The 57,671-nt window shown below is 70.0% G+C and carries 54 protein-coding genes (2 of these 54 cut by a window edge); 48 read left to right on the top strand and 6 right to left on the bottom strand.

Annotated features, from left to right (window positions below; translation table 11 throughout):
* From pgsA to ACZ7L5_RS23145, 4 genes are all read left to right on the top strand, one after another.
* Positions 1-518, top strand: partial view of a phosphatidylinositol phosphate synthase gene (gene pgsA, locus ACZ7L5_RS23160; RefSeq protein WP_363041135.1) — the 3' portion only. The gene continues 229 nt to the left of window position 1, outside the view; only the last 518 of its 747 coding nucleotides appear in the window; its start codon lies beyond the left edge, outside the window; its stop codon occupies positions 516-518.
* The gene (locus tag ACZ7L5_RS23155; protein WP_471518567.1) at positions 515-1,441 is read left to right on the top strand and encodes a phosphatidylinositol mannoside acyltransferase; all 927 of its coding nucleotides are present in this window, start codon (positions 515-517) and stop codon (positions 1,439-1,441) included. The genes pgsA and ACZ7L5_RS23155 overlap by 4 nt, the downstream gene beginning before the upstream one ends.
* The gene (locus tag ACZ7L5_RS23150; protein ID WP_471518566.1) at positions 1,438-2,616 is read left to right on the top strand and encodes a glycosyltransferase family 4 protein; all 1,179 of its coding nucleotides are present in this window, start codon (positions 1,438-1,440) and stop codon (positions 2,614-2,616) included. Before ACZ7L5_RS23155 ends, ACZ7L5_RS23150 begins: the two co-directional genes overlap by 4 nt.
* A gap of 198 nt (positions 2,617-2,814) precedes the next feature.
* Positions 2,815-3,357, top strand: a complete 543-nt coding sequence (locus ACZ7L5_RS23145) for a LemA family protein (protein WP_328882870.1) — start codon at positions 2,815-2,817, stop codon at positions 3,355-3,357.
* 209 nt (positions 3,358-3,566) lie between these two features.
* Here ACZ7L5_RS23145 and ACZ7L5_RS23140 read toward each other — a convergent pair whose 3' ends face one another.
* Positions 3,567-4,010, bottom strand: coding sequence for a VOC family protein (locus ACZ7L5_RS23140; RefSeq protein WP_471518565.1), 444 nt, complete (start codon positions 4,008-4,010; stop codon positions 3,567-3,569).
* Positions 4,011-4,157: 147 nt separating this feature from the next.
* On the opposite strand from ACZ7L5_RS23140, the gene pdxS reads away from it, so the two are divergent.
* The 11 genes from pdxS to relA all read left to right on the top strand — a co-directional run bounded on the left by pdxS (position 4,158) and on the right by relA (position 15,975).
* Positions 4,158-5,063, top strand: coding sequence for a pyridoxal 5'-phosphate synthase lyase subunit PdxS (pdxS, locus tag ACZ7L5_RS23135; protein ID WP_471518564.1), 906 nt, complete (start codon positions 4,158-4,160; stop codon positions 5,061-5,063).
* A 13-nt stretch (positions 5,064-5,076) separates the two neighbouring features.
* Entirely contained in the window at positions 5,077-5,685 is a 609-nt protein-coding gene (gene pdxT, locus ACZ7L5_RS23130) for a pyridoxal 5'-phosphate synthase glutaminase subunit PdxT (RefSeq protein ID WP_471518563.1), read from the top strand.
* 48 nt (positions 5,686-5,733) lie between these two features.
* Entirely contained in the window at positions 5,734-6,486 is a 753-nt protein-coding gene (locus ACZ7L5_RS23125; RefSeq protein WP_328882874.1) for a YebC/PmpR family DNA-binding transcriptional regulator, read from the top strand.
* 139 nt (positions 6,487-6,625) lie between these two features.
* Positions 6,626-7,165 (top strand): crossover junction endodeoxyribonuclease RuvC, encoded by a 540-nt coding sequence (gene ruvC, locus ACZ7L5_RS23120; RefSeq protein WP_093908929.1) that lies wholly within the window; start codon positions 6,626-6,628, stop codon positions 7,163-7,165.
* Positions 7,162-7,767, top strand: coding sequence for a Holliday junction branch migration protein RuvA (ruvA, locus tag ACZ7L5_RS23115; protein ID WP_471518562.1), 606 nt, complete (start codon positions 7,162-7,164; stop codon positions 7,765-7,767). Before ruvC ends, ruvA begins: the two co-directional genes overlap by 4 nt.
* 93 nt (positions 7,768-7,860) lie before the next feature.
* Positions 7,861-8,931, top strand: a complete 1,071-nt coding sequence (gene ruvB / locus ACZ7L5_RS23110) for a Holliday junction branch migration DNA helicase RuvB (RefSeq protein ID WP_328882877.1) — start codon at positions 7,861-7,863, stop codon at positions 8,929-8,931.
* 175 nt (positions 8,932-9,106) lie between these two features.
* Positions 9,107-9,595, top strand: a complete 489-nt coding sequence (gene yajC, locus ACZ7L5_RS23105; RefSeq protein WP_328882878.1) for a preprotein translocase subunit YajC — start codon at positions 9,107-9,109, stop codon at positions 9,593-9,595.
* 132 nt (positions 9,596-9,727) lie between these two features.
* The gene (gene secD, locus ACZ7L5_RS23100) at positions 9,728-11,485 is read left to right on the top strand and encodes a protein translocase subunit SecD (RefSeq protein ID WP_471518561.1); all 1,758 of its coding nucleotides are present in this window, start codon (positions 9,728-9,730) and stop codon (positions 11,483-11,485) included.
* 2 nt (positions 11,486-11,487) lie between these two features.
* The gene (gene secF, locus ACZ7L5_RS23095; protein ID WP_471518839.1) at positions 11,488-12,609 is read left to right on the top strand and encodes a protein translocase subunit SecF; all 1,122 of its coding nucleotides are present in this window, start codon (positions 11,488-11,490) and stop codon (positions 12,607-12,609) included.
* Entirely contained in the window at positions 12,606-13,145 is a 540-nt protein-coding gene (locus ACZ7L5_RS23090) for an adenine phosphoribosyltransferase (RefSeq protein ID WP_365068242.1), read from the top strand. Before secF ends, ACZ7L5_RS23090 begins: the two co-directional genes overlap by 4 nt.
* Before the next feature lie 295 nt (positions 13,146-13,440).
* The gene (gene relA / locus ACZ7L5_RS23085) at positions 13,441-15,975 is read left to right on the top strand and encodes a GTP pyrophosphokinase (protein ID WP_471518560.1); all 2,535 of its coding nucleotides are present in this window, start codon (positions 13,441-13,443) and stop codon (positions 15,973-15,975) included.
* Positions 15,976-16,047: 72 nt separating this feature from the next.
* Here relA and ACZ7L5_RS23080 read toward each other — a convergent pair whose 3' ends face one another.
* Together ACZ7L5_RS23080 and ACZ7L5_RS23075 are read right to left on the bottom strand one after the other, a co-directional pair.
* The gene (locus ACZ7L5_RS23080) at positions 16,048-17,277 is read right to left on the bottom strand and encodes a DUF349 domain-containing protein (protein ID WP_328882883.1); all 1,230 of its coding nucleotides are present in this window, start codon (positions 17,275-17,277) and stop codon (positions 16,048-16,050) included.
* A gap of 134 nt (positions 17,278-17,411) precedes the next feature.
* Positions 17,412-18,257 carry a peptidylprolyl isomerase gene (locus tag ACZ7L5_RS23075; RefSeq protein ID WP_365067113.1) on the bottom strand — a complete coding sequence of 282 codons (846 nt, stop codon included), beginning with the start codon at positions 18,255-18,257 and terminating at the stop codon, positions 17,412-17,414.
* Positions 18,258-18,437: 180 nt separating this feature from the next.
* Between ACZ7L5_RS23075 and ACZ7L5_RS23070 the strand changes: the two genes are divergently transcribed.
* The 5 genes from ACZ7L5_RS23070 to rpsD all read left to right on the top strand — a co-directional run bounded on the left by ACZ7L5_RS23070 (position 18,438) and on the right by rpsD (position 23,638).
* Positions 18,438-19,145, top strand: a complete 708-nt coding sequence (locus ACZ7L5_RS23070) for an MBL fold metallo-hydrolase (RefSeq protein WP_328428983.1) — start codon at positions 18,438-18,440, stop codon at positions 19,143-19,145.
* Between the two features lie 12 nt (positions 19,146-19,157).
* A complete protein-coding gene (gene hisS, locus ACZ7L5_RS23065; protein WP_328882885.1) occupies positions 19,158-20,420 on the top strand; it encodes a histidine--tRNA ligase in 1,263 nt (420 codons plus the stop codon).
* A gap of 238 nt (positions 20,421-20,658) precedes the next feature.
* Positions 20,659-21,318 (top strand): vitamin K epoxide reductase family protein, encoded by a 660-nt coding sequence (locus ACZ7L5_RS23060; RefSeq protein WP_471518559.1) that lies wholly within the window; start codon positions 20,659-20,661, stop codon positions 21,316-21,318.
* A gap of 45 nt (positions 21,319-21,363) precedes the next feature.
* The gene (locus tag ACZ7L5_RS23055) at positions 21,364-22,719 is read left to right on the top strand and encodes a replication-associated recombination protein A (RefSeq protein WP_471518558.1); all 1,356 of its coding nucleotides are present in this window, start codon (positions 21,364-21,366) and stop codon (positions 22,717-22,719) included.
* Positions 22,720-23,023: 304 nt separating this feature from the next.
* The gene (gene rpsD / locus ACZ7L5_RS23050) at positions 23,024-23,638 is read left to right on the top strand and encodes a 30S ribosomal protein S4 (protein ID WP_147997166.1); all 615 of its coding nucleotides are present in this window, start codon (positions 23,024-23,026) and stop codon (positions 23,636-23,638) included.
* 28 nt (positions 23,639-23,666) lie between these two features.
* Here the strand turns inward: rpsD and ACZ7L5_RS23045 are convergent, their stop codons facing one another.
* Entirely contained in the window at positions 23,667-25,823 is a 2,157-nt protein-coding gene (locus ACZ7L5_RS23045; protein ID WP_471518557.1) for an ATP-binding protein, read from the bottom strand.
* Positions 25,824-25,996: 173 nt separating this feature from the next.
* Here ACZ7L5_RS23045 and ACZ7L5_RS23040 point away from each other — a divergent pair, with 173 nt between their 5' ends.
* The 14 genes from ACZ7L5_RS23040 (at position 25,997) to nusB (ending at position 39,716) form a co-directional block, all read left to right on the top strand.
* The gene (locus tag ACZ7L5_RS23040) at positions 25,997-26,443 is read left to right on the top strand and encodes a DUF948 domain-containing protein (RefSeq protein ID WP_363041106.1); all 447 of its coding nucleotides are present in this window, start codon (positions 25,997-25,999) and stop codon (positions 26,441-26,443) included.
* A gap of 8 nt (positions 26,444-26,451) precedes the next feature.
* A complete protein-coding gene (locus ACZ7L5_RS23035; protein ID WP_471518556.1) occupies positions 26,452-26,802 on the top strand; it encodes a hypothetical protein in 351 nt (116 codons plus the stop codon).
* Positions 26,802-29,474, top strand: coding sequence for an alanine--tRNA ligase (gene alaS, locus ACZ7L5_RS23030; RefSeq protein WP_471518555.1), 2,673 nt, complete (start codon positions 26,802-26,804; stop codon positions 29,472-29,474). Before ACZ7L5_RS23035 ends, alaS begins: the two co-directional genes overlap by 1 nt.
* Before the next feature lie 35 nt (positions 29,475-29,509).
* On the top strand, positions 29,510-29,974 hold the full coding sequence (ruvX, locus tag ACZ7L5_RS23025; RefSeq protein WP_471518837.1) for a Holliday junction resolvase RuvX: 465 nt from the start codon (positions 29,510-29,512) through the stop codon (positions 29,972-29,974).
* Between the two features lie 124 nt (positions 29,975-30,098).
* A complete protein-coding gene (gene mltG / locus ACZ7L5_RS23020) occupies positions 30,099-31,820 on the top strand; it encodes an endolytic transglycosylase MltG (protein ID WP_471518554.1) in 1,722 nt (573 codons plus the stop codon).
* Positions 31,801-32,640, top strand: coding sequence for a shikimate dehydrogenase (locus ACZ7L5_RS23015; protein WP_471518553.1), 840 nt, complete (start codon positions 31,801-31,803; stop codon positions 32,638-32,640). Before mltG ends, ACZ7L5_RS23015 begins: the two co-directional genes overlap by 20 nt.
* A gap of 51 nt (positions 32,641-32,691) precedes the next feature.
* Positions 32,692-33,042, top strand: a complete 351-nt coding sequence (locus ACZ7L5_RS23010) for a hypothetical protein (RefSeq protein WP_471518552.1) — start codon at positions 32,692-32,694, stop codon at positions 33,040-33,042.
* Between the two features lie 185 nt (positions 33,043-33,227).
* The gene (gene aroC, locus ACZ7L5_RS23005; RefSeq protein ID WP_362381212.1) at positions 33,228-34,412 is read left to right on the top strand and encodes a chorismate synthase; all 1,185 of its coding nucleotides are present in this window, start codon (positions 33,228-33,230) and stop codon (positions 34,410-34,412) included.
* Between the two features lie 32 nt (positions 34,413-34,444).
* Positions 34,445-34,927, top strand: a complete 483-nt coding sequence (locus ACZ7L5_RS23000; RefSeq protein WP_471518835.1) for a shikimate kinase — start codon at positions 34,445-34,447, stop codon at positions 34,925-34,927.
* Complete coding sequence (aroB, locus tag ACZ7L5_RS22995; RefSeq protein WP_363041116.1) at positions 34,924-36,015, top strand: 3-dehydroquinate synthase; 1,092 nt, start codon at positions 34,924-34,926, stop codon at positions 36,013-36,015. Before ACZ7L5_RS23000 ends, aroB begins: the two co-directional genes overlap by 4 nt.
* 167 nt (positions 36,016-36,182) lie before the next feature.
* Positions 36,183-37,145 (top strand): AAA family ATPase, encoded by a 963-nt coding sequence (locus ACZ7L5_RS22990; protein WP_471518833.1) that lies wholly within the window; start codon positions 36,183-36,185, stop codon positions 37,143-37,145.
* 410 nt (positions 37,146-37,555) lie between these two features.
* Positions 37,556-38,662, top strand: coding sequence for an aminopeptidase P family protein (locus tag ACZ7L5_RS22985; RefSeq protein ID WP_328882896.1), 1,107 nt, complete (start codon positions 37,556-37,558; stop codon positions 38,660-38,662).
* A gap of 51 nt (positions 38,663-38,713) precedes the next feature.
* Positions 38,714-39,280, top strand: coding sequence for an elongation factor P (gene efp / locus ACZ7L5_RS22980; protein WP_030607045.1), 567 nt, complete (start codon positions 38,714-38,716; stop codon positions 39,278-39,280).
* 1 nt (position 39,281) lies between these two features.
* Positions 39,282-39,716 carry a transcription antitermination factor NusB gene (gene nusB, locus ACZ7L5_RS22975; protein ID WP_328882897.1) on the top strand — a complete coding sequence of 145 codons (435 nt, stop codon included), beginning with the start codon at positions 39,282-39,284 and terminating at the stop codon, positions 39,714-39,716.
* Between the two features lie 176 nt (positions 39,717-39,892).
* Here the strand turns inward: nusB and bldD are convergent, their stop codons facing one another.
* Positions 39,893-40,396, bottom strand: coding sequence for a transcriptional regulator BldD (gene bldD, locus ACZ7L5_RS22970; protein ID WP_004002691.1), 504 nt, complete (start codon positions 40,394-40,396; stop codon positions 39,893-39,895).
* A gap of 254 nt (positions 40,397-40,650) precedes the next feature.
* Here bldD and pyrR point away from each other — a divergent pair, with 254 nt between their 5' ends.
* The 14 genes from pyrR (at position 40,651) to ACZ7L5_RS22900 (ending at position 57,312) form a co-directional block, all read left to right on the top strand.
* Complete coding sequence (gene pyrR / locus ACZ7L5_RS22965) at positions 40,651-41,223, top strand: bifunctional pyr operon transcriptional regulator/uracil phosphoribosyltransferase PyrR (protein WP_328882898.1); 573 nt, start codon at positions 40,651-40,653, stop codon at positions 41,221-41,223.
* A 135-nt stretch (positions 41,224-41,358) separates the two neighbouring features.
* Positions 41,359-42,336, top strand: a complete 978-nt coding sequence (locus tag ACZ7L5_RS22960) for an aspartate carbamoyltransferase catalytic subunit (RefSeq protein ID WP_328882899.1) — start codon at positions 41,359-41,361, stop codon at positions 42,334-42,336.
* 5 nt (positions 42,337-42,341) lie between these two features.
* Positions 42,342-43,628: a dihydroorotase gene (locus tag ACZ7L5_RS22955; RefSeq protein ID WP_471518551.1), complete on the top strand. Its 1,287-nt coding sequence runs from the start codon at positions 42,342-42,344 to the stop codon at positions 43,626-43,628.
* Complete coding sequence (locus ACZ7L5_RS22950) at positions 43,625-44,212, top strand: PH-like domain-containing protein (protein ID WP_471518550.1); 588 nt, start codon at positions 43,625-43,627, stop codon at positions 44,210-44,212. The genes ACZ7L5_RS22955 and ACZ7L5_RS22950 overlap by 4 nt, the downstream gene beginning before the upstream one ends.
* Entirely contained in the window at positions 44,209-45,366 is a 1,158-nt protein-coding gene (gene carA, locus ACZ7L5_RS22945) for a glutamine-hydrolyzing carbamoyl-phosphate synthase small subunit (RefSeq protein ID WP_471518549.1), read from the top strand. The genes ACZ7L5_RS22950 and carA overlap by 4 nt, the downstream gene beginning before the upstream one ends.
* Positions 45,359-48,667 carry a carbamoyl-phosphate synthase large subunit gene (carB, locus tag ACZ7L5_RS22940; RefSeq protein WP_471518548.1) on the top strand — a complete coding sequence of 1,103 codons (3,309 nt, stop codon included), beginning with the start codon at positions 45,359-45,361 and terminating at the stop codon, positions 48,665-48,667. The genes carA and carB overlap by 8 nt, the downstream gene beginning before the upstream one ends.
* Positions 48,668-48,719: 52 nt before the next feature.
* Positions 48,720-49,835: a quinone-dependent dihydroorotate dehydrogenase gene (locus ACZ7L5_RS22935; RefSeq protein WP_471518547.1), complete on the top strand. Its 1,116-nt coding sequence runs from the start codon at positions 48,720-48,722 to the stop codon at positions 49,833-49,835.
* Positions 49,832-50,677: an orotidine-5'-phosphate decarboxylase gene (gene pyrF, locus ACZ7L5_RS22930; protein WP_383247261.1), complete on the top strand. Its 846-nt coding sequence runs from the start codon at positions 49,832-49,834 to the stop codon at positions 50,675-50,677. Before ACZ7L5_RS22935 ends, pyrF begins: the two co-directional genes overlap by 4 nt.
* 320 nt (positions 50,678-50,997) lie before the next feature.
* Complete coding sequence (locus tag ACZ7L5_RS22925; RefSeq protein ID WP_003977346.1) at positions 50,998-51,321, top strand: integration host factor; 324 nt, start codon at positions 50,998-51,000, stop codon at positions 51,319-51,321.
* A 58-nt stretch (positions 51,322-51,379) separates the two neighbouring features.
* The gene (gene gmk / locus ACZ7L5_RS22920) at positions 51,380-51,937 is read left to right on the top strand and encodes a guanylate kinase (protein WP_467483761.1); all 558 of its coding nucleotides are present in this window, start codon (positions 51,380-51,382) and stop codon (positions 51,935-51,937) included.
* Positions 51,938-52,001: 64 nt separating this feature from the next.
* The gene (gene rpoZ, locus ACZ7L5_RS22915; protein ID WP_003988945.1) at positions 52,002-52,274 is read left to right on the top strand and encodes a DNA-directed RNA polymerase subunit omega; all 273 of its coding nucleotides are present in this window, start codon (positions 52,002-52,004) and stop codon (positions 52,272-52,274) included.
* Positions 52,275-52,381: 107 nt separating this feature from the next.
* Positions 52,382-53,593 carry a bifunctional phosphopantothenoylcysteine decarboxylase/phosphopantothenate--cysteine ligase CoaBC gene (gene coaBC, locus ACZ7L5_RS22910; RefSeq protein WP_471518831.1) on the top strand — a complete coding sequence of 404 codons (1,212 nt, stop codon included), beginning with the start codon at positions 52,382-52,384 and terminating at the stop codon, positions 53,591-53,593.
* 231 nt (positions 53,594-53,824) lie between these two features.
* Complete coding sequence (metK, locus tag ACZ7L5_RS22905) at positions 53,825-55,033, top strand: methionine adenosyltransferase (protein WP_471518546.1); 1,209 nt, start codon at positions 53,825-53,827, stop codon at positions 55,031-55,033.
* A gap of 125 nt (positions 55,034-55,158) precedes the next feature.
* Complete coding sequence (locus ACZ7L5_RS22900; RefSeq protein ID WP_471518545.1) at positions 55,159-57,312, top strand: primosomal protein N'; 2,154 nt, start codon at positions 55,159-55,161, stop codon at positions 57,310-57,312.
* A gap of 120 nt (positions 57,313-57,432) precedes the next feature.
* On the opposite strand, the gene ACZ7L5_RS22895 is transcribed toward ACZ7L5_RS22900, so the two are convergent.
* A protein-coding gene (locus tag ACZ7L5_RS22895; protein WP_363041129.1) for a hypothetical protein crosses the window boundary here: on the bottom strand, positions 57,433-57,671 show its 3' portion. The gene runs 304 nt beyond the window's last position; only the last 239 of its 543 coding nucleotides appear in the window; its start codon lies off the right edge, out of view; its stop codon occupies positions 57,433-57,435.

Here is a 57,671-nt window from a genome sequence, read left to right as displayed (position 1 = left end):
TGATCACGCTGTTCGTGTTCTCCGACCTCGTCGACGGCAACATGGCCCGCCAGCTCGGCCGCTCCAGCCGCTGGGGTGCCTTCCTGGACTCCACGCTCGACCGGGTCGCCGACGGCGCGATCTTCGGCGGCTTCATCCTCTGGTACGCCGGTGGGGGCGACGACCTCGTCCTGTGCGCCGTCTCGATCTTCTGCCTGGCCAGCGGCCAGGTGGTGTCGTACACCAAGGCGCGCGGCGAGTCGATCGGCCTGCCGGTGGCGGTCAACGGTCTCGTCGAGCGCGCCGAGCGACTGGTGATCTCGCTGGTCGCGGCCGGTTTCGCCGGCCTGCACAAGTTCGGGGTGCCGGGCATCCAGTACCTGCTGCCCGTCGCCCTGTGGATCGTCGCCGTCGGCAGCCTCGTCACGCTGATCCAGCGGGTCGTCACGGTCCGTCGCGAGTCCGCCGAGGCGGAGGCCGCCGAGGACGCGCAGGACAAGCCGCGAGGGGCCGCCCAAGGGAGCGAGGCCGCCAAGTGAGCGCTCAGGACCGCCTCACGGACGCGCTGTACGGACTCGGTTGGGGCACCGTCAAGAAGCTCCCCGAGCCGGTGGCGGTACGGCTCGGCCGCACCATCGCCGACCTCGCCTGGAAGCAGCGGGGCAAGGGCGTCCAGCGGCTGGAGAGCAACTACGCGCGTGTGGTGCCCGACGCGACCCCGGAGCGCCTGGCCGAGCTCTCGCGCGCGGGCATGCGGTCGTACCTGCGCTACTGGATGGAGTCCTTCCGGCTGCCCGCCTGGAGCGCCGAGCGCGTCAAGAGCGGCTTCGACGTCAAGGACGTCCACCACCTGACCGACGGCCTTGCCGCCGGAAAGGGCGTGGTCCTCGCCCTGCCGCACCTGGCCAACTGGGACCTCGCGGGCGCCTGGGTCACCACCGAGCTGGAGACGCCGTTCACCACGGTCGCCGAACGCCTCAAGCCCGAAACCCTCTACGACCGCTTCGTCGCCTACCGCGAGGGCCTCGGCATGGAGGTCCTGCCGCACAGCGGTGGCACCGCCTTCGGCACGCTGGCCCGCAGGCTGCGCGACGGCGGCCTGGTCTGCCTGGTCTCCGACCGTGACCTGTCCGCGTCCGGCGTCGAGGTCGACTTCTTCGGCGACACGGCCCGGATGCCGGCCGGACCGGCGCTGCTGGCCCAGCAGACCGGGGCGCTCCTGCTTCCCGTCACGCTCTGGTACGACGACTCGCCCGTCATGCAGGGGCGGGTCCATCCCCCGATCGAGGTACCCGAGACAGGTACCCGGACCGAGAAGACGTCTGTCATGACACAGGCGCTGGCCGACGCCTTCGCCACGGGGATCGCCGAACATCCGGAGGACTGGCACATGCTCCAGCGCTTGTGGGTCGCCGACCTGGAACCACGACCGGCCGACGGCCCGGCAGGAGAGCGTCCGTGAGGATCGGCATCGTCTGTCCGTACTCCTGGGACGTGCCGGGTGGCGTCCAGTTCCACATCCGCGACCTCGCCGAGTACTTCATCCGGCTGGGCCACGAGGTGTCCGTCCTGGCGCCGGCCGACGACGACACCCCGCTCCCGCCGTACGTCGTCTCGGCGGGCCGCGCGGTGCCGGTCCCGTACAACGGCTCGGTCGCCCGCCTGAACTTCGGCTTCCTCTCGGCCGCCAGGGTCCGCCGCTGGCTGCACGACGGCCGGTTCGACGTCATCCACATCCACGAGCCGACGTCGCCGTCCCTCGGCCTGCTGGCCTGCTGGGCCGCGCAGGGACCCATCGTGGCCACCTTCCACACCTCCAACCCGCGCTCGCGGGCGATGATCGCCGCGTACTCGATCCTCCAGGCGGCCCTGGAGAAGATCAGCGCCCGGATCGCGGTGAGCGAGTACGCCCGCCGCACGCTGGTGGAACACCTCGGCGGCGACGCGGTCACCATCCCCAACGGCGTCGACGTCGACTTCTTCGCCAAGGCCGAGCCCAACCCCGACTGGCAGGGCGACACGATCGGCTTCATGGGCCGCATCGACGAGCCCCGCAAGGGCCTGCCGGTCCTGATGAGAGCCCTGCCCAAGATCCTCGCCGCCCGACCGCAGACCAGGCTTCTGGTGGCGGGCCGCGGCGACGAGGAGGAGGCGGTGGAGTCCCTGCCCGCCGAGCTCCGTTCCCGCGTCGAGTTCCTCGGCATGGTCAGCGACGAGGACAAGGCCCGCTTCCTGCGCAGCGTCGACCTGTACGTGGCCCCCAACACCGGCGGCGAGAGCTTCGGGATCATCCTGGTCGAGGCGCTGTCGGCCGGCGCTCCCGTCCTGGCCTCGGACCTGGATGCCTTCACCCAGGTCCTCGACCAGGGCGCGGCGGGCGAACTCTTCGCCAACGAGGACGCGGACGACCTGGCCGAGGCGGCGGTACGCCTCCTGGAGGACCCGGTCCGCCGGGCCGAGCTGCGCAAGCGGGGGAGCGCGCACGTACGCCGCTTCGACTGGTCGACCGTCGGGGCGGACATCCTGTCGGTGTACGAGACGGTGACGGCGGGCTCGACAGCGGTGGCCGCGGACGAGCGGACCGGGAGCGGTGTGGCCGGCGGGTTGCGGGCCCGGCTGGGGCTGGCGCGGGACTGAGGGCGAGCGCCGTTGTCTCAGGCGGCGGGCCCGCATTTCAGCCCGTCCGGCGTTTGAGGACGGGGCCTCTCAGGGCCGAAGCGGGGGCCCGGGGGCCCCGGGGGCGGCAGCCCCCGGCGCCGGTCACGCCGACACCCCGCACGAACACCGACGCCCCGCACGACACCCTGCCCACCCGGCGTCGCTAGTGTGCCGCCCGTGACCGCAACTCTGATCTGGATCCTCGTTGTCCTCGTGGCGATCGGCCTCTACCTGAGCTGGACGGCAGGCCGCCTGGACCGGCTGCACGCCAGGATCGACGCGGCGCGTGCCGCGCTCGACGCGCAGCTGCTGCGCCGCGCCTCGGTGGCCCAGGAACTGGCCACCTCCGGTGTGCTGGATCCGGCCGCGTCGATCGTCCTGTACGAGGCCGCCCACGCCGCCCGGCAGGCCGAGGAGGAGCAGCGGGAGGTCGCCGAGAGCGAGCTGAGCCAGGCGCTGCGGGCCGTGTTCGCCGAGCCCCAGCAGGTGGAAGCCGTCCGGGAGGCGCCCGGGGGCGAGGAAGCGGCCCGTGAGCTGACGGAGGCGGTCCGCCGGGTACCGATGGCCCGCCGCTTCCACAACGACGCCGTACGGGCGGCCAGGGCGCTGCGGCGCCACCGCAAGGTCCGTCTGTTCCGCCTGGCGGGCCATGCCCCGTTCCCGCTGGCCTTCGAGATGGACGACGAGCCGCCGACGGCCCTGGCGGACCGGCCCGCCTAGGTCGTGTCCGCAAGGTCCCGTCGTTCGCCCGGAGGGCGGGCCCCGCGGCGTCTGGATGTGCTCTCGGCGTGCGGGGCGGAGGCCCTCGTACTGGACGTACTTGGGCCTTCGCCGGGTGCGACGGTGAGGGACCCTCCCGCTCGGGCGAAGCCGTGAGGTGGGGGAGCGTGCCAGGCGTCGCGGGGCAGGCGGGACTTCGCGGACACGACCTAGGACGTGCCGAAGTCGGGGATCGTGAGGGAACCGTCGGCGGCGAGCTGGAACCCGGGGTTGTGCGCAACCTCCCAGGCGTGGCCGTCGGGGTCGACGAAGACGCCGGAGTAGAAGCCGACGGCGTTCGTGACCGCGGGCTTGGTGACGTTTGCCCCGGCCCGTTCCGCGGCCGCGAGCAGTTCGTCGACCTCGGCGTCGGATCGCACGTTGTGGGCCAGGGCGATCCCGCCGAAGCCGGCCGGCGCGTCCGCCGTGCCGTCGGTCAGCCCGCAGTCCTGCGCCAGTTTGTCGCGGCCCCACAGCACCAGGGCCAGTCCGCCCGCCTGGAAGAAGACGGTCTCCTCGACCTCCTGACCCCGCCAGCCCAGGGCCTCGTAGAAGGCCCGGGAGCGCGCCACGTCGAGGACTCCCAGCGTGACCAGGCTGATGCGCTGTTCCATGGCAAGGACACTAACGCGGCACCGTCCGGGTGGCGCCCCGGCAGGCAAAACGATCCACCGCCTCACCATTGGCCCTTGAAGTGGCCCGTACACCTCACGTTTCCTCGATGCTTGCAGTAACCCTCTTTCACACAGCGAGGTCAACCCGTGTCCATCTCCGAAAACCAGGCCCCCGAGACCGGCACCGCACGCGTGAAGCGCGGCATGGCCGAGCAGCTCAAGGGCGGCGTGATCATGGACGTCGTCACGCCGGAGCAGGCGAAGATCGCCGAGGACGCGGGCGCCGTCGCCGTCATGGCCCTCGAGCGGGTCCCCGCCGACATCCGCAAGGACGGCGGCGTGGCCCGGATGTCCGACCCGGACATGATCGAGGGCATCATCGATGCCGTCTCCATCCCGGTCATGGCCAAGTCCCGCATCGGCCACTTCGTCGAGGCCCAGGTCCTGCAGTCCCTCGGCGTCGACTACATCGACGAGTCCGAGGTCCTCACCCCGGCCGACGAGGTCAACCACTCCGACAAGTTCGCCTTCACCACCCCCTTCGTCTGTGGTGCCACCAACCTGGGCGAGGCCCTGCGCCGCATCGCCGAGGGCGCGGCCATGATCCGCTCCAAGGGCGAGGCCGGCACCGGCAACGTCGTCGAGGCCGTCCGTCACCTGCGCCAGATCAAGAACGAGATCGCCAGGCTGCGCGGCTTCGACAACAACGAGCTGTACGCCGCCGCCAAGGACCTGCGCGCCCCGTACGAGCTGGTCAAGGAAGTCTCCGAGCTCGGCAAGCTCCCGGTGGTGCTGTTCTCCGCCGGCGGTGTCGCCACCCCGGCCGACGCCGCGCTGATGCGCCAGCTCGGCGCCGAGGGCGTCTTCGTCGGCTCCGGCATCTTCAAGTCCGGCGACCCGGCCAAGCGCGCCGCCGCCATCGTCAAGGCGACCACCTTCTTCGACGACCCGAAGATCATCGCGGACGCGTCCCGCAACCTCGGCGAGGCCATGGTGGGCATCAACTGCGACACCCTGCCCGAGACCGAGCGCTACGCCAACCGCGGCTGGTAAGGCACCACATCCCATGAGCAACACCCCCGTCATAGGCGTCCTGGCCCTGCAGGGCGACGTACGGGAGCACCTCATCGCCCTGGCCGCGGCAGACGCCGTGGCCAGGCCGGTGCGGCGCCCCGAAGAGCTCGCCGAGGTGGACGGCCTCGTCATCCCCGGCGGCGAGTCCACGACCATCTCCAAGCTGGCCGTCCTCTTCGACGTGATGGAGCCCCTACGCGCGTGCGTGCGGGACGGCATGCCCGTCTACGGCACCTGCGCCGGCATGATCATGCTCGCCGACAAGATCCTCGACCCGCGCTCGGGCCAGGAGACGATCGGCGGCATCGACATGATCGTGCGCCGCAACGCCTTCGGACGTCAGAACGAGTCCTTCGAAGCGGCGGTCGACGTGCAGGGCATCCCGGGCGATCCTGTGGAGGGCGTCTTCATCCGCGCCCCCTGGGTCGAGTCCGTCGGCGCCGAGGCCGAGGTCCTCGCCGAGCACGACGGCCACATCGTCGCGGTCCGCCAGGGCAACACGCTCGCCACGTCGTTCCACCCGGAACTGACCGGCGACCACCGCGTGCACGGCCTGTTCGTCGACATGGTGCGCGCGAACCGGACAGCCGAGTCCTTGTAGGATCTCTGGCGTTCGTTCATAGATGGGTTACGCGAAGGAGACAGGCAGATGTCCGGCCACTCTAAATGGGCTACGACGAAGCACAAGAAGGCCGTGATCGACGCCAAGCGCGGCAAGCTCTTCGCGAAGCTGATCAAGAACATCGAGGTCGCGGCCCGCATGGGTGGCGTTGACATCGAGGGCAACCCGACGCTGTACGACGCCATCCAGAAGGCGAAGAAGCAGTCGGTTCCGAACAAGAACATCGACTCCGCGGTCAAGCGTGGAGGCGGTCTCGAGGCCGGTGGCGCCGACTACGAGACGATCATGTACGAGGGCTACGGCCCGAACGGCGTCGCCGTGCTCATCGAGTGCCTCACCGACAACCGCAACCGCGCCGCCTCCGACGTCCGCGTCGCCATGACCCGCAACGGCGGCAACATGGCCGACCCGGGCTCGGTGTCGTACATGTTCAGCCGCAAGGGCGTCGTCATCGTCCCCAAGGGCGAGCTGACCGAGGACGACGTCCTCACCGCCGTCCTGGACGCCGGTGCCGAGGAGGTCAACGACCTCGGTGAGTCCTACGAGGTCATCAGCGAGGCCACCGACCTGGTCGCGGTCCGCACCGCCCTCCAGGAGGCCGGCATCGACTACGACTCCGCCGACTCCAGCTTCGTACCGTCCGTCCAGGTCGAGCTGGACGAGGAAGGCGCCAAGAAGATCTTCAAGCTGATCGACGCACTCGAGGACAGCGACGACGTGCAGAACGTCTTCGCCAACTTCGATGTCAGCGACGAGATCATGGAGAAGGTCGACGCATAGCGCTGCCGCGAGCTGCACCGGCTCAACGGGCCGACGGGACGCACCCGTCGGCCCGTCGCTTTGCCGGGAGTTGCTGCCCGGCGTTGTCAGTGGCACCCGATAGCCTGCACAAACAGGCAATCGAACGGAAGGTACCGGGGTGCGCGTACTGGGGGTGGACCCGGGGCTGACCCGATGCGGAGTCGGCGTGGTCGAGGGCGTCGCCGGACGCCCGCTCACCATGCTCGGCGTCGGCGTCGTACGGACGCCCGCGGACGCCGAGTTGGGACATCGCCTCGTCGCCATCGAGCAGGGCATCGAGCAGTGGCTGGACGAGCACCGACCCGAATTCGTCGCCGTGGAGCGGGTGTTCAGCCAGCACAACGTCCGTACGGTGATGGGCACCGCCCAGGCCAGCGCCGTCGCCATGCTCTGCGCCGCCCGCCGCGGCATCCCCGTCGCGCTGCACACCCCGAGCGAGGTCAAGGCCGCCGTCACCGGCAGCGGTCGCGCCGACAAGGCCCAGGTCGGTGCCATGGTCACCCGCCTGCTGCGGCTCAGCGCCCCGCCCAAGCCGGCCGACGCCGCCGACGCCCTCGCGCTCGCCATCTGCCACATCTGGCGTGCCCCCGCCCAGAACCGACTTCAGCAGGCCGTCGCCCTGCACACAGCCAAAGCACCGAAAGGCCGTACGGCATGATCGCCTTCGTCAGTGGCACAGTGGCCGCACTCGCTCCGGACGCCGCGGTCGTCGAGGTGGGCGGAGTCGGCATGGCCGTCCAGTGCACGCCGAACACCCTGTCCACCCTGCGCCTCGGCAAGCCCGCCAAGCTGCACACCTCGCTGGTGGTCCGCGAGGACTCCCTCACGCTGTACGGCTTCGCGGACGACGACGAACGGCAGACGTTCGAGCTGCTCCAGACCGCGAGCGGAGTCGGCCCGCGCCTGGCCCAGGCGATGCTGGCGGTGCACTCGCCCGACGCCCTGCGCCGAGCCGTCGCCACCGCCGACGAGAAGTCACTCACCGCCGTCCCCGGCATCGGCAAGAAGGGGGCCCAGAAGCTGCTCCTGGAGCTGAAGGACCGCCTGGGCGAGCCCATCGGCGCGCCTGCGGTGGGCGCTCCGGTCACCCAGGGCTGGCGCGACCAGCTGCACGCCGCACTGATCGGCCTCGGCTACGCGACCCGCGAGGCCGACGAGGCGGTCGCCGCGGTGGCGCCGCAGGCCGAGGCCGCCGAGGGCACGCCCCAGGTGGGGCAGCTCCTGAAGGACGCCCTTCAGACCCTGAACAGAGCCCGCTGATCGAGGGGTGCTCCGGAAAGACCCGAAGGCGCCGCTCCGGGGACGCCCTCATCCTCGTACGATCCACCCGACCGCGACCGCGAGGCACACTCCATGAACTGGGACGACACCACCGACACCCCCGCCGCCGAGCGGCTCGTCGGTGCGTCCGCCGACCGTGAGGACCAGGCCGTAGAGGCCGCGCTGCGCCCGAAGGACCTGGACGAGTTCATCGGCCAGGAGAAGGTCCGCGAACAGCTCGACCTCGTGCTGCGCGCCGCCCGCGCGCGTGGCGCCACCGCCGACCACGTGCTGCTCTCCGGCGCCCCCGGCCTCGGCAAGACCACACTCTCGATGATCATCGCGGCCGAGATGGGCGCACCCATCCGCATCACCAGCGGCCCCGCCATCCAGCACGCCGGCGATCTCGCCGCGATCCTCTCCTCGCTGCAGGAGGGCGAGGTCCTCTTCCTCGACGAGATCCACCGCATGTCCCGGCCCGCCGAGGAGATGCTGTACATGGCTATGGAGGACTTCCGCGTCGACGTCATCGTCGGCAAGGGGCCGGGCGCCACCGCCATCCCGCTGGAGCTGCCCCCGTTCACCCTGGTCGGCGCCACCACGCGCGCGGGCCTGCTGCCGCCCCCGCTGCGCGACCGGTTCGGCTTCACCGCGCACATGGAGTTCTACGAGCCCGTCGAGCTGGAGCGCGTCATCCACCGCTCGGCCAACCTCCTTGAGGTGGAGATCGAGGCCGACGGCGCCGCCGAGATCGCCGGCCGCTCCCGCGGCACGCCCCGTATCGCCAACCGCCTGCTGCGCCGCGTCCGCGACTACGCCCAGGTCAAGGCCGACGGGATCATCACGAGGGACATCGCCGGCGCCGCCCTCGCCGTCTACGAGGTCGATGCGCGCGGGCTCGACCGTCTCGACCGCGGTGTTCTGGAGGCCCTGCTGAAACTGTTCGGCGGCGGCCCGGTCGGCCTGTCCACGCTTGCCGTCGCGGTGGGGGAGGAGCGCGAGACGGTCGAGGAGGTCGCGGAACCCTTCCTCGTACGGGAGGGCCTGCTCGCCCGCACCCCGCGCGGCAGGGTCGCCACTCCGGCGGCCTGGGCGCATCTCGGCCTCACCCCGCCGGGCTCGCACGCTACGGGAAACGGACAACAGGACTTGTTCGGGACGTGATGGCCCGGTCACGGCGAGCACAGTGGCCGGAGCAGGAACCCCAGTGCCATGCTGAGCGTTGTTCCATGCGCGGAGACTCGCTTAGACTCCGCCGATGCCGCCCTAGTCGGCGGCACACATACCCCCAACCATCAGGCCGCTCACCATCGCGGTCGTGTGAAGGAAGTTCCGACCCGTGAGTCTCGTGACCCTCCTCCCGTTCATCGTGCTCATCGGGGCCATGTTCCTGATGACCCGGTCGGCCAAGAAGAAGCAGCAGCAGGCGGCCGACATGCGGAACCAAATGCAGCCCGGCAGCGGTATCCGCACCATCGGGGGCCTGTACGCCACCGTCAAGGAGGTCAGCGACGACACGGTCCTCGTTGACGCCGGACCGGGCGTGGAGCTCCTCTTCGCCAAGAACGCGATCGGTGCCGTCCTCTCCGACGACGAGTACAACCGCATCGTGCACGGCATCGAGCACGACCTGAAGTCCGACGTCGTCCCGGACGACGCCTCCTCCCTCACCGAGGCCGACGAGCCCGCCGCCTCCGACGAGAAGTCCGTCGACCTTGGTAAGAAGGACGCGGACGACGAGGTCGAGGAGCCGTCCGACGCCGTGGCCGCCGAGGCGAAGACGGACGACGAGCCGAAGAAGACCGACGGCGACACCGACGCGAAGTAGCGATGCTCCGGGGCGCGCGGGCCACGCCTGCGCGCCCCCGGGCATGCTGAGCTCGCACGGGATCCCGACACCATGTCATGGCCGCCCGCCCGTTGATCCGGAGCGAGGCGGCCCGAGAGGGAGTACGAGAAGGTGGCAGCACCTAAGAAGGGCCGGAACGCGAGCGCCCAGAGCAAGCCAGGGCGCTCGCTGGCCCTCATCCTGATCGCCATCGCGGCGCTCACCGGAGGGATGTTCGCCTCGGGGCACACCACTCCGCGACTCGGTATCGACCTGGCCGGCGGCACGAGCATCACGCTTCGCGCGGTCGCCGAGCCCGGCCAGGAATCCGCGATCAACAAGACCAACATGGACACCGCGGTCGAGATCATGGAGCGGCGTGTCAATGGTCTCGGTGTCTCGGAGTCCGAGGTTCAGACCCAGGGCGACAAGAACATCATCGTCAACATCCCCAAGGGCACGAACTCCAAGGAAGCCCGGGCCCAGGTAGGCACCACCGCCAAGCTGTACTTCCGGCCGGTCGTCGCCACCGAGGTGTCGGGCGGCGGTGCGACCCCCACCCCCTCGCCGAGCGCCTCCAGCAGCGCGTCGGGCGACTCCGCCGACAAGGACAAGGCGACCTCCCCCTCCGGGTCCACCAGCCCCTCGGCGAGCTCCACCACGCAGGGCCGCGCGGTCACCGACGCCCTGAAGGCCGACGCCACGCCGTCCACGAGCGCTTCTTCCAGCAGCTCCCCGTCCGCGAGCAGCACTCCCTCCGGCGACTCCTCGACCAGCAAGCTCAAAGCGCAGTACGCCGCGCTGGACTGCTCGAAGAAGGCGGCCCGCGCCAAGGCCGGTGACGGCGCCAAGCCCACCGATCCCACCGTCGCCTGCGGTCAGAACTCGCAGGGCCAGTGGCAGAAGTACATCCTCGGTCCGGCCGAGGTCGACGGCACGGACGTCAAGAGCGCCCAGGCCGTCTTCCAGACGACGACCGGCGCCGGCTGGACAGTGAACATGAAGTTCACGGGCGAGGGCAGCAAGAAGTTCGCCGCCACCACCGGCAAGCTGGCGAAGAACCAGTCCCCGCAGAACCAGTTCGCGATCGTGCTGGACGGCGAGGTCGTCTCCGACCCGTTCGTCCGCGAAGCCCTGACGGGCGGCAGCGCCGAGATCTCCGGCAACTTCAACCAGGACTCGGCGCAGAGCCTCGCCAACATGCTGTCGTACGGCGCCCTGCCGCTGTCCTTCCAGGAGGACAGCGTCACCACGGTGACCGCCGCGCTCGGCGGTGAGCAGCTGAAGGCCGGTCTGATCGCCGGTGCGATCGGTCTCGCCCTGGTCGTCATCTACCTGCTGGTCTACTACCGAGGCCTGGCGCTGATCGCGATCCTCTCGCTGCTGATCTCCGCGGCCCTGACCTACACGATCATGGCTCTGCTCGGCCCGACCATCGGCTTCGCGCTGAATCTGCCGGCCGTCTGCGGTGCCATCGTCGCCATCGGCATCACAGCGGACTCGTTCATCGTGTACTTCGAACGCGTCCGGGACGAGATCCGCGAAGGCCGCTCGCTGCGGCCCGCCGTCGAGCGTGCCTGGCCGCGCGCCCGGCGCACCATCCTGGTCTCCGACTTCGTGTCGTTCCTCGCCGCCGCGGTGCTCTTCATCGTCACCGTCGGCAAGGTCCAGGGCTTCGCGTTCACGCTCGGCCTGACCACCCTGCTCGACGTGGTGGTCGTGTTCCTGTTCACCAAGCCGCTGCTGACGCTCCTGGCCCGCAGCAAGTTCTTCTCCAGTGGCCACAGCTGGTCCGGTCTCGATCCCAAGCGACTGGGTGCCAAGCCACCGCTGCGCCGAACGCGCCGTCCTTCCCACCCCGCCGGCCCTGTCGACCCGAAGGAGGCGTGAGTATGTCGAAGCTCGGCAACCTCGGCGCCCGACTGCACCGTGGCGAGGTCGGCTACGACTTCGTCGGCAACCGCAAGCTCTGGTACGGCCTCTCGATCCTGATCACCATCACGGCCATCGTCGGCCTGGCGGTGCGCGGCCTGAACATGGGCATCGAGTTCCAGGGCGGCGCCGTCTTCAACACCCCGAAGACCAGTGTCTCGGTGTCCCAGGCGCAGGAGTACGCGGAAGAGGCGTCCGGCCACGACGCGATCGTCCAGAAGCTCGGCGACGGCGACGAGGCCACGCTGCGCATCCAGGTCGCGGGCATCGACACCCAGCAGGCCAACAAGGTCTCGGCGGAGCTGGCAGAGAAGCTCGGCGTCGACGAGGACGACGTCACCGGCGAGCTGGTCGGTCCCAGCTGGGGTGAGCAGATCGCCAACAAGGCCTGGCAGGGCCTCGGGATCTTCCTGGTCCTTGTGGTGATCTATCTGGCGATCGCCTTCGAGTGGCGCATGGCACTCGCGGCCTTCGTAGCGCTGATCCACGACATCACCATCACGGTCGGTATCTACGCCCTCGTCGGCTTCGAGGTCACACCGGGCACGGTGATCGGTCTGCTGACGATCCTCGGTTATTCGCTCTACGACACGGTGGTCGTCTTCGACAGCCTCAAGGAACAGACGAAGGACATCACCAAACAGACCCGCTGGACCTACAGCGACATCGCCAACCGCTCGATCAACAGCACCCTGGTCCGTTCCGTCAACACCACGGTGGTCGCGCTGCTGCCGGTGGCGGGCCTGCTGTTCATCGGTGGCGGATTCCTCGGCGCGGGCATGCTCAACGACATCTCCCTGTCGCTGTTCGTCGGTCTCGCCGCCGGTGCGTACTCCTCGATCTTCATCGCCACGCCGCTCGTCGCCGACCTCAAGGAGCGCGAGCCGCAGATGAAGGCCCTCAAGAAGCGCGTCCTCGCCAAGCGGGCGCAGTCCGCCGCGCAGGGCGAGTCCCCGGACGCGCCGGCCGGCGACGAGCCGCTGGACGAGCCCGAGGACGCCACCCCCGCGGTGGTCGGGCCGCGCAACCAGCCCGCGGCGCGTAACCGGGGCCGTGGCCGACCCTCGGGGAAGCGTCGATGACCGACATCGAGGAGCTGCTGCTCAGCCGTATCCGTGATGTGGCGGACTACCCGGAGCCGGGCGTGATGTTCAAGGACATCACCCCGCTCCTGGCGGACCCGGCGGCGTTCACGGCGCTCACCGACGCGCTGGCCGAGATCGCCGGGAGCACCGGTGCCACGAAGATCGTGGGCCTGGAGGCCCGCGGCTTCATCCTCGGCGCTCCGGTCGCCGTCCGCGCGGGCATCGGCTTCATCCCCGTACGCAAGGCAGGCAAGCTCCCCGGGGCCACCCTCAGCCAGGCGTACGACCTGGAGTACGGCTCCGCGGAGATCGAGGTCCACGCCGAGGACCTGGCCGCCGGCGACCGTGTCCTCGTCGTCGACGACGTCCTGGCGACGGGCGGTACGGCGGAGGCCTCGATCCAGCTGATCCGCCGGGCCGGCGCCGAGGTGGCCGGCTTGGCCGTCCTCATGGAACTCGGCTTCCTCGGCGGCCGAGCCCGCGTGGAGCCGGCCCTGGCCGGCGCCCCCCTGGAGTCACTGCTGACGGTCTGATCCGAGGAACACCCACAGCAGCACCGGATGCCGCGCACCTGCACGACAGGGGCGCGGCATCGCCATGCGGGGCGTGCGTGAGGGGCGTACGCGACCCCCGTGGCAAGCCTGCGCAACCCGCACGCCACCGTCCGGACACCGTCCTGACAGGCCCGCGGAATCCGACGGCAGCCCCTTGCGTTTCTCCGGTAGACGGTCCTCACATCCGGCTGCAGGCGATCCCGGGGCGCAGGATCGCTACCATGGGATCTCCGGAGCCTGACCGGGGGACCCGGATCGCGCACGAGGAGCCCTCTTGCCAGACGAGGCCCAGCACCTGACCGCCGCCAAGCCCGAGTCCGCCTCGGCGCCCGTGGCGAAGCCGGCGCCCAACGCGTCGCACGCGAAGAACGACGCGCGTGGGGCGGTCGAGCATGCCCAGTCCGCGCCCGTCGACAAGCCGGCCGAGCAGACGCGACCCAAGCCCGCCCCGCCCGAGCGCCCGGCACCGGCGGTGCGCCCGAACACCGGCCAGCCCGCCCGCACCGGCTCCTCCAACCGCGTCCGTGCCCGCCTCGCCCGTCTCGGCGTCCAGCGCTCCAACCCGTACAACCCGGTGCTGGAGCCGTTGCTGCGCATAGTGCGCAGCAACGACCCGAAGATCGAGACCGCCACGCTCCGCCAGATCGAGAAGGCCTACCAGGTCGCCGAGCGCTGGCACCGCGGTCAGAAGCGCAAGAGCGGCGACCCGTACATCACGCACCCGCTCGCCGTCACCACCATCCTCGCCGAGCTGGGTATGGATCCGGCCACCCTGATGGCGGGCCTGCTGCACGACACCGTCGAGGACACCGAGTACGGCCTCGACCAGCTCCGCCGTGACTTCGGCGACTCCGTCGCGCTGCTCGTCGACGGCGTCACCAAGCTCGACAAGGTCAAGTTCGGCGAGGCCGCGCAGGCCGAGACCGTGCGCAAGATGGTCGTGGCGATGGCCAAGGACCCCCGCGTCCTGGTCATCAAGCTCGCCGACCGCCTGCACAACATGCGCACCATGCGCTATCTCAAGCGCGAGAAGCAGGAGAAGAAGGCGCGCGAGACCCTGGAGATCTACGCGCCCCTCGCCCACCGCCTCGGCATGAACACCATCAAGTGGGAGCTGGAGGACCTCGCCTTCGCGATCCTCTACCCCAAGATGTACGACGAGATCGTACGGCTGGTGGCCGAGCGGGCACCGAAGCGTGACGAGTATCTGGCCATAGTGACCGACGAGGTCCAGCAGGATCTGCGGGCCGCCCGCATCAAGGCGACCGTCACCGGCCGCCCGAAGCACTACTACAGCGTCTACCAGAAGATGATCGTCCGCGGCCGTGACTTCGCGGAGATCTACGACCTGGTGGGGATTCGTGTACTTGTCGACACGGTGCGCGACTGTTACGCCGCCCTCGGCACCGTGCACGCGCGATGGAACCCGGTCCCCGGCCGGTTCAAGGACTACATCGCGATGCCCAAGTTCAACATGTACCAGTCGCTGCACACGACGGTCATCGGCCCCAACGGCAAGCCGGTCGAACTCCAGATCCGGACGTTCGACATGCACCGCCGCGCCGAGTACGGCATCGCCGCGCACTGGAAGTACAAGCAGGAGGCCGTCGCCGGCGCCTCCAAGGTGCGCTCCGACGCGCCCAAGTCGTCCGGCAAGGGCAAGGACGACCACCTCAACGACATGGCGTGGCTGCGCCAGCTCCTCGACTGGCAGAAGGAGACCGAGGACCCGGGTGAGTTCCTGGAGTCCCTGCGCTTCGACCTGTCCCGCAACGAGGTCTTCGTCTTCACCCCGAAGGGCGACGTCATAGCGCTCCCTGCGGGCGCCACTCCGGTGGACTTCGCGTACGCCGTCCACACCGAGGTCGGCCACCGCACGATAGGAGCACGGGTCAACGGCCGGCTCGTGCCGCTCGAATCCACCCTGGACAACGGCGACCTCGTCGAGGTCTTCACCTCCAAGGCAGCCGGCGCGGGCCCCTCCCGCGACTGGCTCGGCTTCGTGAAGTCGCCGCGTGCCCGCAACAAGATCCGGGCCTGGTTCTCCAAGGAGCGCCGCGACGAGGCGATCGAGCAGGGCAAGGACGCCATCGTCCGCGCGATGCGCAAGCAGAACCTGCCGATCCAGCGCATCCTGACCGGCGACTCGCTCGTCACGCTCGCCCACGAGATGCGCTACGCGGACATCTCCGCGCTCTACGCCGCCATCGGCGAGGGCCATGTCTCCGCGCAGAACATCGTGCAGAAGCTCGTCCAGGCTCTCGGCGGCGAGGAAGCCGCCACTGAGGAGATCGACGAGTCGGTCCCGCCGGCCCGTGGCCGCAGCCGCAAACGCCGTTCCAGCGCCGACCCGGGCGTGATCGTCAAGGGCGTCGAGGACGTGTGGGTCAAGCTGGCCCGCTGTTGTACGCCCGTCCCCGGCGACCCGATCATCGGCTTCGTCACGCGCGGTAGCGGAGTATCGGTTCACCGCAGCGACTGTGTGAACGTGGAGTCACTGTCCCGCGAGCCCGAGCGCATCCTCGAGGTCGAGTGGGCGCCCACCCAGTCCTCGGTCTTCCTGGTCGCCATCCAGGTCGAGGCCCTGGACCGCTCCCGGCTCCTCTCGGACGTCACGCGCGTCCTGTCCGACCAGCACGTCAACATCCTCTCCGCGGCCGTCCAGACCTCCCGCGACCGCGTCGCCACCTCCCGCTTCACCTTCGAGATGGGCGACCCGAAGCACCTCGGGCACGTCCTGAAGGCGGTCAGGGGCGTCGAGGGCGTCTACGATGTGTACCGGGTGACGTCGGCGCGCAACCGGACGTAAGGCATACGACGAGAAGGGCCCCGTACGCGGTGTACGGGGCCCTTCTCGTCGTAGGGGCTGTCGAACCGCCTGTCAGCCGCCGAACTCCTGGAGACCCTTCAGAGCCTGGTCCAGCAGCGCCTGGCGGCCCTCCAGCTCACGCTCCAGCTTGTCGGCCTTGGAGTTGTTGCCCTGCGCACGCGCCTGCTCGATCTGGCCCCGCAGCTTGTCCACGGCGGCCTGGAGCTGACCGGTCAGCCCCTCGGCACGCGCGCGTGCCTCCGGGTTGGTCCGGCGCCACTCGTTCTCCTCGGCATCCTGGATGGCCCGCTCGACGGCGTGCATCCGGCCCTCGACCTTCGGGCGGGCGTCGCGCGGCACGTGGCCGATGGCCTCCCAGCGCTCGTTGATCGAGCGGAAGGCGGCACGCGTGCCCTTCAGGTCGCCGATCGGCAGGAGCTTCTCGGCCTCGCCGGCCAGCTCCTCCTTCAGCTTCAGGTTCTCCGACTGCTCGGCGTCACGCTCGGCGAAGACCGAGCTGCGGGCGGCGAAGAAGATGTCCTGGGCACCGCGGAAGCGGTTCCACAGGTCGTCCTCGTGCTCGCGCTGGGCGCGGCCGGCCGCCTTCCACTCCGACATCAGCTCGCGGTAGCGCGCCGCCGTCAGACCCCAGTCGGTCGAACCGGACAGCGACTCGGCCTCGGCGACCAGCCGCTCCTTGGTCTTGCGTGCCTCCTCGCGCTGCGCGTCCAGCTGCGCGAAGTGCGCCTTGCGGCGCTTGGAGAACGCCGACCGGGCGTGCGAGAAGCGGTGCCACAGCTCGTCGTCCGACTTGCGGTCGAGTCGCGGCAGGCCCTTCCAGGTGTCCACCAGGGAACGCAGCCGCTCACCGGCAGCCCGCCACTGGTCGGACTGCGCCAGCTCCTCCGCCTCGGTGACCAGCGCCTCCTTCGCGTGGCGCGCCTCGTCGGACTGCTTGGCCCGCTGCTGCTTGCGCTCCTCGCGGCGCTTGCCGACCGTCTCGACCAGCTTGTCCAGCCGGGTCTTCAGGGCGTCCAGATCACCGACCGCGTGATGGGCGTCGACCTGCTCACGGATGTGGTCGATCGCGGTCTGGGCGTCCTTCGCCGACAGGTCGGTGGTCTTCACTCGCTTTTCGAGGAGGCCGATCTCGACAACCAGGCCTTCGTACTTGCGCTCGAAATAGGCCAGCGCCTCTTCAGGAGTGCCTGCCTGCCAAGAGCCGACAACCTGCTCGCCGTCGGCCGTACGCACGTACACGGTCCCCGTCTCGTCGACGCGGCCCCACGGGTCGCTGCTCACAGCGCCTCCTCCACATGATGCCTGCGAGGGGCTTGTTTCCCCCGGGCATCGTCCACAGTTTCGTCACGGCCAACATAGGCGACCGGCGGGTTGCCTGTCCGCATCCCGCGCGACCGAAATTTCGCAGTTGAGGCTCAGGATTTCGTGACCGTGGCCTTGTTGATCACGACCGTTGCATTGGGGGCGGTGTTCCCGGTTGTGGGGTCTGCGGCCTGGGCTCCGGCATCCGCGATCTTCTTCAGAACCTTCATGCCCGCCTCGGACACCGTGCCGAACGGTGTGTAGTCGGGCGGCAGCTGACTGTCCTGGTAGACGAGGAAGAACTGGCTGCCCCCGGTGTTGCGCCCCTGCTTCGCCTGTGCGTTGTACTGGTTGGCCATCGCCACCGTGCCCGCCGGGTACACACCCCCCTTGAGGCTCTTGTCCTTGAGGTTCTCGTCCGGAATCGTGTACCCCGGCCCGCCCATTCCGGTGCCCTTCGGGTCGCCGCACTGGAGCACATAGATGCCGCTGTCGGTCAGCCGGTGACACTTGGAGTGGTCCAAGTAGCCCTTGCCGACGAGGAAGTCGAACGAGTTCACGGTGTGCGGCGCGGCCGACGCCTTCAGCGCGATGTCTATGTCACCGCACGTCGTCGCGAGCTTCATCGTGTACTTCGCCGACTTGTCGACGGTCAGCTCCGGCTCCTTCTTCCAGGTCGCCGTCTTGACCTTGCCCGCGGCGGGCTTCTCGCACGGGTCCGGAGCCTTGCTGGTCGGAGTGGGGCTGACCTCCGCGCCCGCGTTCTCCTTCTTGGTGCCGTCGTCCTTGAGTACCCCGGTCGTGTACAGCGCGAGGCTGCCGATGACGACCACTCCGAGCACCGACGCGATCACCGAGTTGCGCATCCGCGCCTTGCGCCGGGCTGACGTGCGCCGCTGCTGCTGCCGCAAGAACTTCTCCCGGGCGAGCTGACGCCGCCGCTGTTCCTGGCTGACCACCGGGTTCTCTCCTCATGCGTCGTGGGTGTCGACCGGTACGCGTGCGTCCGGTGAGCCGACTGCCTGCGTGTGCCCCGTACCGTATATGGGTTCGCTGAGGAATCGGCAGCGCCGGTAGGCTCTGACGTCAGGCGAAGCCCGCCGACAAACCACTCGTGTCGACACAAACGAAGGACGATCGTGCTCATTGCCGGGTTCCCCGCCGGGGCCTGGGGGACGAACTGTTATCTCGTCGCCCCCGCCGCCGGTGAGGAGTGCGTGATCATCGACCCGGGCCACGAAGCGGCCCCAGGAGTCGAGGAAGCGCTGAAGAAGCATCGGCTCAAGCCCGTCGCCGTCGTCCTCACTCACGGCCACCTCGACCACGTGGCCTCGGTCGTCCCCGTGTGCGGTGCGCACGACGTACCGGCCTGGATCCACCCCGAGGACCGGTACATGATGAGCGACCCCGAGAAGGCGTTGGGCCGGTCCATCGGCATGCAGTTGATGGGCGAGCTGACCGTCGGGGAGCCGGACGACGTCAAGGAGCTGACCGACGGCGCGAAGCTGGCGCTGGCGGGGATGGAGCTCACCGTCGCGCATGCGCCCGGCCATACGAAGGGGTCGGTGACCTTCGGCCTGCCCGAGGCGGCGGACATCCCGCCGATCCTGTTCTCGGGCGACCTGCTGTTCGCCGGCTCCATCGGACGCACCGACCTGCCCGGCGGTGACATGGCCGAGATCCTCGACTCGCTGGCCCGCGTGTGCCTGCCGCTCGACGACTCGACCGTGGTGCTGTCCGGCCACGGCCCCCAGACGACCATCGGCCAGGAGCGCGCCACCAACCCCTATCTGCGGCAGGTGGCCGCCGGCCCGGGAGCCCCCGAAGCTCCCCGACGAGGAATGTGACGAGAGACTTCCGTGAGCACGTTTCAAGCACCCAAGGGCACGTACGACCTGATCCCGCCGGACTCCGCCACGTACCTGGCCGTCCGTGAGGCGATCGCGGCTCCCCTGCGCAATTCCGGCTACGGCTACATCGAGACGCCCGGCTTCGAGAGCGTCGAGCTGTTCGCGCGCGGCGTGGGCGAGTCCACCGACATCGTGACCAAGGAGATGTACGCCTTCGAGACCAAGGGCGGAGACAAGCTCGCCCTGCGCCCCGAGGGCACGGCCTCGGTCCTGCGCGCGGCCCTGGAGGCCAACCTGCACAAGGCGGGCAACCTGCCGGTCAAGCTCTGGTACTCCGGCTCCTACTACCGCTACGAGCGCCCCCAGAAGGGCCGTTACAGGCACTTCTCCCAGGTCGGCGCCGAGGCGATCGGTGCCGAGGACCCGGCGCTGGACGCCGAGTTGATCATCCTGGCCGACCAGGCCTACCGCTCGCTGGGCCTGAGCGACTTCCGCATCCTGCTCAACAGCCTGGGCGACAAGGAGTGCCGTCCGGTCTACCGGGCCGCGCTCCAGGACTTCCTGCGTGGCCTGGACCTGGACGAGGACACCCTGCGCCGGGCGGAGATCAACCCGCTGCGCGTCCTCGACGACAAGCGTGAGTCGGTCCAGAAGCAGCTCGGGGACGCCCCGCTGCTGCGCGACTACCTCTGCGACGCCTGCAAGGCGTACCACGAGGAGGTCCGCGAGCTGATCACGGCGGCCGGAGTCGCCTTCGAGGACGACCCCAAGCTGGTGCGCGGCCTGGACTACTACACGCGTACGACCTTCGAGTTCGTCCACGACGGTCTGGGTTCCCAGTCCGCGGTGGGCGGTGGCGGCCGCTACGACGGGCTGTCCGAGATGATCGGCGGCCCCGCGCTGCCGTCCGTCGGCTGGGCGCTCGGCGTCGACCGCACGGTGCTCGCCCTGGAGGCGGAGGGCGTGGAGCTCCAACTCCCGTCGTCCACCAGTGTATTCGCGGTGCCGCTCGGCGAGGAGGCTCGCCGGGTGCTGTTCGCGAAGGTCACCGAGCTGCGCAAGGTCGGCGTCGCGGCGGACTTCTCGTACGGCAACAAGGGCCTCAAGGGCGCCATGAAGAACGCCAACCGCAGCGGCGCCCGCTACACGATCGTCGCCGGCGAGCGCGACCTCGCCGAGGGCGTCGTCCAGCTCAAGGACATGGAGTCCGGCGAGCAGGCGGCCGTCGGCGTCAACGAGATCGTGGCCGAACTGGAAGCCCGACTGGGCTGAGTTCGGAAAGCTCGGGAAAGGGCGGACACCGCTTCGGTGTCCGCCCTTTTGCCGTCCTGAAGGCACCTGCAGGCACCCTGAAGGGCCCTGACGTCGTCCTGACGGTGTCCTGAACCCTGCGCCTCGGGACAGTCGCGCGTATTTCCTTATCCCCAGCGAACGGTGGGAGGGCGTGCGTGTACGGCACAATGTGCTCTGTCCGGAGAAACTCCAAGTCTCAAGTGACGGAATCGGCGTGATGAGCAAGACGACAGTCAAAGACGTCTCCACCGAGCCCGAGCCGGAGCGTGCCGAGGCGTCGCCCGGTTCGGCGGGCAGCAGCCGTGCGTTCGCCCTGATGCTGGTGGTCACCGGCGCGGCCGGCCTGCTTGCCGCGTGGGTCATCACGATCGACAAGTTCAAGATCCTCGAGGCGAAGGTCGAAGGGAAGTCCTTCACGCCCGGCTGCAGCCTGAACCCGATCGTCTCCTGCGGCAGCATCATGGAGAGCAAGCAGGCGGCCGTCTTCGGGTTCCCCAACCCCATGCTCGGTCTGGTCTGTTACGGCATGGTCATCTGCGTCGGTATGAGCCTGCTCACCCGCGCCCGCTTCCCGCGCTGGTACTGGCTGACCTTCAACTTCGGCACCCTCTTCGGCGTCGTCTTCTGCACCTGGCTGATGTACCAGTCGCTGTACAACATCAACGCGCTGTGCCTGTGGTGCTCGCTCGCCTGGGCCGCGACGATCACGATGTTCTGGTACGTGACCTCCTTCAACGTCCGCAACGGCTTCCTGCCCGCGCCGCGCCCGCTGAAGAACTTCCTCGCCGAGTTCACCTGGGTGCTCCCGGTGACGCACTGCGGTGTCATCGTCATGCTGATCCTGACCCGCTGGGGCAGCCAGCTCTGGGCCGCCTGACCCGCTCGGACGTCGATGTCAGTGGGGTGAATTAGGGTTTCCAACGTGGAGCCCGACCTATTCACCGCCGCCGCAGAAGAACGCCAGGAGAAGGACCCAGCCGCAAGTCCCCTGGCGGTGCGCATGCGCCCGCGCACCCTGGACGAGGTCGTGGGCCAGCAGCACCTGCTCAAACCGGGCTCGCCCCTGCGCAGACTCGTCGGTGAATCCGGCGGCGGGCCCGCCGGACCTTCCTCGGTGATCCTCTGGGGCCCGCCCGGCACCGGCAAGACGACCCTGGCGTACGTGGTCTCCAAGGCCACCAACAAGCGCTTCGTCGAGCTCTCCGCCATCACCGCCGGGGTGAAGGAGGTCCGCGCGGTCATCGAGGGCGCCCGGCGCGCCACCGGCGGCTTCGGCAAGGAGACCGTCCTCTTCCTCGACGAGATCCACCGCTTCAGCAAGGCCCAGCAGGACTCCCTCCTCCCGGCCGTCGAGAACCGCTGGGTGACCCTGATCGCGGCGACCACCGAGAACCCGTACTTCTCGATCATCTCCCCGCTGCTGTCCCGCTCCCTCCTGCTCACCCTCGAACCCCTCACCGACGACGACGTCAGAGGCCTGCTGAAGCGGGCCCTGAGCGACGAGCGGGGACTGAGCGACGCCGTCGGACTCCCCGAGGACACCGAGGAGCACCTGCTGCGCATCGCCGGCGGTGACGCCCGCCGCGCCCTGACCGCCCTGGAGGCGGCAGCCGGAGCGGCACTCGACAAGGGCGAGTCGCAGATCGGCCTCCAGACGCTGGAGGAGACGGTCGACCGGGCGGCGGTGAAGTACGACCGCGACGGCGACCAGCACTACGACGTGGCCAGCGCCCTCATCAAGTCCATCCGCGGCTCCGACGTCGACGCCGCTCTGCACTACCTGGCCCGGATGATCGAGGCAGGGGAGGACCCCCGCTTCATCGCCCGCCGCCTGATGATCTCCGCCAGCGAGGACATCGGCCTGGCCGACCCGAACGCCCTGCCGATCGCGGTCGCCGCCGCCCAGGCCGTCGCCATGATCGGCTTCCCCGAGGCAGCCCTCACCCTCAGCCACGCCACCATCGCCCTCGCCCTCGCGCCCAAGTCCAACGCCGCGACGACCGCGATCGGCGCCGCCATGGACGACGTACGCAAGGGCATGGCGGGCCCCGTGCCGCCCCATCTGCGTGACGGGCACTACAAGGGCGCCGCGAAGCTCGGGCACGCGCAGGGCTACGTCTATCCGCACGACCTCTCCGAGGGCATCGCCGAGCAGCAGTACGCCCCGGACGCCCTCAAGGACCGCGAGTACTACACCCCGACCCGGCACGGCGCCGAGGCGCGGTACGCGGACGCGGTGGAGTGGACCAGGAAACACCTCGGTCGGAAGCGGACCTGAGCACCCTGTAGAATCCGTCGCAGTGCTGTGTCCCGTGCAGTCAGAACGGGACGGTCAGCCGGAGTCCGGTCCTCCTCGGAAGGCCGGCTCCAGGAGCGTCGCGCACCGTCGATTCGGTGTCGCGGGCAGCCCACCACCACTCGTCGCAGGACGAGAGCGGTCGGTGGGCCACTCGCGTGCTGCACGTATGTGCCCAGACCAGGGGAGCGGCTGCCCGACAGGTCCTCGGACCTCAAGGGTTTCCCCGGCTGCGGATGCGACCTCCCTCAACCCTGACAAGCCGAGAACAAGGAAATGAGAAGCAGTGGCGAATCAGTCCCGCCCCAAGGTCAAGAAGTCGCGTGCCCTCGGCATTGCGCTGACCCCGAAGGCCGTCAAGTACTTCGAGGCCCGTCCCTACCCGCCGGGTGAGCACGGCCGTGGCCGCAAGCAGAACTCGGACTACAAGGTCCGTCTGCTGGAGAAGCAGCGTCTGCGTGCGCAGTACGACGTGTCCGAGCGCCAGCTCGTCCGCGCCTACGAGCGTGCCTCCAAGGTTCAGGGCAAGACCGGTGAGGCCCTGATCATCGAGCTCGAGCGTCGTCTCGACGCCCTGGTGCTGCGTTCGGGCATCGCCCGCACCATCTACCAGGCCCGCCAGATGGTCGTGCACGGCCACATCGAGGTCAACGGCCAGAAGGTCGACAAGCCGTCCTTCCGCGTCAAGCCCGACGACGTCGTGATGGTTCGTGAGCGCAGCCGCGAGAAGACCCTCTTCTCGATCTCCCGCGAGGGTGGCTTCGCCCCCGACGGTGAGACCCCGCGCTACCTCCAGGTGAACCTCAAGGCCCTGGCGTTCCGCCTGGACCGTGAGCCGAACCGCAAGGAGATCCCGGTGATCTGCGACGAGCAGCTCGTCGTCGAGTACTACGCCCGTTGATCCTTCAGCGGTCGTAGGCTTCTGCGCCTCAGCCCGTCGTCTCCCCGCCCTTCCGGGTGGGGGAGGCGGCGGGCTTTCGCATGGTCACGGTCGCCGTGACATGCCGTACCGGACCTCGCGGCGACGGAACGCCGTCCGACGGCGGCCGCCCCAGGGCCCGGCGCATCGCCTCCTCACGGCCGAGCGCCGCCCCCTGCCGTGCGCACTCCTCGTACCGCTCGTCGCCCAGCCGTTCCCGAGCTGCCGTCTCGCACAACTCGTGCGGCGCGTTGAAGCACGCCGAGCCGAACAGCGGCAGCCCCACCGACGGCCACATGCCTGACGCGGCGCCCTGCAGCACCGCGGCCTCCACCGGATCGCCCTCCGCACCGATGACCAGGGCCAGCAGCTCCACCGCCAGCACCGAGCCGAGCAGGTCGTGGAAGGAGTGGGCGCTGTCGAGGCAGTCAGACAGCAGCGCGCGGGCGCCGGGCAGGTCGCCGTCGGCCCAGGCGGCGTACGCCAGGACGTACAGCGCGTAGGAGCGCGCCCAGCGCTCGCCGTGGTCCTCGCACACCCGGCGGACGTCCTCGCACAGCCGCACCGCGTCCGGCAGGTCGCCCTGGAACGCCCGCGTCATCGCCAGCTCCACCTGGCCCATCAGCACATTGCTGTTGAGCTCGCCGATCTCCTGATAGCGGCCGAGCGCCGAGCGCAGCAGCGTTTCGGCACGCTCCATGTCGTCCGAGAGCAGGGCCAGACAACCGGTGCGATGCTCGGCGTACGCCACCGCCGTGGGGTCGGCGGCATGTTCCGCCTCCTCACGGCACTGAGAGAGCACCCCCAGGGCGGGCACCGTGTCGCCCTGCAGGATCGCCACATAGCCCAGCACCCACAGGGCCTTCAGCCGGGACTGCTCACGACCGGAGTCCAGCGCCACGGCCTGCTCCAGCCAGTGCCGCCCCTCCGACAGCCGGCCGCAGCCGACCCAGTAGAACCACAGGGAGCCCGCGAGGTACTGGCCCAGATGCGCGTCGTCCGGCTCGCTCAGACAGTGGTCCAGGGCGCGGCGCAGATTCGGCAGCTCCGCCTCGACCCGCGCGGCCACCTCGTCCTGTCGCGGTGAGAACCACTCCAGCTCGCACCAGGTCGTCAGGCCCAGATACCAGTCGCGGTGCCGGCGCCGCAGCCGGGCCGCGTCCCCGGTCGCCGCCAGCCAGTCGGCGCCGTACACCCGGATCGTGTCCAGCATGCGGTAGCGCACGCCGGCCGCGGTCTCCTCGCGCGTGACCACGGACTGCGCGAGCAGCTGGGAGAGCACCTCGAGGATGTCGTCGGAGTGCAGGCCCTGGCCGCCGCACACGTACTCGACGGCCTCCAGGTCGAACCGGCCCGCGAACACCGACAGCCGCGCCCACAGCAACCGCTCCTCGGGCGTACACAGTTCATGGCTCCAGCCGACCGCCGTACGCAGCGTCCGATGGCGCGGCAACCCGTCCCGCCCGCCGCCGGTCAGCAGCCGGAACCGGTCGTCGAGCCGCTCCAGCACCTGCCCCGGGGACAGCATCCGCAGCCGCCCGGCGGCCAGCTCGATCGCCAGTGGGATCCCGTCCAGGCGACGGCACACCTCTCGTACGTCCGCGTCGTCCGCCACGACCACCGAGGGCTGGGCCGCCCGGTCCACGAGCAGCTCCACCGCCTCGTCCTCGCCGAGCGGTGCCAGCGGAAACAGCAGTTCGCCCGTCACGCCCAGCGGTCTGCGCCCCACGGCGAGCACCCTCAGGCCCGGCAGCCGGCGCAGCAGTCCGCTCACCAGCTCCGCACAGGGGTCCACCAGGTGCTCGAAACCGTCCAGGATCAGCAGGAGTTGACGCCCGGCGAGGTGCGCCAGCAGTGTCTCGTGGGGCAGGCGGGTCGTGTGGTCCGTCAGCCCCAGCGCCTCCACGACCGCGTAGTCGACGAACTCCGGGTCACGCACCGACGCCAGGTCCACGTGCCACACACCGTCGACGGGCGTGCACCGCGAGGCCGCGCGTGCCGCCAGCCGTGACTTGCCGACGCCGCCCGCCCCCGTCAGAGTCACCAGCCGCGCGGCGCCGAGCGCCCCGGCCAGCCCGGCGAGTTCGGCCGAGCGGCCCACGAACCTGTTGAGCTCCAGGGGCGGACCGACGGACTCGGGGGAGTGGGCGCGCTGTTGATCCCGCATGGGATACGGAGCGTACTGAAGCGTGTTCGGTCCGTACAATCGCTTCTCGCGACTCGACTCCGCGCGGGGCGGTAATCCGGTGTGGAGCGGCATCCCCGGCGCGATAGGCTCGGTGCACGACTTTTTCGATGTAGACCGATGTAGAGGCACGTTTCAGGGAGCGGGTGCACACAGTGTCCGGTGGAGAGGTGGCCGGGATCCTGGTGGCCGTCTTCTGGGCGATCCTGGTCTCCTTCCTCGCCGTTGCACTGGTGAGGCTGGCCCAGACGCTCAAGGCGACCACCAAGCTCGTGGCGGACGTGACCGACCAGGCCGTCCCGCTCCTGGCAGAGGCCTCCACGGCGGTGCGCTCCGCACAGACCCAGATCGACCGGGTCGACGCGATCGCCACCGACGTCCAGGAGGTCACGTCGAACGCCTCGGCACTGTCGACCACCGTCGCCTCCACCTTCGGCGGCCCCCTGGTCAAGGTCGCGGCCTTCGGTTACGGCGTCCGCCGGGCCCTCGGCGGCCGCAAGGAAGACGCGCCCGCCAAGGCGCCCCGGCGTACCGTGATCGTGGGCCGCACGGTTCCGGCCTCGCGACGGGACAAGCGAAACCTCCGCGGAAAGAGGGACTGAGAGCCAGCATGTTCCGCCGTACGTTCTGGTTCGGCACGGGCGTCGCCGCCGGTGTTTGGGCCACCACCAAGGTCAACCGGAAGCTGAAGCAGCTGACCCCCGAGAGCCTCGCCGCGACCGCGGCCAACAAGGCGATCGAGGCAGGTCACCGGCTCAAGGACCGCGCGGTGGGCTTCGCCCTCGACGTCCGCGACAACATGGCGCAGCGGGAGGAGGAACTGGGCGACGCGCTGGGCATCAACGCCCCCGTCGACCACGAACTCCCCGCACCCCGGCGGTACGCCGCCATCGAGAACCGCAATGACCCGAAGTACGTCGACAGGACGACGTACTCTCACAACCGAAACGAGGACCACTGATGGAGTCGGCCGAGATTCGCCGCCGCTGGTTGAGCTTCTTCGAGGAGCGCGGGCACACCGTCGTCCCTTCGGCGTCGCTCATCGCGGACGACCCGACTCTGCTCCTCGTCCCGGCCGGCATGGTGCCCTTCAAGCCCTACTTCCTGGGTGAGGTCAAGCCGCCCTACGCCCGCGCCACCAGCGTCCAGAAGTGTGTGCGCACGCCGGACATCGAGGAGGTCGGGAAGACCACCCGGCACGGCACGTTCTTCCAGATGTGCGGCAACTTCTCCTTCGGCGACTACTTCAAGGAAGGCGCCATCACATACGCCTGGGAGCTGCTCACCAGCCCCCAGGACAAGGGTGGTTACGGCCTGGATCCGGAGAAGCTCTGGATCACCGTCTACAAGGACGACGACGAGGCCGAGCGCATCTGGCACGACGTCGTCGGCGTGCCGAAGGAGCGCATCCAGCGCCTCGGCATGAAGGACAACTACTGGTCGATGGGCGTCCCCGGGCCCTGCGGCCCCTGTTCCGAGATCAACTACGACCGCGGCCCCGAGTTCGGCGTCGAGGGCGGCCCCGCCGTCAACGACGAGCGGTACGTGGAGATCTGGAACCTCGTCTTCATGCAGTACGAGCGCGGGGAGGGCATCGGCAAGGACAACTTCGAGATCCTCGGCGACCTCCCGAGCCAGAACATCGACACGGGCCTCGGCCTGGAGCGGCTCGCCATGATTCTGCAGGGCGTGCAGAACATGTTCGAGATCGACACCTCCATGGCCGTCATCAAGAAGGCCACCGAGCTCACGGGTGTGGCCTACGGCGACGCCCACGACTCCGACGTCTCCCTGCGCGTGGTCACCGACCACATGCGCACGTCCGTGATGCTCATCGGCGACGGCGTGACCCCCGGCAACGAGGGCCGTGGCTACGTCCTGCGCCGCATCATGCGCCGCGCCATCCGCAACATGCGTCTGCTCGGCGCCACCGGCCCGGTCGTCAAGGACCTCGTCGATGTCGTCATCGGCATGATGGGCCAGCAGTACCCCGAGCTGGTCACCGACCGCGAGCGCATCGAGAAGGTCGCCCTCGCCGAGGAGAACGCCTTCCTCAAGACGCTGAAGGCCGGCACCAACATCCTCGACACGGCCGTCACCGACACCAAGGCCTCCGGCTCCACGGTCCTGCCCGGCGACAAGGCCTTCCTGCTCCACGACACCTGGGGCTTCCCGATCGACCTCACCCTGGAGATGGCCGCCGAGCAGGGGCTGTCCGTGGACGAGGACGGCTTCCGCCGTCTGATGAAGGAGCAGCGGGAGCGCGCCAAGGCCGACGCCCAGGCCAAGAAGACCGGCCACGCCGGCGCCGGCGCCTACCGTGAGATCGCCGACAAGACCGGCGAGACCGAGTTCATCGGCTACGGCGACACCGAGGGCGAGTCCACCATCGTCGGCATCCTCGTCGACGGGGCCTCGTCCCCGGCCGCCACCGAGGGCGACGAGGTCGAGATCGTTCTCGACCGCACCCCGTTCTACGCCGAGGGCGGCGGCCAGATCGGCGACACCGGCCGGATCAAGGTCGACACCGGTGCCGTCATCGAGATCCGCGACTGCCAGAAGCCGGTGCCGGGTGTGTACGTGCACAAGGGCGTCGTCCAGGTCGGCGAGGTCACGGTCGGTGCCAAGGCCCACGCCTCGGTCGACTCGCTGCGCCGTCGCGCCATCGCCCGCGCCCACTCGGCCACGCACCTCACCCACCAGGCCCTGCGTGACGCCCTCGGCCCGACGGCCGCCCAGGCCGGTTCCGAGAACCAGCCGGGTCGCTTCCGCTTCGACTTCGGTTCCCCGTCCGCCGTGCCGACGGCCGTGATGACCGACGTCGAGCAGAAGATCAACGAGGTCCTCGCCCGCGACCTCGACGTGCACGCCGAGGTCATGGGCATCGACGAGGCCAAGAAGCAGGGCGCCATCGCCGAGTTCGGCGAGAAGTACGGCGAGCGCGTCCGCGTCGTGACCATCGGCGACTTCTCCAAGGAGCTGTGCGGCGGCACGCACGTGCACAACACCGCCCAGCTGGGTCTGGTGAAGCTGCTCGGCGAGTCGTCGATCGGCTCCGGCGTGCGCCGTATCGAGGCCCTCGTCGGCGTGGACGCCTATAACTTCCTCGCCCGTGAGCACACGGTCGTCGCCCAGCTCCAGGAGCTGATCAAGGGCCGCCCGGAGGAGCTCCCGGAGAAGGTCTCCGCCATGCTCGGCAAGCTGAAGGACGCCGAGAAGGAGATCGAGAAGTTCCGCGCCGAGAAGGTGCTCCAGGCCGCCGCCGGTCTCGTCGAGTCCGCCAAGGACGTCCGTGGCATCGCCGTCGTCACCGGCCAGGTTCCGGACGGCACCACTCCGGACGACCTGCGCAAGCTGGTCCTCGACGTGCGCGGCCGGATCCAGGGCGGACGTGCCGCCGTGGTCGCCCTGTTCACGGTCAACAACGGCAAGCCGCTCACGGTCATCGCCACCAACGAGGCCGCCCGCGAGCGCGGCCTCAAGGCCGGTGACCTGGTCCGTACGGCCGCCAAGACCCTCGGCGGCGGAGGCGGCGGCAAGCCGGACGTCGCCCAGGGCGGCGGCCAGAACCCGGCCGCCGTCGGTGACGCCGTCGACGCCGTCGAGCGGCTCGTGGCGGAAACGGCCAAGTGAGCGACGACACACAGTCAAGTGGTGACGGCCGGGGCATGCGCCGCGGCCGTCGCCTGGCCGTCGATGTCGGGGACGCCCGCATCGGCGTCGCCTCCTGTGACCCCGACGGGATCCTCGCCACCCCGGTGGAGACGGTCCCGGGCCGGGACATCCCGGCAGCTCACCGGCGTCTGAAGCAACTTGTCGACGAGTACGAGCCGATCGAGGTCGTCGTCGGTCTCCCACGCTCCCTCAAGGGAGGCGAGGGCCCGGCCGCGGCCAAGGTCCGGGGCTTCACCCAGGAACTGGCCCTCATGATCGCGCCCGTACCGGTCAGGCTCGTGGACGAGCGGATGACGACCGTGACGGCAAGTCAGGGACTGCGTGCCTCTGGCGTGAAGTCGAAGAAGGGCCGGTCGGTGATCGATCAGGCCGCCGCTGTGATCATCCTGCAGCAGGCGCTCGAATCCGAACGGGTGTCAGGTAAAGCACCGGGAGAGAGCGTCGAAGTGGTTATCTGATCGCGATACGGTAACGTTCCGCGCGATGCGCCGGTGTTCGAACAGCCGGCGCACAAAGAGAGGCGGGACGGGATCCGGATCGTCAGCAGCCGCGTGACCGCCGCCTCGCGGCTCTAGGGGATCGATGACTGAGTATGGCCGGGGCCAAGGCTCCGAACCGTGGCATCCGGAGGACCCGTTGTACGGGGACGGCGGATGGGAAGGGCAGCAGCAGGCCCATACGGGCCAGCAGGCTGCCTACGGCGGCCAGCCGCAGCACTATCCGGAGCAGCAGCCTCAGCAGCCGCAGCACTACGGCGACTGGGGCGACGGTCAGCAGGCCTCGTACGGCCAGGCGCAGCAGTACCAGCAGCAGGGCCAGCATTACCAGCAGCAGGGTCAGCAGTACCCGCAGCAGTACGACCAGCAGCAGTACCCGGGTCACGGGCAGCAGGCGTACGACAACAACGGCTGGGCCACAGGCTCCCACCCGCAGGTCCAGTACCCCGACCCGGCGGACCCCTACGGGCAGCAGACCGCGGCGTACGGCGGCGACCAGCACGACTACTACGGCACGCCCGAGGCGTACCCGCCGCCGGAGCCGCCGAGCCGTCGGGGGCCCGAACCGGAGCCACCCGAGACCGACTGGGACCCCGGACCTGACCAGGGTGAACACGCCTTCTTCGCGGGTGGCGACGACAAGGACGACGACGACTTCGACGACGAGTCGGGCGGCGGCCGGGGGCGCGGTGACCGCCGGGGCGGGCGCGGCGGCGGGAAGCCCAAGAAACGCCGCAGCGGCATGGCCTGTCTGGGGGTCGTGCTGGTCTTCGGCGCGGGTGTGGCCGGAGTCGGATATTTCGGTTATCAGTTTTACCAGGATCGTTTCGGCGATGCGCCGGACTTCGCGGGTGACGGCACGAACGAGACGGTGAGCGTCGAGATCCCCAAGGGCGCGTTCGGGTCCGATATCGGTCAGAAGCTGAAGGCGGCCGGCGTCGTGAAGAGCGTCGACGCTTTTGTCGCCGCCCAGAAGCAGAACCCCGACGGGGACAAGATCCAGGCGGGCGCCTATCTGCTGAAGAAGCAGATGTCCGCCGAGAGCGCCGTCGAGATGATGCTCAGTCCCGACAGTCAGAACAGCGTTCTGGTCAGGCCGGGCGAGCGCAATCTGAGCGTCTACAAGGCGATCGACGAACAGCTCGAATTGTCGTCCGGGACCACCGAGAAGGTCGCCGAGGAGAAATACAAGACCCTCGGACTTCCCAGCTGGGCGAACAGCAACAAGGAGATCAAGGATCCGCTGGAGGGCTTCCTCTACCCGGGCACCTATGCCGCCGCAAAGGGCATGAAACCCGAGGCGATCCTGAAGGAGATGGTGTCCCAGGCCGCCGACAAGTACGAGGCGCTGGACCTGGAGGCCAAGGCGAAGGCCCTCAAGCTCGACAACCCGCTGCAGGTCATCACGGTCGCCAGCCTCGTCCAGGCCGAGGGCAAAACGAACGACGACTACCGCAAGATGGCGGAGGTGGTCTACAACCGCCTCGATCTCGCGAACCCTGAGACGTACGGCGCCCTGCAGTTCGACTCGACCTTCAATTACCTGAAGGGTCAGAGCAACATCGACATCAGTGAGTCGGAGATCAAGAGCAACAAGGACCCGTACAACACGTACACGCAGAAGGGTCTGCCGCCCGGTCCGATCGACAACCCGGGTGAGGGTGCACTGAAGGGGACGCTGAATCCGACGAACGAGGGTTGGTACTACTTCGTGGCGACCGACGGCGTGAACAAGACAGAATTCGCCAAGACCCACGACGATTTCCTGAAGCTCAAGGACAAGTTCAATGAGAGCAGGGGCAACTGACGCCCGCCGAGCCGCCGTGCTCGGTTCGCCCATCGCCCACTCCCTCTCCCCGGTACTGCACCGGGCCGCCTACGCGGAGCTGGGGCTCACGGGCTGGTCGTACGACCGGTTTGAGATCGACGAGGCCGCTCTGCCCGGGTTCCTCGCGGAACTCGGGCCCGAGTGGGCCGGGTTGTCGCTGACCATGCCTCTCAAACGGGCCGTCATTCCCCTGCTCGACGAGATCACCGAGACGGCGGTCTCGGTCGAGGCGGTCAATACGGTCGTCGTGACCGAGGACGGCCGTCGGGTCGGCGACAACACCGACATCCCCGGCATGGTCGCCGCGCTCCGGGAGCACGGCATCGAACAGGTCGACTCGGCGGCCATCCTCGGCGCGGGCGCCACGGCGTCCTCCGCGCTCGCCGCACTCGCCCGCATCTGTACCGGCGAGGTCGTGGCGTACGTACGCAGCGAGGCCCGCGCCGCCGAGATGCGGCAGTGGGGCGAGCGGCTCGACGTCGAGATCCGTACGGCGGACTGGGCCGAGGCGGACCGGGCGCTGCACGCGCCGCTGGTGATCGCCACCACCCCGGCCGGTGCGACGGACGCCCTCGCCGCCGCCGTACCCGAGCGCCCGGCCACCCTGTTCGACGTGCTCTACGACCCCTGGCCGACCGCCCTCGCTGCTCGCTGGTCGATGTACGGCGGCGCCGTCGTCAGCGGGCTCGACCTGCTGGTGCATCAGGCGGTGCTCCAGGTGGAGCAGATGACGGGCCGAGCTCCGGCGCCCCTGGAGGCCATGCGAAAAGCGGGGGAGCGCGCTCTCGCGAACCGCTAGGATCCGCTGGGTTCCGCAGGGGGCGGAGCGGTTCGAGGGGGAGTACAAGCAGTGTTCACTGGTGTGCCGCTGGCGTCCGGTAAGGGCGAAATATTTGAGATCGTCCTGCAGTTCATGCCGGACTGGGTGCAGATCCCGGTGCTCGTCCTGATCGTGCTGCTCGTCGTCGGGTCGTGGGTCTTCAAGCTGAAGCGCAAGATCGACCGACGGCGTGCGAGCCGCCAGGGCCAGGCCGTTCAGGTGGCGGTTCAGCACGGGCAGGGGCGGGGCGCCGACTATCTGGGCCCGTACGCTCCGCAGCAGCAGGTGCAGCAGCAAGCGCGGGAGCCTCAGCAGCCGAGCGGTGCCGATTTCCTCGGCGCGTACGCCCCTCAGCAGCCCCAGGGCAACCGTCCGACGTGATCTCCGCCGCTGTGCGGCGTTGTCCGCCCGGCCGTCCGTCTGGTGGACCGGCGGCCGGGCACCGGCCCGGGACGTGGGAGGATCGAAGGTGGCGGGCCGGGGCCGCGCACCTGGTCACGCCGTCGACGTACGCGAGGACGCGCGTACGCAGGGCAGTACCAGGGCGCGAGCACTGAGGAGCACCGTTGAGCAGGTTGCGCTGGCTGACCGCGGGGGAGTCCCACGGTCCCGCACTCGTGGCGACGCTGGAGGGCCTTCCCGCCGGCGTGCCGATCACCACGGAGATGGTGGCGGACCACTTGGCCCGGCGCCGCCTCGGTTATGGACGCGGCGCGCGCATGAAGTTCGAGCGCGACGAGGTCACGTTCATCGGTGGCGTCCGGCACGGTCTGACGCTGGGCTCCCCGGTCGCGATCATGGTGGGCAACACCGAGTGGCCGAAGTGGGAGCAGGTCATGTCGGCCGACCCGATCGACCCCGAGATCCTCGCCGGCCTCGCCCGCAACGCGCCGCTGACCCGCCCGCGCCCCGGCCACGCCGACCTCGCGGGCATGCAGAAGTACGGCTTCGACGAGGCCCGGCCCATCCTGGAGCGCGCCTCCGCGCGTGAGACGGCGGCGCGGGTGGCGCTGGGCGCGGTCGCCCGGTCGTACCTCAAGGAGACGGCCGGCATCGAGATCGTCAGCCACGTGGTGGAGCTGGCCGCCGCGAAGGCGCCGCAGGGTGTGTACCCCACGCCGGCCGACGTCGAGAAGCTGGACGCGGACCCGGTGCGCTGCCTGGACGCGGACGCGTCGAAGGCGATGGTCGCGGAGATCGACCAGGCCCACAAGGACGGCGACACCCTCGGTGGCGTGGTCGAGATCCTCGCGTACGGCGTTCCCGTCGGACTGGGCTCGCACGTGCACTGGGACCGCAAGCTGGACGCCCGTCTCGCCGGCGCGCTGATGGGCATCCAGGCGATCAAGGGCGTCGAGCTCGGCGACGGCTTCGAGCTGGCGCGGGTGCCCGGCTCCAAGGCGCACGACGAGATCGTGAACACCCCCGAGGGCATCCGCCGCGTCTCCGGCCGCTCCGGCGGCACCGAGGGCGGCCTCACCACCGGTGAGCTGCTGCGGGTCCGCGCCGCGATGAAGCCGATCGCGACCGTGCCACGCGCCCTGCAGACCGTGGACGTGACCACGGGTGAGGCGACGCAGGCTCACCACCAGCGCTCCGACGTGTCCGCGGTCCCGGCCGCCGGCATCGTCGCCGAGGCCATGGTGGCGCTCGTCCTCGCGGACGCGGTGGCGGAGAAGTTCGGCGGCGACTCGGTCACCGAGACCCGCCGCAACGTGACTTCGTACCTCGACAACCTGGCCATCCGGTGAGCGCAACACCCGTGGTCGTCCTCGTCGGCCCGATGGGCGTGGGCAAGTCCACAGTGGGGCAGATGCTGGCCGACCGGCTGGGCGTGGGCTACCGGGACACCGACGACGACATCGTCGCCGCGCAGGGCCGGACCATCGCCGAGATCTTCGTCGACGAGGGCGAGCCCGCCTTCCGGGCGATCGAGAAGCAGGCGGTGCACCGGGCACTCGCCGAGCACGACGGCGTCCTCGCCCTCGGTGGCGGCGCGATCCTCGACGCGGACACGCGTGCGCTGCTGGCCGGGCAGCGGGTGGCGTACCTGTCGATGGACGTCGAGGAAGCGGTCAAGCGCACCGGCCTGAACGCCGCCCGTCCGCTGCTCGCGGTCAACCCGCGCAAGCAGTGGCGCGAGCTGATGGAAGCCCGCCGCCATCTGTACGAGGGGGTGGCCACGGCGGTCGTCGCCACCGACGGTCGTACCCCCGAAGAAGTGACCCAAGCCGCCCTGGACGCACTGGAGTTGAAGGACGTATGAGTGAGGCAGTGACGCGGATCCAGGTCGGCGGCACCGCGGGCAGCGAACCGTACGAGGTCCTGGTGGGCCGTCAACTCCTGAGCGAGCTCGGCGGGTTGATCGGTGAGAAGGCCAAGCGGGTCGCCGTCATCCACCCGGAGGCGCTGGCCGAGACCGGCGACGCGCTGCGGGCCGACCTGGTCGAGCAGGGCTACGACGCGGTCGCCATCCAGGTGCCGAACGCGGAGGAGGCCAAGACCGCCGAGGTCGCCGCCTACTGCTGGAAGGCGCTGGGCCAGTCCGGCTTCACCCGCTCCGACGTCATCGTCGGCGTCGGCGGCGGCGCGACCACCGACCTCGCCGGTTTCGTGGCCGCGAGCTGGCTGCGCGGGGTGCGCTGGATCGCCGTACCGACCACCGTGCTCGCCATGGTCGACGCGGCCGTCGGCGGCAAGACCGGCATCAACACCGCCGAGGGCAAGAACCTCGTGGGGGCCTTCCACCCGCCGGCCGGTGTGCTGTGCGACCTGGCAGCGCTGGATTCCCTCCCGGTCAACGACTACGTGTCCGGGCTCGCCGAGATCATCAAGGCCGGTTTCATCGCCGACCCGGCGATCCTGGAGCTCATCGAGTCCGACCCCGAGGCCGCCCGCACTCCGGCAGGCCCGCACACCGCCGAGCTGATCGAGCGCTCCATCCGGGTCAAGGCCGAGGTCGTCTCCTCGGACCTGCGGGAGGCCGGCCTGCGGGAGATCCTCAACTACGGCCACACTCTCGGTCACGCCATCGAGAAGAACGAGCGCTACAAGTGGCGGCACGGCGCCGCGGTCTCCGTCGGTATGCACTTCGCCGCCGAACTCGGCCGTCTCGCGGGGCGGTTGGACGACGCGACGGCCGACCGGCACCGCACGATCCTCGAAGCGGTCGGCCTGCCGCTGCACTACCGCTACGACCAGTGGCCCAAGCTGCTGGAGAACATGAAGGTCGACAAGAAGTCCCGCGGGAACCTGCTGCGCTTCATCGTGCTGGACGGCCTGGCCAAGCCGACCGTCCTGGAGGGACCTGACCCGGCCGTGCTGCTTGCCGCGTACGGCGAAGTCGGCCAGTAAGTCCACGAAAAGCGCGCTTCCGTCCGATTCGCCTGTGGCGATGGGCACTTCGGACCGCCCCCGGCCGTTCACCAAACGACGGCCGGGGGCGGTACCGTTCGGTAGCGAGCGGGTTGTGCCCGCTGCCAGCGTCAATGGCCATGGAAGACGAGACGGAGTGGCACCGGATGCAGCACGCAGTGGGTTCTCCGCTGCCGCCGCCCCACCAGTCGGGGAACGGCTGGTCGCCGGCCGCACAACACCCGGGTCCGCATCACCCGGGCACGCATCAGGGACCCGCTCCGCATCAGGGCTCCGCTCCGCATCAGGGCTCCGCTCCGCATCAGGGCTCCGCTCCGCATCAGGGCTCCGCTCCGCACCAGGGCTCCGCCCCCGTGCCTCCGCCACCCCCGGCACCGGGCTTCACACCCCCTGGAACACCACCCGGCACTCCCTCCGGACCGGTCCCGCCCGCGCCACCGCACGCCCATGTCCCGCCCGCGCCGGAGACCACGGGCCATGTACCGCTGCCGCCCGGCGGCCCGGTCGGCATGCCGAGCGCCCCGCCCGCCACCGCGGTCCCGGACCCGGCGACCACCACCCTCGCCGTGCTGCTCATCGGGCCGGCCGGCGCCGGCAAGACCAGCGTCGCCAAGTACTGGGCGGACCACCGCCGCGTCCCCACGGCTCACATCAGCCTCGATGACGTCCGCGAATGGGTCCGCTCGGGCTTCGCCGACCCCCAGTCCGGGTGGAACGACAACTCGGAGGCCCAGTACCGCCTGGCCCGCCGCACCTGCGGCTTCGCCGCGCGGAACTTTCTGGCCAACGGCATCTCGTGCATCCTCGACGACGCGGTCTTCCCCGACCGCCCCGTGGTCGGCCTCGGCGGCTGGAAGCGCCACGTGGGCCCCGGCCTCCTCCCGGTCGTCCTGCTCCCCGGCCTGGAGATCGTCCTGGAGCGCAACGCCGAACGCACCGGCAACCGCCGCCTCACCGACGAGGAGGTGGCCCGCATCCACGGCCGCATGGCCGGCTGGTACGGCTCAGGCCTCCCGATCATCGACAACTCCCAACTCGACGTCCCCCAGACAGCCCAGATCCTGGACGACGTACTGGCAAGATCAATCGCCAGCCCTCCCAAGTGGTAGCCCACCTGAGTGGACGCCCTTAAGGGGCGCGGGGAACTGCGCAACGAGCCCCCACCGGCCCGCAGACGGCCCACAGCCTCGTGGAGCACTCCGTCCCTGAACTGGTGACGAACGCGACCGGAGCCACCTAGGGGGCGCGGGGAGCTGCGCAACGAGCCCCCACCGGCCCGCAGACGGCCCACAGCCTCGTGGAGCACTTCGTCCCTGAACTGGTGACGAACGCGACCGGAGCCACCTAGGGGGCGCGGGGAGCTGCGCGACCAGCCCCCACCGGCCCCGCACACGGCCACAACCTCATGGCGCACCCCCGCCCCCACCGAACGGCACCCCACCAACCCGCACAATCCGGACACCGCCCACTCAGACGCCCTCAACCGGCGCCAACCCAGCGAAGCTCATACGCTCGGGTCATGTCAGAGGTGTACGCCACCCGCCGCTCCAGGCTGAGGGACCGCTGCCAGGCCAGCGGCAGCGCCACCGCGCTGATCTCTCGCCCCGCCAACGTCCGCTACCTCGCGGGCGCCGCCCCGCAGGGCTCCGTGCTGCTCCTCGGCAAGACCGAAGATCTGCTCGTGTGCACCGGCCCGCCCGACGACCGCCCCACGGAGGGCCGCCCCGACGAGGCACTGCGGATCCACAATCTCCCCGGCGCCGGAGGCGACCCCGCAGTCGCCGCGGCCGACCTCGCGGCGGCGCAGGGCGGAGTCTGCCTCGCCGTGGAGGAACACCACCTCACCGTGGCCCGCCACAGAGCCATCCGCTCGGTCGTTCCGCGGCTGCGCCTGACCGACCTCGGCGGAGCCGTGGAACAGCTCAGGGTCGTCAAGGACGAGGAAGAGATCTCCTGCATCCGGATCGGCGCGGAGATCGCCGACCAGGCCCTCGGGGAACTGCTCGAGTCCATCCTGGTCGGCCGCACGGAACGCCACCTCGCCCTCGAACTCGAACGACGCCTCGTCGATCACGGCGCCGACGGCCCCGCCTTCGCCACGTCCGTCGCCACCGGCCCCAACGCCGGCCGCCGCGCTCATCGGCCCACCGACCGCCGTGTGGAGGAGGGTGACTTCCTCTCCGTCTGCCTCGGGGCGACGTATCGCGGATACCGCTGCGAGATCGGCCGTACGTTCGTCATCGGTACGTCCCCCGCCGACTGGCAGATCGAGCTGTACGACCTCGTCTTCGCCGCTCAGCGCGCCGGACGGGAGAGTCTGGTGCCCGGCGCCGCGTACCGTGATGTGGACCGCGCGGCACGGCAGGTGCTGGACTCCGCGGGGTACGCGCAGGGCCTTCCAGCACTGACGGGGCACGGCGTGGGACTCGAAATCGACGAGGACCCGCAGTTGGCTCCCGCGGCCATGGGTAAACTGGACGCTTGCGTGCCGGTCACCGTCGAACCGGGGGTCCACCTCCCGGGCCGGGGCGGTGTCCGGATCGATGACACGCTCGTCGTTCGCCCCGAGGCGGACGGCGGACCCGAGCTACTCACCATCACGACCAAGGAGCTGCTCGCCCTCTAGGCAGTGGCGTGCCCCGGGGTCGTCCACGTCAGTCCAGGAGATTCCGCAACCGTGGCTTCCACGAACGACCTCAAGAACGGCCTGGTGCTCAAGCTCGAAGGCGGCCAGCTCTGGTCCGTCGTCGAGTTCCAGCACGTCAAGCCCGGCAAGGGCCCGGCCTTCGTGCGCACCAAGCTCAAGAACGTGCTCTCCGGCAAGGTCGTCGACAAGACGTTCAACGCCGGCGTCAAGGTCGAGACGGCCACTGTCGACAAGCGCGACATGCAGTTCTCCTACATGGACGGCGAGTACTTCGTCTTCATGGACATGGAGACCTACGACCAGCTCATGGTCGACCGCAAGGCTGTCGGCGACGCCGCCAACTTCCTGATCGAGGGCTTCACGGCCACCGTCGCGCAGCACGAGGGAGAGGTGCTCTTCGTCGAGCTGCCCGCCGCCGTCGAGCTCGTGATCCAGGAGACCGAGCCGGGTGTCCAGGGCGACCGCTCCACCGGCGGCACCAAGCCCGCCATCCTGGAGACCGGCCACCAGATCAACGTCCCGCTCTTCATCACCACCGGTGAGAAGATCAAGGTCGACACCCGCACGAGCGACTACCTCGGCCGGGTGAACAGCTAAATTGGCTGCCCGCAACACGGCCCGCAAGCGCGCCTTCCAGATCCTCTTCGAGGGTGACCAGCGCGACGCCGGAGTCCTGACGGTCCTCGCGGACTGGATCCGGCTCTCCCGGGACGACACCCGGCAGCCGCCGGTGAGCGAGTACACGATGCAGCTGGTCGAGGGCTACGCGCAGCACGCGCGGCGCATCGACGACCTGATCGCTCAGTACGCGGTCGGCTGGACGCTGGACCGGATGCCGGTCGTGGACCGCAACATCCTGCGTCTCGGCGCGTACGAGCTGATCTGGGTCGACGAGACCCCGGACGCCGTCGTGCTGGACGAGATGGTGGCGCTGGCGAAGGAGTTCTCCACGGACGACTCGCCCTCGTTCGTCAACGGCCTCCTCGGTCGGCTCAAGGACCTGAAGCCCACGCTGCGCCGCGAGGAAGCGTAAGGGTTTCGACCGAAGACGCCGGAGGGCCCGCAGCAAGGATGCTGCGGGCCCTCCGGCGTCCCTGTGCCACTGGGACCCCTTCAGGCCCGCAGAACGCCGCCGGGGCGGCCGGAACCGCAAAGTTCCGGCCACCCCGGCGGCACGTTTCTTCTCAAGTGGGTCAACGCGTGAAGCGCTCAGCTCTCCTCGGCGTGGGAGACCGCGCGACGCGCGTCCGCGTCCAGCACGCCCCAGCTGATCAGCTGCTCGGTGAGGACCGAGGGGGACTGGTCGTAGATGACGGCGAGTGTGCGCAGGTCGTCCTGGCGGATCGAGAGCACCTTGCCGTTGTAGTCACCGCGCTGCGACTGGATCGTCGCGGCGTACCGCTGGAGGGGGCCCGCCTTCTCGGCCGGTACGTGGGCAAGTCGCTCCAGGTCCAGGACCAGCTTCGGCGGCGGCTCGGCGGCCCCGCCCGGCGTGGTGCCCGGCAGCAGCTCCTGCACCGGAACGCCGTAGAAATCCGCCAGCTCGGCGAGGCGCTGCACGGTCACGGCGCGGTCTCCGCGCTCGTACGAACCGACCACGACGGCCTTCCAGCGTCCCTGGGACTTCTCCTCGACACCGTGAAGGGAAAGGCCCTGCTGGGTGCGGATGGCCCGGAGCTTGGCCCCGAGCTGTTTGGCGTATTCGCTGGACATATAGCTCCCCGGCACTGGGTCGACGCGACGTGGCTTGGGTTCCATGCCGCGCGGTTGGTAACTCACTGTGAGGTTACGCAGCGTTACTCTGGTGCGTCAAGCCGAATGGTCCACACCGACGCTTCCGTGCTATCGGTGACCGATTGGGCCAAGTGGGTGACAGGGGGTGCCTCATCGGCCTGCTACGGTGGATGACGTAAACCAGACGTCCTTTAAGGTCCGTCCCGTGAGGCGGAGAAGGAGGTCCCTTTCGTATGGACAGGCAACAGGACACGCAAGCGTCCGATGCCCGGCCCGTTCTCGAAGGCCCTGACATCGCGCGGGTGTTGACCCGCATCGCCCACGAGATCGTCGAACGCGCCAAGGGCGCCGACGACGTGGTGCTCCTCGGCATTCCGACCCGAGGTGTCTTCCTCGCCCAGCGGCTCGCCGCCAAGCTCGAGGAGATCACCGACCGGAAGATCCCGGTCGGTTCGCTCGACATCACGATGTACCGCGACGACCTGCGCATGCATCCCCCGCGCGCGCTGGCCCGCACGGACATCCCCGGTGACGGCATCGACGGCCGGCTGGTCGTCCTCGTCGACGACGTCCTCTTCTCGGGCCGCACCATCCGTGCCGCCCTCGACGCCCTGAACGACATCGGCCGTCCGCGCGCGGTGCAGCTCGCGGTACTCGTCGACCGAGGCCATCGCGAACTGCCCATCCGTGCCGACTATGTCGGCAAGAACCTCCCCACGTCGCTGCGGGAGACGGTCAAGGTCCAGCTCGCCGAGGAGGACGGTCGCGACACCGTGCTGCTCGGTGCCAAGCAGACCTCCCAGTAGCGCCCACGGCGTACGCCGCTGTCGTACGCCCGCTCAGTGCGCGCTCGCGCGCACCCGTCTGCCCCGCTGGGCCTCCGGGGGGACATCCCCCGGACACCCCGGACCCTGACTTAACTGCCTTACGGAGCCTGACAGATGCAGCGTCATCTCATCTCGGCCGCCGACCTCACCCGCGACGACGCCGTCCTGATCCTCGACACCGCCGAGGAGATGGCCCGGGTCGCCGACCGGCCGATCAAGAAGTTGCCGACCCTGCGCGGCCGGACCGTCGTGAACCTCTTCTTCGAGGACTCCACGCGCACGCGTATCTCCTTCGAGGCCGCCGAGAAGCGGCTGTCGGCGGACGTCATCAACTTCACCGCCAAGGGATCCAGCGTGTCCAAGGGCGAGTCCCTGAAGGACACCGCCCAGACCCTGGAGGCCATGGGCGTCGACGCCGTCGTCATCCGGCACGGCGCCTCCGGGGCGCCCTACCGCCTCGCCAACTCCGGCTGGATCGACGCCGCCGTCATCAACGCCGGCGACGGTACCCACCAGCACCCCACCCAGGCCCTGCTGGACGCCTTCACCATGCGCCGCCGGCTGGTCGGCCGGGACGCCGGGATCGGGCAGGACCTCGACGGCAAGCGCATCACGCTCGTCGGCGACGTGCTGCACAGCCGGGTCGCCCGCTCCAACGTCGACCTGCTGCACACCCTCGGCGCCGAGGTCACCCTCGTCGCGCCGCCGACCCTGGTGCCGGTCGGCGTCGAGAACTGGCCCTGCGAGGTGTCGTACGACCTCGACAGCACGCTGCCCAAGACCGACGCGGTGATGATGCTGCGCGTCCAGCGCGAGCGCATGAACGCCGCCTTCTTCCCGACCGAGCGCGAGTACTCGCGGCGCTACGGCCTCGACGGCGACCGCATGGCGCGGATGCCCGAGCACGCGATCGTGATGCACCCCGGGCCGATGGTGCGCGGCATGGAGATCACCGCCGAGGTCGCCGACTCCGAGCGCTGCACCGCCATCGAGCAGGTCGCAAACGGAGTCTCCATCCGGATGGCCGTTCTGTACCTGCTGCTCGGCGGCAACGAGCCCGCCGCGACCCACACCCGTACCGAGGAGAAGTAAGACAGATGAGCAAGATCCTGATCCGTGGTGCGAAGGTGCTCGGCGGCGAGCCCCAGGACGTCCTGATCGACGGCGGGACCATCGCCGAGGTGGGCGCAGGGCTGAGCGCCGAGGGCGCGGAGGTCGTCGAGGCCGCGGGCAAGGTGCTCCTGCCGGGGCTCGTGGACCTGCACACCCACCTGCGCGAGCCCGGACGCGAGGACTCCGAGACCGTGCTGACCGGCACGCGCGCGGCCGCCTCGGGCGGTTTCACGGCCGTCTTCGCCATGGCCAACACCTTCCCGGTCGCCGACACCGCCGGTGTGGTCGAGCAGGTCTACCGGCTCGGCCAGGAAGGCGGCTACTGCGACGTGCAGCCCATCGGCGCCGTCACCGTCGGCCTGGAGGGCAGGAAGCTCGCCGAGCTGGGCGCCATGCACGAGTCGGCCGCCGGCGTCACCGTCTTCTCCGACGACGGCAAGTGTGTCGACGACGCCGTGATCATGCGGCGGGCCCTGGAGTACGTGAAGGCCTTCGGCGGCGTCGTCGCCCAGCACGCGCAGGAGCCGCGGCTGACCGAGGGCGCCCAGATGAACGAGGGCGTCGTCTCCGCCGAGCTGGGGCTCGGCGGCTGGCCCGCGGTGGCCGAAGAATCGATCATCGCCCGGGATGTCCTGCTCGCCGAGCACGTCGGCTCCCGCGTCCACATCTGCCACCTGTCGACCGCCGGGTCCGTCGAGATCGTGCGCTGGGCCAAGTCCCGCGGCATCGACGTCACCGCCGAGGTCACCCCGCACCACCTCCTCCTCACGGATGAGATGGTGCGCAGCTACAACCCGGTCTACAAGGTGAACCCGCCGCTGCGCACCGAGCGTGACGTGCTGGCGCTGCGCGAGGCGCTCGCCGACGGCACGATCGACATCGTCGCCACCGACCACGCCCCGCACCCGCACGAGGACAAGGACTGCGAGTGGGCCGCCGCCGCCATGGGGATGGTCGGCCTGGAGACCGCGCTGTCAGTGGTGCAGGAGACCATGGTGGACACCGGGCTCCTCACCTGGGCCGGGGTCGCCGAGCGCATGTCCTTCAAGCCCGCCCAGATCGGGCAGGCGAAGGGGCACGGCCGTCCCGTCTCGGCTGGTGAGCCCGCCAACCTCACGCTCGTCGACACGGAATACCGTGGGTCGGTGGACCCCGCGGGCTTCGCCTCGCGCAGCCGCAACACTCCGTACGAGGGGCGTGAGCTGCCGGGCCGTGTGACGCACACGTGGCTCCGGGGCAAGGCCACGCTCGTCGACGGGAAGCTCACGTGACACCTGCAACACTGCTCGCAGCCGGAACCGGACTCGCGGCCGAACAGAAGTCGGCCGACGTGACCGACTGGGCCGCCCGCATCGGCTGGGTCGTCGGACTCGCCCTCTTCGTCGCGCTCGTCTACTGGCTGATGCGCGAGGGCTGGAAGTGGCGCGGCACGCTCCAGGGCGACCTGCCCGAGCTGCCCAGCGCGCCGGACGACCCAGGCCCGGCGAGACTGAGCATGAGCGGCCGCTACCACGGCTCGACCACCGCCGGTCATTGGCTGGACCGCATCGTGGCGCACGGCCTCGGCACCCGCAGCCGCGTCGAGCTCACCCTCACGGAGGCGGGACTGGACGTCGTACGCCCCGGCGCGAGCGACTTCTTCGTCCCGGTCGCGCAGCTGCGCGAGGCCCGGCTCGACAAGGGCATCGCCGGCAAGGTCCTGACCGAGGGCGGACTGCTCGTGGTGACGTGGGCGCACGGCGAACGGCTGATCGACTCCGGCTTCCGCTCAGATCACGCGGCGGAGCACAACGAGTGGGTCGACCTCATTAACTCCATGATCAAGAACAACAGCACGGAAGGCGCCGAACGATGACGACCTCCATCCAGGGGACCGCCTCGCGCAGGCACAAGGCGGCTCCCGCCGTACTCGTCCTGGAGGACGGCCGCATGTTCCGCGGCCGTGCCTACGGGGCCGTGGGGGTGACCTTCGGCGAGGCCGTGTTCTCCACCGGCATGACCGGGTACCAGGAGACCCTCACCGACCCGTCGTACCACCGCCAGGTCGTCGTGATGACCGCCCCGCACGTCGGCAACACCGGTGTCAACGACGAGGACCCCGAGTCCAAGCAGATCTGGGTGGCCGGCTACGTGGTGCGCGACCCCGCGCGCGTGCCGTCCAACTGGCGCTCCCGGCGCTCGCTGGACGACGAGCTGCGCCACCAGGGCGTCGTCGGGATCTCCGGCATCGACACCCGCGCGCTGACCCGCCACCTGCGTGAACGCGGCGCCATGCGCGTCGGCATCTTCTCCGGCAACGCGCTGCCCGACGAGGGCACCATGCTCGCCGAGGTCCGCCAGGCCCCCGAGATGAAGGGCGCCGACCTGTCCGCCGAGGTCGCCACCAAGGAGGCGTACGTCGTCCCCGCGATCGGCGACAAGAAGTTCACCGTCGCCGCCGTCGACCTCGGCATCAAGGGCATGACCCCGCACCGGATGGCCGAGCGCGGCATCGAGGTGCACGTGCTGCCCGCGACGGCGACCGCCGAGGACGTGTTCGCCGTGAACCCGGACGGCGTGTTCTTCTCCAACGGCCCCGGCGACCCGGCCACCGCCGACCACCCGGTATCCGTCATGCAGGCGGTCCTGGAGCGCGGCACCCCGCTGTTCGGCATCTGCTTCGGCAACCAGATCCTGGGCCGCGCGCTCGGCTTCGGCACCTACAAGCTGAAGTACGGCCACCGCGGCATCAACCAGCCGGTGCAGGACCGTACGACCGGCAAGGTCGAGGTCACCGCGCACAACCACGGCTTCGCCGTGGACGCCCCGACCGACCAGGTCTCCGACACCCCGTTCGGCCGCGCCGAGGTCTCCCACGTCTGCCTCAACGACAACGTGGTGGAGGGTCTCCACCTCCTCGACAAGCCGGCCTTCAGCGTCCAGTACCACCCCGAAGCGGCGGCCGGCCCGCACGACGCCGCCTACCTGTTCGACCGCTTCGTATCCCTGATGGAGGGCCAGCGTGCCTAAGCGCACCGATATCCAGTCCGTCCTGGTCATCGGCTCCGGCCCGATCGTCATCGGCCAGGCCGCCGAGTTCGACTACTCCGGCACCCAGGCGTGCCGCATCCTGCGCGCCGAGGGCCTGCGGGTCATCCTCGTCAACTCCAACCCGGCGACGATCATGACCGACCCGGAGATCGCCGACGCCACCTACGTCGAGCCGATCACACCCGAGTTCGTCGAGAAGATCATCGCCAAGGAGCGGCCGGACGCGCTGCTGCCCACCCTGGGCGGCCAGACGGCCCTCAACACCGCGATCTCGCTGCACGAGGCGGGGACGCTCGAGAAGTACGGCGTCGAGCTGATCGGCGCCAACGTCGAGGCCATCAACAAGGGCGAGGACCGCGACCTCTTCAAGGACGTCGTCGAGGCCGTCCGCGCCAAGATCGGGCACGGCGAGTCCGCCCGCTCGGTCATCTGCCACTCCATGGACGACGTCCTCGCGGGCGTCGACACGCTCGGCGGCTACCCGGTCGTGGTCCGCCCCTCCTTCACCATGGGTGGCGCCGGCTCCGGCTTCGCCCACGACGAGGAGGAACTGCGCCGCATCGCCGGCCAGGGCCTGACCCTCTCTCCCACCACCGAGGTGCTCCTGGAGGAGTCCATCCTCGGCTGGAAGGAGTACGAGCTGGAGCTGATGCGCGACAAGCACGACAACGTCGTGGTCGTCTGCTCCATCGAGAACTTCGACCCGATGGGCGTGCACACCGGTGACTCGATCACCGTCGCGCCCGCGATGACGCTGACCGACCGCGAGTACCAGACCCTGCGCGACATCGGCATCGCCGTCATCCGCGAGGTCGGCGTCGACACCGGCGGCTGCAACATCCAGTTCGCGGTGAACCCGGAGGACGGCCGGGTCATCGTCATCGAGATGAACCCGCGCGTGTCGCGTTCCTCGGCTCTCGCCTCCAAGGCGACCGGCTTCCCGATCGCCAAGATCGCGGCCAAGCTGGCCGTCGGCTACACGCTCGACGAGATCCCGAACGACATCACGAAGGAGACCCCGGCCTCCTTCGAGCCGACCCTCGACTACGTGGTCGTGAAGGCCCCGCGCTTCGCCTTCGAGAAGTTCCCGCAGGCCGACTCCACGCTGACCACCACCATGAAGTCGGTCGGCGAGGCCATGGCCATCGGCCGCAACTTCACCGAGGCCTTCCAGAAGGCGCTGCGCTCGCTGGAGAAGAAGGGCAGCCAGTTCACGTTCGTCGGCGAGCCCGGCGACAAGACGCTTCTCCTCGAAGAAGCGGTCCGCCCCACCGACGGCCGTATCAACGCCGTCATGCAGGCCATCCGCGCGGGCGCCACGCCCGAGGAGGTCTTCGAGTACACGAAGATCGACCCCTGGTTCGTCGACCAGCTCTTCCTCATCAAGGAGATCGCCGACGAGCTCGCCGAGGCCCCGGAGCTGACCCCGGACCTGCTGGCCGAGGCCAAGCGGCACGGCTTCTCCGACCTGCAGATCGCCGAGATCCGCGGCCTGCGCGAGGACGTCGTGCGCGAGGTGCGGCACGCGCTGGGGGTCCGCCCGGTCTACAAGACGGTCGACACCTGCGCCGCCGAGTTCGCCGCGCGGACGCCGTACTTCTACTCCTCCTACGACGAGGAGACGGAGGTCGCCCCCCGCGAGAAGCCGGCCGTCATCATCCTGGGCTCCGGGCCCAACCGCATCGGCCAGGGCATCGAGTTCGACTACTCCTGCGTGCACGCCTCCTTCGCGCTGAGCGACGCCGGGTACGAGACGGTGATGGTCAACTGCAACCCGGAGACCGTCTCCACCGACTACGACACCTCCGACCGGCTGTACTTCGAGCCGCTGACGCTGGAGGACGTGCTGGAGGTCGTCCACGCGGAGCGGCAGGCCGGCCCCGTGGCGGGTGTCGTCGTGCAGCTCGGTGGCCAGACCCCGCTGGGGCTGTCGCAGGCGCTGAAGGACAACGGCGTGCCGATCGTCGGCACGTCCCCGGAGGCCATCCACGCCGCCGAGGACCGCGGCGCCTTCGGGCGGGTCCTCGCGGAGGCGGGCCTCCCGGCCCCCAAGCACGGCACCGCCACCACCTTCGCCGGCGCCAAGGCCATCGCCGACGAGATCGGCTACCCGGTCCTGGTGCGGCCCTCGTACGTCCTCGGCGGGCGCGGCATGGAGATCGTCTACGACGAGACCCGGCTGGAGGCCTACATCGCCGAGTCGACCGAGATCAGCCCCTCGCGGCCGGTCCTCGTCGACCGGTTCCTGGACGACGCGATCGAGATCGACGTCGACGCGCTCTACGACGGCGAGGAGCTCTACCTCGGCGGCGTCATGGAGCACATCGAGGAGGCCGGCATCCACTCCGGCGACTCGGCGTGCGCGCTGCCGCCGATCACGCTGGGCGGGTTCGACATCAAGCGCCTGCGGGCCTCCACGGAGGCCATCGCCAAGGGCGTCGGCGTGCGCGGCCTGATCAACATCCAGTTCGCGATGGCCGGCGACATCCTGTACGTCCTCGAAGCCAACCCGCGCGCGTCCCGTACGGTCCCCTTCACCTCGAAGGCGACCGCGGTACCGCTGGCGAAGGCCGCCGCCCGGATCTCGCTGGGCGCGACCATCGCCGAACTGCGGGCCGAGGGGCTGCTTCCGGCAACCGGCGACGGCGGCGAGCTGCCGCTCGACGCGCCGATCTCCGTCAAGGAGGCCGTCATGCCGTGGTCGCGCTTCCGCGACATCCACGGCCGCGGCGTCGACACCATCCTCGGCCCGGAGATGCGCTCCACCGGCGAGGTCATGGGCATCGACTCCGTCTTCGGCACGGCGTACGCCAAGTCGCAGGCGGGCGCGTACGGTCCGCTGCCGACGAAGGGCCGCGCCTTCATCTCGGTCGCCAACCGGGACAAGCGCTCGATGATCTTCCCGGCGCGTGAACTGGTCGCCCACGGCTTCGAACTTCTCGCCACGTCCGGCACGGCCGAGGTGCTCAAGCGCAACGGCATCAACGCCACGGTCGTGCGCAAGCAGTCCGAGGGCATCGGCCCGAACGGCGAGAAGACCATCGTCCAGCTCATCCACGACGGCGAGGTCGACCTCATCGTCAACACGCCGTACGGCACCGGCGGGCGCCTCGACGGCTATGACATCCGCACGGCGGCCGTGGCGCGGTCGGTTCCGTGCCTGACGACGGTTCAGGCGCTCGCCGCCGCCGTCCAGGGCATCGACGCCCTCAACCACGGTGACGTGGGCGTCCGTTCGCTTCAGGAACACGCGGAACACCTGACCGCGGCCCGCGACTAGCAGCCGACGAGGGGGACACCGGAAACGGTGTCCCCCTCTTCATGAGGACACCATGTACAAGATCTTCTTCAACCTCGTCTTCAAGCGAATGGACCCCGAGAAGGCCCACTACCTGGCCTTCCGTTGGATCCGTCTCGCCGTCCGCATCCCCGTACTGCGCACGTTCGTCGCCGCCGCGCTCGCGCCCCGCCACAAGGAACTGCGCACGGAGGCCTTCGGGCTGCGGATGCACGGCCCCTTCGGGCTCGCCGCCGGCTTCGACAAGAACGCGGTCGCCATCGACGGGATGTCGATGCTCGGCTTCGACCACATCGAGATCGGTACGGTCACCGGGGAGGCGCAGCCGGGCAACCCCAGACAGCGGCTGTTCCGCCTCGTGAAGGACCGGGCGCTGATCAACCGCATGGGCTTCAACAACGAGGGCTCGCTGGCAGTGGCCGCCCGCCTGGCCTCCCGTACGCCCGTCCTCAGGACCGTCGTGGGCGTCAACATCGGCAAGACCAAGGTCGTCCCGGAGGCGGAGGCCGCCGGTGACTACGTGAAGTCGACCGAGCGGCTGGCGCCGTACGCCGACTACCTGGTGGTCAACGTCTCCTCGCCCAACACGCCCGGGCTGCGCAACCTGCAGGCCACCGAGGCGCTGCGGCCCCTTCTGACCGCCGTCCGCGAGGCCGCCGACCGCACGGTGACCACCCGCCGGGTGCCGCTGCTGGTGAAGATCGCGCCGGACCTCGCCGACGAGGACGTGGATGCGGTCGCCGACCTGGCCGTCGAGCTCGGCCTGGACGGGATCATCGCCACGAACACCACCATTGCGCGCGACGGACTCGGTTTGAAATCCGAACTCGCGCTGGTGAACGAGACCGGCGGCCTCTCCGGCGCACCCCTGAAGGCGCGCTCCCTGGACGTGCTGCGGCGCCTCTACGCGCGTGTGGGCGACCGGATCACCCTCGTGGGCGTCGGGGGCATCGAGAACGCCGAGGACGCCTGGCAGCGGATCCTGGCGGGCGCCACGCTGGTCCAGGGATACAGCGCCTTCATCTACGAGGGGCCCTTCTGGGGCCGCGCCATCCACAAGGGACTCGCCGCCCGCCTCCGTACCAGCCCGTACGACACCCTCGCCGACGCCGTCGGCGCCGACGTCAGGAAGGCAAGGAAGACCGCATGAGTGCTCTGGAACCCTTTGGCGCACGCCTGCGCCGGGCCATGGACGAGCGTGGCCCCCTGTGCGTCGGCATCGACCCGCACGCCTCGCTGCTCGCCGAGTGGGGCCTGAACGACGACGTGGCCGGCCTGGAGCGGTTCAGCCGTACGGTCGTCGAGGCGATGGCCGACCGGGTCGCGGTGCTCAAGCCGCAGAGCGCGTTCTTCGAGCGTTTCGGCTCGCGTGGCATCGCCGTCCTGGAGAAGTCGGTCGAGGAGGCGCGGGACGCCGGCGCGCTGGTGCTGATGGACGCCAAGCGAGGCGACATCGGCTCGACCATGGCCGCGTACGCCGAGTCCTTCCTCCGCAAGGACTCCCCGCTGTTCTCCGACGCGCTGACCGTCTCGCCGTACCTCGGCTACGGCTCGCTCTCGCCGGCCGTCGCGCTGGCCCGGGAGAGCGGCACCGGCCTGTTCGTGCTCGCCCTGACCTCGAACCCGGAGGGCGGCGAGGTCCAGCACGCTGTCCGCGCGGACGGCCGCAACGTCGGCGCGACGATGCTGGCGCACCTGGCTGCCGAGAACACGGGGGAGGAGCCCATGGGCTCCTTCGGGGCGGTCGTCGGCGCCACGCTCGGTGACCTCTCGTCCTACGACCTCGACATCAACGGTCCGCTTCTCGCGCCCGGCATCGGTGCGCAGGGCGCCACGCCGGCGGATCTTCCTCGCGTCTTCGGGGCCGCGGCGCGCAATGTCGTCCCGAACGTCAGCCGGGGAGTGCTGCGGCACGGACCCGACGTCGTCGCGCTGCGTGATGCCGCGTCACGCTTCGCCGACGAGGTCACGGTCGCTGTGTCGGGTGTCTGACCGCCGTCAGGGGTGTTCGAGCCGCTCGCGCGGGTCCTCCGATGAGTGGCGCGGGCCGACTTGAGTCTGAATACATCCTCAAATCCGGGGCATTATGTCCTAAATGTCCGGCCTGACGGAGGCTGACCAGGACTTTTCCGCTGTTCTCGCTGACTCTGGCGGACTTGGCCGCTAGTCTCCGACGAGTGGGAGCACCTCCCACGCTCCCTAAAGCAGTGGGGGAGAACGGGCAGCGTGTTGCTCGTGCCTCCCCAGGTGTGGGGCGACTAGGTTCCTCACCGGTCCGTATCCGACAGTTCAACATCCGAGGTGACGTAGGCGTGGCTCTTCCGCCCCTTACCCCTGAACAGCGCGCAGCCGCGCTCGAAAAGGCCGCCGCGGCTCGCCGGGAGCGGGCCGAGGTCAAGAATCGACTCAAGCACTCCGGCGCCTCCCTTCACGAGGTCATCAAGCAGGGCCAGGAGAACGACGTCATCGGAAAGATGAAGGTCTCCGCCCTGCTCGAGTCCCTGCCCGGCGTGGGCAAGGTCCGCGCCAAGCAGATCATGGAGCGACTCGGCATCTCCGAGAGCCGCCGCGTGCGCGGCCTCGGCTCGAACCAGATCGCCTCCCTGGAGCGTGAGTTCGGCAGCACGGGCTCCTGATCCGGGCACTTGGGACCGGGAGTCCCGGGCACTCCGGGATTGCTGGAATAATCGCTGCATGACTGAACGTCCGCGGCTGACCGTGCTCTCCGGCCCCTCCGGGGTCGGCAAGAGCACGGTCGTCGCCCATATGCGCAAGGAACACCCCGAGGTCTGGCTCTCGGTGTCGGCGACGACCCGCAAGCCCCGCCCCGGCGAGCGGCATGGAGTCCACTACTTCTTCGTCACCGACGAAGAGATGGACAAGCTGATCGCCAACGGGGAGCTGCTGGAGTGGGCCGAGTTCGCCGGCAACCGCTACGGCACGCCGCGTGCGGCGGTGCTGGAGCGGCTGGAGGCGGGTGAGCCCGTTCTGCTGGAGATCGACCTCCAGGGCGCCCGGCAGGTCAGTGAGTCGATGGCCGATGCCCAGCTGGTGTTCCTGGCTCCCCCCTCCTGGGAGGAGCTCGTACGCAGACTCACCGGACGTGGCACCGAGCCGCCCGAGGTGATCGCACGCCGCCTGGACGCGGCGAAGATCGAGCTGGCGGCCGAGCCGGAGTTCGATGTGACCTTGGTCAACACCTCCGTCGAGGACGTGGCGCGTGAGCTGCTAGCCTTGGTGGACGTTGTGTGATCGTGACTGCTCGTTGAGAGTGATCACACCGACTGATTCTTTCCCATCCATCGGAAGGTAGAGCGTGTCCTCTTCCATCTCCGCGCCCGAGGGCATCATCAACCCGCCGATCGACGAGCTCCTCGAGGCCACCGACTCGAAGTACAGCCTCGTGATCTACGCGGCCAAGCGGGCCCGCCAGATCAACGCGTACTACTCGCAGCTCGGCGAGGGCCTCCTCGAGTACGTCGGTCCGCTCGTGGACACCCACGTCCACGAGAAGCCGCTGTCGATCGCCCTGCGCGAGATCAACGCGGGTCTGCTGACGTCCGAGGCCGTCGAGGGCCCGGCGCAGTAAGTAATATCTGCAGCTTGCAGAAGGCTTTTCCACAGGCCCGGCAGCGCGTCTGCCGGGCCTGTGGTGTGTCATGGATGTCGTACGTTTCCGAGGTCCGGGGAGAGACGGTGGACAAGCCGAAGGTCGTTCTGGGGGTCAGTGGCGGTATCGCGGCGTACAAGGCCTGCGAGCTGCTGCGCAGACTCACCGAGTCCGGACATGACGTCCGGGTCGTGCCGACCGCCTCGGCGCTGCACTTCGTCGGTGCCGCCACCTGGTCCGCCCTGTCCGGCAAGCCCGTCTCGACCGAGGTCTGGGACGACGTCCACGAGGTCCCGCACGTCCGCATCGGCCAGCAGGCCGACCTGGTGGTCGTCGCCCCGGCCACGGCCGACACGCTCGCGAAGGCCGCGCACGGCCTCGCCGACGACCTGCTGACCAACACCCTGCTCACCGCCCGCTGCCCGGTGGTCTTCGCCCCCGCCATGCACACCGAGATGTGGGAGCACGCGGCCACCCAGGAGAACGTGGCGACGCTGCGCCGGCGCGGCGCGATCGTCATCGAGCCCGCCGTCGGCCGCCTCACCGGCGTCGACACCGGCAAGGGCCGGCTGCCCGAGCCCGCGGAGATCTTCGAGGTCTGCCGCCGGGTGCTCGCGCGGGGCGTCACCGAGCCCGACCTCGCGGGACGGCACGTCGTCGTCAGCGCCGGCGGCACCCGCGAGCCCCTCGACCCGGTCCGCTTCCTCGGCAACCGCTCCTCCGGCAAGCAGGGCTACGCCCTCGCCCGCACCGCCGCCGCCCGGGGTGCCCGGGTGACGCTGATCGCCGCCAACACCGGGATGGCCGACCCGGCGGGCGTGGACGTCGTCCAGGTCGGCACGGCCATACAGCTGCGGGAAGCGGTCCTCAAGGCGTCCGCGGACGCCGACGCGGTCGTGATGGCGGCGGCGGTCGCGGACTTCCGTCCGGAGTCGTACGCCACCGGAAAGATCAAGAAGAAGGACGACCACGAGCCGGACCCCATCGTCCTGGTGCGGAATCCGGACATCCTCGCGGAGATCTCCACCGACCGCGCCCGCCCCGGCCAGGTGATCGTCGGCTTCGCCGCCGAGACGGACGACGTGCTGGCCAACGGCCGCAAGAAGCTGGAGCGCAAGGGGTGCGACCTCCTCGTGGTGAACGAGGTGGGCGAGCGCAAGACCTTCGGCTCCGAGGAGAACGAGGCGATCGTCCTCGGCGCCGACGGCAGCGAGACGCCCGTGCCGTACGGGCCCAAGGAAGCCCTGGCCGAAACCGTGTGGGACCTGGTGGCGCGTGGGTTGGGCGCACATGGTTGATGCGCTGCGGACTTCCCGTCGGCCGCACTCGATTCGGGTGTGGCGCCCCTGGCCAAGGGCACATGAGATTGGGCAGAATGCCCGTGCCGCAGGTCACAGCCCTCCCGAGAGGCGAGACAGGGGGTCCGTGGCCGGACGCGACAGATAAACTGTCCTCGGACGACGCCGGGCGCAGCCCCCGTCCCGTCCAACAATGATCAGCCAGCAGCCGCTGCAACCCCAGGGAGCGTTGTGTCCCGTCGCCTGTTCACCTCGGAGTCCGTGACCGAGGGTCACCCCGACAAGATCGCTGACCAGATCAGCGACACCATTCTCGACGCGCTTCTGCGCGAGGACCCGTCATCCCGGGTCGCTGTCGAAACCCTGATCACGACCGGTCTGGTGCACGTGGCCGGAGAGGTCACGACCAAGACGTACGCGGACATCGCGACGCTGGTCCGCAACAAGGTCCTCGAGATCGGCTACGACTCCTCGAAGAAGGGCTTCGACGGCGCCTCCTGCGGCATCTCGGTCTCGATCGGCTCGCAGTCGCCGGACATCGCGCAAGGCGTCGACACGGCTTACGAGTCCCGTGTCGAGGGCGACGAGGACGAGCTGGACCGCCAGGGCGCCGGCGACCAGGGCCTGATGTTCGGCTACGCGACGGACGAGACGCCCACGCTGATGCCGCTGCCCATCTTCCTGGCGCACCGCCTGTCCAAGCGCCTCTCCGAGGTCCGCAAGAACGGCACGATCCCCTACCTGCGCCCGGACGGCAAGACGCAGGTCACCATCGAGTACGACGGCGACAAGGCGGTCCGTCTGGACACCGTGGTCGTCTCCTCGCAGCACGCGAGCGACATCGACCTGGACTCCCTCCTCGCGCCCGACATCCGGGAGTTCGTGGTCGAGCCGGAGCTGAAGTCCCTGCTCGACGACGGCATCAAGCTCGACACCGAGAACTACCGCCTCCTGGTCAACCCCACCGGCCGCTTCGAGATCGGCGGCCCGATGGGTGACGCGGGTCTGACCGGCCGGAAGATCATCATCGACACCTACGGCGGCATGGCCCGCCACGGCGGCGGCGCGTTCTCCGGCAAGGACCCGTCCAAGGTGGACCGCTCGGCCGCGTACGCGATGCGCTGGGTCGCCAAGAACGTGGTGGCGGCCGGCCTGGCCTCGCGCTGCGAGGTGCAGGTGGCGTACGCGATCGGCAAGGCCGAGCCGGTCGGTCTCTTCGTCGAGACCTTCGGCACCGCCAAGGTCGAGACCGAGAAGATCGAGAAGGCCATCGACGTCGTCTTCGACCTGCGTCCGGCCGCGATCATCCGCGACCTGGACCTGCTCCGCCCGATCTACGCCCAGACCGCCGCGTACGGCCACTTCGGCCGTGAGCTGCCGGAGTTCACCTGGGAGCGGACGGACCGGGTGGAGGCGCTGCGCAAGGCAGTGGGTCTGTAAGGCCAGGCTCCACGGTTTGTTCGAGGCCCGGCGTCCCTGGTGGGGCGCCGGGCCTCGGTGTACCCGCGCTCGTGGGGGAACTCGGGCTCCGGCGGTTGTCAGTGGCGTTTGGTAGGAATGCAGGCGTGAGCAGCGAGAACGAGACCGATGGTGGCGGGGCCGAGGGGGCGTCGCCCGAGCAGCTCGCGCTCATCCGGGACAGTGTGCGCAAGGCCAAGGTCCCGCGGGCCAAGCCCCGGACCTGGCGGGGCGCCGCGCTGGCCAAGGAACTGCCCGTGGCGCGGGTGCTGGTCGACAAGGGCGTGCTGCACCTCGATCGGTACTTCGACTACGCCGTGCCGGAGGAGCTCGACGCCGAGGCGCAGCCCGGCGTGCGCGTCCGGGTGCGGTTCGGAGCCGGGCGGAACCGGGTGCGCGAGGGGCGGCGTGAGGGCGGGGGGCTCATCGACGGCTTCCTCGTCGAGCGGCTTGCCGAGTCGGACTACTCCGGGCCGCTGGCGGCGCTCGCGCAGGTCGTCTCGCCCGAGCGGGTGCTGAGCGAGGAACTGCTCGGGCTCGCGCGGGCCGTGGCAGACCGGTATGCCGGAGGGCTCGCCGATGTGCTGCAACTGGCTGTGCCGCCGCGCAGCGCGCGGGCCGAGCAGCGGCCGTCACCGGAGCCCCTCCCGGCGCCTGGCAGGCCCGAGACGGGGTCCTGGGAACGGTACGAGCGGGGGACCGCCTTCCTGGAGTCCCTGGCCTCCGGCGGCGCGCCGCGGGCCGTGTGGAACGCACTGCCCGGCCCCGAGTGGAGCGAGGAACTGGCCCGAGCGGTCGCGGCGACGCTCGCCTCCGGACGCGGGGCGCTCGTCGTGGTGCCGGACGGGCGAGCCGTTGCCCGGGTCGACGCTGCTCTGACCTCGCTGATGGGCGAGGGGCGGCATGCGGTGCTGACCGCCGATGCCGGGCCCGAGAAGCGGTACCGGGAGTGGCTGGCCGTACGGCGCGGGAGCGTGAGGGCGGTTGTGGGGACGCGCGCCGCCATGTTCGCGCCCGTGCAGGACCTTGGGCTGGTCGCCCTCTGGGACGACGGCGACGACAGCCACAGTGAGCAGCACGCCCCGCAGCCCCATGCGCGTGAAGTGCTGTTGCTCCGCGCCGCGCAGGACAAGTGCGGCTTCCTGTTGGGGAGTTGGAGCTGCACCGTCGAGGCCGCCCAGCTCGTGGAGAGCGGCTGGGCCCGGCCGTTGGTCGCCACCCGGGAACAGGTGCGCGGGGCGGCTCCCCTCGTACGGACCGTGGGGGACGGGGATCTCGCGCGGGACGAGGCCGCGCGAGCCGCTCGGCTGCCCACCCTGGCCTGGCAGGCGGTGCGGGAAGGGCTGCGGCACGGGCCGGTCCTCGTGCAGGTGCCGCGGCGCGGTTACGTGCCGCGGATGGCCTGCGCCAACTGCCGGGCTCCCGCCCGCTGTCGGCACTGTTCCGGGCCGCTGGAGGCACAGGGCTCCGGGGCGGAGCTGCGGTGTGGATGGTGCGGGCGTGACGAAGGGGGCTGGCACTGTCCGGAGTGCGGTGCGTTCCGGCTGCGGGCCCAGGTGGTGGGGGCGCGGCGGACCGCCGAGGAGCTGGGGCGGGCCTTTCCCGCTGTTCCGGTGCGGACCTCCGGGCGGGAGCACGTGCTGGACACCGTTCCGGGCACGCCCTCGCTCGTCGTGAGCACACCGGGCGCCGAGCCCGTCGCCGAGGGCGGGTATGCGGCGGCGCTGCTGCTGGACGGCTGGGCCATGCTCGGGCGTCCCGACCTGCGGGCGGGTGAGGACGCGCTGCGGCGGTGGATCGCAGCCGCTTCGCTGGTACGGCCACAGGGCGCCGGGGGAACCGTGGTCGTGGTCGCCGAGCCCACGCTGCGACCCGTGCAGGCGCTGGTGCGATGGGACCCCGTCGGGCATGCGGTGCGGGAACTCGGCGAGCGGTCCGAGCTGGGGTTTCCGCCGGTGTCCCGGATGGCTTCCGTGGCCGGGCCGCCCGAGGCGGTGGCCGAGTTTCTCCGTACGGTCGAACTACCGCCGGACGCCGAGGTGTTGGGCCCTGTGCCGGTGCCCGTCACGGCCGTGGGACGGCCGCGGCGCGTAGGGGGTCCGCCGCCCGGAGAGCAGTGGGACCGGGCGCTGATCCGGGTTCCGCCGGGAAGCGGGGCGGCGCTGGCGTCCGCGCTGAAGGCCGCTCAGGCGGCGCGGATGGCGCGGGGGGCCGGGGAGATCGCGGTGCGGGTTCGGATCGATCCGCCCGACATCGGATGACCTTCGTGCTGCCTGGTGCCTGCGGTGCCGGGCAGGGCTTGTGGAGGGTTCGGGCAGGTATGCCTCTGCCCTCCCGGGTGCGCATCGGGAGGGCAGAGCGAGGTGGGGGCAGTCGCGGAGTCAGCCGTTGCGAGGGCCGGGGAACACCGTGGGCCTGGCCTCGTCGCGCAGGCCGGGACTGCCTGCCGTCGGCTGCGTCGGCATGGAACGGGCCGCGGGGACCGTCGGCACCGGAGGAAGAGCGGTGGTGACGTTGACCGTCCGGCTGCCCGCAGGCTCGGTCGTCCGCTCGGCCTCGGCCGCCGCCTGGGTGGCTGCGCGGCGCGCGCCGTAGCGTCGGTGGACCGCCTGCTTGGTGA

Source organism: Streptomyces sp. NPDC107528 (genome assembly GCF_055639295.1).
This window is presented reverse-complemented; position numbering and strand designations above follow the sequence as displayed.

Excerpts from the sequence above, each read along its gene's own strand:
- ACZ7L5_RS23015 (WP_471518553.1), top strand. The coding sequence starts at position 31,801 with ATGAGAGCAGGGGCAACTGACGCCCGCCGAGCCGCCGTGCTCGGTTCG.
- pdxT (WP_471518563.1), top strand. The coding sequence starts at position 5,077 with ATGAGCAACACCCCCGTCATAGGCGTCCTGGCCCTGCAGGGCGACGTA.
- mltG (WP_471518554.1), top strand. The coding sequence starts at position 30,099 with ATGACTGAGTATGGCCGGGGCCAAGGCTCCGAACCGTGGCATCCGGAG.
- ruvA (WP_471518562.1), top strand. The coding sequence starts at position 7,162 with ATGATCGCCTTCGTCAGTGGCACAGTGGCCGCACTCGCTCCGGACGCC.
- ACZ7L5_RS22955 (WP_471518551.1), top strand. The coding sequence starts at position 42,342 with ATGAGCAAGATCCTGATCCGTGGTGCGAAGGTGCTCGGCGGCGAGCCC.
- ACZ7L5_RS22935 (WP_471518547.1), top strand. The coding sequence starts at position 48,720 with ATGTACAAGATCTTCTTCAACCTCGTCTTCAAGCGAATGGACCCCGAG.
- ruvX (WP_471518837.1), top strand. The coding sequence starts at position 29,510 with ATGCGCCGCGGCCGTCGCCTGGCCGTCGATGTCGGGGACGCCCGCATC.
- ACZ7L5_RS23125 (WP_328882874.1), top strand. The coding sequence starts at position 5,734 with ATGTCCGGCCACTCTAAATGGGCTACGACGAAGCACAAGAAGGCCGTG.
- pyrF (WP_383247261.1), top strand. The coding sequence starts at position 49,832 with ATGAGTGCTCTGGAACCCTTTGGCGCACGCCTGCGCCGGGCCATGGAC.
- ACZ7L5_RS23035 (WP_471518556.1), top strand. The coding sequence starts at position 26,452 with ATGTTCCGCCGTACGTTCTGGTTCGGCACGGGCGTCGCCGCCGGTGTT.
- secF (WP_471518839.1), top strand. The coding sequence starts at position 11,488 with ATGTCGAAGCTCGGCAACCTCGGCGCCCGACTGCACCGTGGCGAGGTC.
- ACZ7L5_RS22960 (WP_328882899.1), top strand. The coding sequence starts at position 41,359 with ATGCAGCGTCATCTCATCTCGGCCGCCGACCTCACCCGCGACGACGCC.
- ruvB (WP_328882877.1), top strand. The coding sequence starts at position 7,861 with ATGAACTGGGACGACACCACCGACACCCCCGCCGCCGAGCGGCTCGTC.
- ACZ7L5_RS22990 (WP_471518833.1), top strand. The coding sequence starts at position 36,183 with ATGCAGCACGCAGTGGGTTCTCCGCTGCCGCCGCCCCACCAGTCGGGG.
- ACZ7L5_RS22985 (WP_328882896.1), top strand. The coding sequence starts at position 37,556 with ATGTCAGAGGTGTACGCCACCCGCCGCTCCAGGCTGAGGGACCGCTGC.
- alaS (WP_471518555.1), top strand. The coding sequence starts at position 26,802 with ATGGAGTCGGCCGAGATTCGCCGCCGCTGGTTGAGCTTCTTCGAGGAG.
- ACZ7L5_RS23140 (WP_471518565.1), bottom strand. The coding sequence starts at position 4,010 with ATGGAACAGCGCATCAGCCTGGTCACGCTGGGAGTCCTCGACGTGGCG.
- aroB (WP_363041116.1), top strand. The coding sequence starts at position 34,924 with ATGAGTGAGGCAGTGACGCGGATCCAGGTCGGCGGCACCGCGGGCAGC.
- ACZ7L5_RS23090 (WP_365068242.1), top strand. The coding sequence starts at position 12,606 with ATGACCGACATCGAGGAGCTGCTGCTCAGCCGTATCCGTGATGTGGCG.
- gmk (WP_467483761.1), top strand. The coding sequence starts at position 51,380 with ATGACTGAACGTCCGCGGCTGACCGTGCTCTCCGGCCCCTCCGGGGTC.
- bldD (WP_004002691.1), bottom strand. The coding sequence starts at position 40,396 with ATGTCCAGCGAATACGCCAAACAGCTCGGGGCCAAGCTCCGGGCCATC.
- pyrR (WP_328882898.1), top strand. The coding sequence starts at position 40,651 with ATGGACAGGCAACAGGACACGCAAGCGTCCGATGCCCGGCCCGTTCTC.
- ACZ7L5_RS23060 (WP_471518559.1), top strand. The coding sequence starts at position 20,659 with ATGAGCAAGACGACAGTCAAAGACGTCTCCACCGAGCCCGAGCCGGAG.
- ACZ7L5_RS23000 (WP_471518835.1), top strand. The coding sequence starts at position 34,445 with ATGGGCGTGGGCAAGTCCACAGTGGGGCAGATGCTGGCCGACCGGCTG.
- carA (WP_471518549.1), top strand. The coding sequence starts at position 44,209 with ATGACGACCTCCATCCAGGGGACCGCCTCGCGCAGGCACAAGGCGGCT.
- ACZ7L5_RS23045 (WP_471518557.1), bottom strand. The coding sequence starts at position 25,823 with ATGCGGGATCAACAGCGCGCCCACTCCCCCGAGTCCGTCGGTCCGCCC.